Origin of the sequence: Amycolatopsis vancoresmycina (genome assembly GCF_000716785.1) — a bacterium.
In the GTDB taxonomy this organism is placed as follows: Bacteria; Actinomycetota; Actinomycetes; order Mycobacteriales; family Pseudonocardiaceae; genus Amycolatopsis; species Amycolatopsis vancoresmycina.
This window is the reverse complement of sequence record NZ_JNYY01000030.1, coordinates 1-56426: the sequence shown is the minus strand read 5'-3', so window position 1 is coordinate 56426 and position 56426 is coordinate 1. Positions and strand designations below refer to the sequence as shown.

53 protein-coding genes and 1 rRNA gene (1 of these 54 running past the window's edge) are annotated in these 56426 nt (G+C 72.4%); 19 read left to right on the top strand and 35 right to left on the bottom strand.

What is annotated here, in order from left to right; translation table 11 throughout:
* The 8 genes from OO60_RS41360 to OO60_RS41325 form a co-directional block, all read right to left on the bottom strand.
* On the bottom strand, positions 1-975 hold the 5' portion of the coding sequence (locus OO60_RS41360) for a cytochrome P450 (protein WP_033263415.1). 237 nt of this gene lie to the left of the window's left edge; 975 of the gene's 1212 nt are visible here — the first part of the coding sequence; it begins with the start codon at positions 973-975; its stop codon lies off the left edge, out of view.
* A gap of 8 nt (positions 976-983) precedes the next feature.
* On the bottom strand, positions 984-1487 hold the full coding sequence (locus OO60_RS41355; protein WP_003086666.1) for an SRPBCC family protein: 504 nt from the start codon (positions 1485-1487) through the stop codon (positions 984-986).
* A gap of 57 nt (positions 1488-1544) precedes the next feature.
* Complete coding sequence (aroF, locus tag OO60_RS41350; RefSeq protein ID WP_205624180.1) at positions 1545-2579, bottom strand: 3-deoxy-7-phosphoheptulonate synthase; 1035 nt, start codon at positions 2577-2579, stop codon at positions 1545-1547.
* A gap of 112 nt (positions 2580-2691) precedes the next feature.
* Positions 2692-3258, bottom strand: a complete 567-nt coding sequence (locus OO60_RS41345; RefSeq protein WP_003086672.1) for a carboxymuconolactone decarboxylase family protein — start codon at positions 3256-3258, stop codon at positions 2692-2694.
* The gene (locus OO60_RS41340; protein ID WP_033263425.1) at positions 3230-3676 is read right to left on the bottom strand and encodes a DUF6187 family protein; all 447 of its coding nucleotides are present in this window, start codon (positions 3674-3676) and stop codon (positions 3230-3232) included. The genes OO60_RS41345 and OO60_RS41340 overlap by 29 nt, the downstream gene beginning before the upstream one ends.
* Positions 3669-4970, bottom strand: coding sequence for an NAD(P)-binding protein (locus tag OO60_RS41335; protein ID WP_033263414.1), 1302 nt, complete (start codon positions 4968-4970; stop codon positions 3669-3671). Before OO60_RS41335 ends, OO60_RS41340 begins: the two co-directional genes overlap by 8 nt.
* A 16-nt stretch (positions 4971-4986) precedes the next feature.
* Entirely contained in the window at positions 4987-5472 is a 486-nt protein-coding gene (locus OO60_RS41330) for a DUF6423 family protein (protein WP_033263413.1), read from the bottom strand.
* A gap of 222 nt (positions 5473-5694) precedes the next feature.
* Positions 5695-6030, bottom strand: coding sequence for a DUF6235 family protein (locus OO60_RS41325; protein ID WP_063749458.1), 336 nt, complete (start codon positions 6028-6030; stop codon positions 5695-5697).
* Positions 6031-6303: 273 nt separating this feature from the next.
* Between OO60_RS41325 and OO60_RS41320 the strand changes: the two genes are divergently transcribed.
* The 5 genes from OO60_RS41320 to OO60_RS48300 all read left to right on the top strand — a co-directional run bounded on the left by OO60_RS41320 (position 6304) and on the right by OO60_RS48300 (position 10773).
* Positions 6304-6555, top strand: a complete 252-nt coding sequence (locus OO60_RS41320) for a hypothetical protein (protein WP_051767967.1) — start codon at positions 6304-6306, stop codon at positions 6553-6555.
* Between the two features lie 143 nt (positions 6556-6698).
* The gene (locus OO60_RS41315; RefSeq protein WP_004561033.1) at positions 6699-7142 is read left to right on the top strand and encodes an SgcJ/EcaC family oxidoreductase; all 444 of its coding nucleotides are present in this window, start codon (positions 6699-6701) and stop codon (positions 7140-7142) included.
* Complete coding sequence (locus tag OO60_RS41310; RefSeq protein ID WP_004561034.1) at positions 7139-8518, top strand: cytochrome P450; 1380 nt, start codon at positions 7139-7141, stop codon at positions 8516-8518. The genes OO60_RS41315 and OO60_RS41310 overlap by 4 nt, the downstream gene beginning before the upstream one ends.
* Before the next feature lie 32 nt (positions 8519-8550).
* Positions 8551-9744 carry a class I SAM-dependent methyltransferase gene (locus OO60_RS41305; RefSeq protein ID WP_155849051.1) on the top strand — a complete coding sequence of 398 codons (1194 nt, stop codon included), beginning with the start codon at positions 8551-8553 and terminating at the stop codon, positions 9742-9744.
* 9 nt (positions 9745-9753) lie between these two features.
* Positions 9754-10773, top strand: coding sequence for a carboxymuconolactone decarboxylase family protein (locus OO60_RS48300; RefSeq protein ID WP_004561036.1), 1020 nt, complete (start codon positions 9754-9756; stop codon positions 10771-10773).
* Between the two features lie 223 nt (positions 10774-10996).
* Here the strand turns inward: OO60_RS48300 and OO60_RS46830 are convergent, their stop codons facing one another.
* From OO60_RS46830 to OO60_RS41235, 14 genes are all read right to left on the bottom strand, one after another.
* The gene (locus OO60_RS46830; protein ID WP_155849052.1) at positions 10997-11197 is read right to left on the bottom strand and encodes an acyl-CoA carboxylase epsilon subunit; all 201 of its coding nucleotides are present in this window, start codon (positions 11195-11197) and stop codon (positions 10997-10999) included.
* The gene (locus OO60_RS41295; protein ID WP_004561037.1) at positions 11197-12909 is read right to left on the bottom strand and encodes an acyl-CoA carboxylase subunit beta; all 1713 of its coding nucleotides are present in this window, start codon (positions 12907-12909) and stop codon (positions 11197-11199) included. Before OO60_RS41295 ends, OO60_RS46830 begins: the two co-directional genes overlap by 1 nt.
* Positions 12906-13085 carry a DUF6222 family protein gene (locus tag OO60_RS41290; RefSeq protein WP_004561038.1) on the bottom strand — a complete coding sequence of 60 codons (180 nt, stop codon included), beginning with the start codon at positions 13083-13085 and terminating at the stop codon, positions 12906-12908. Before OO60_RS41290 ends, OO60_RS41295 begins: the two co-directional genes overlap by 4 nt.
* 61 nt (positions 13086-13146) lie before the next feature.
* Positions 13147-13722, bottom strand: coding sequence for a flavin reductase family protein (locus OO60_RS41285; protein ID WP_004561039.1), 576 nt, complete (start codon positions 13720-13722; stop codon positions 13147-13149).
* 1 nt (position 13723) lies between these two features.
* Positions 13724-14176, bottom strand: a complete 453-nt coding sequence (locus OO60_RS41280) for an acyl-CoA thioesterase (protein ID WP_004561040.1) — start codon at positions 14174-14176, stop codon at positions 13724-13726.
* A 1-nt stretch (position 14177) separates the two neighbouring features.
* Positions 14178-20003, bottom strand: a complete 5826-nt coding sequence (locus OO60_RS41275) for a type I polyketide synthase (RefSeq protein WP_081911317.1) — start codon at positions 20001-20003, stop codon at positions 14178-14180.
* A gap of 147 nt (positions 20004-20150) precedes the next feature.
* A complete protein-coding gene (locus OO60_RS41270) occupies positions 20151-20945 on the bottom strand; it encodes a TIGR03084 family metal-binding protein (RefSeq protein ID WP_004561041.1) in 795 nt (264 codons plus the stop codon).
* A gap of 238 nt (positions 20946-21183) precedes the next feature.
* Positions 21184-22836 carry a GMC family oxidoreductase N-terminal domain-containing protein gene (locus OO60_RS41265; RefSeq protein WP_004561042.1) on the bottom strand — a complete coding sequence of 551 codons (1653 nt, stop codon included), beginning with the start codon at positions 22834-22836 and terminating at the stop codon, positions 21184-21186.
* Entirely contained in the window at positions 22833-23390 is a 558-nt protein-coding gene (locus OO60_RS41260; protein WP_004561043.1) for a DUF5987 family protein, read from the bottom strand. Before OO60_RS41260 ends, OO60_RS41265 begins: the two co-directional genes overlap by 4 nt.
* A gap of 37 nt (positions 23391-23427) precedes the next feature.
* Positions 23428-24423: an enediyne biosynthesis protein gene (locus OO60_RS41255; RefSeq protein ID WP_033263412.1), complete on the bottom strand. Its 996-nt coding sequence runs from the start codon at positions 24421-24423 to the stop codon at positions 23428-23430.
* A gap of 4 nt (positions 24424-24427) precedes the next feature.
* Positions 24428-26401 (bottom strand): CRTAC1 family protein, encoded by a 1974-nt coding sequence (locus OO60_RS41250; RefSeq protein WP_004561045.1) that lies wholly within the window; start codon positions 26399-26401, stop codon positions 24428-24430.
* Positions 26398-27360 (bottom strand): DUF1702 family protein, encoded by a 963-nt coding sequence (locus OO60_RS41245; RefSeq protein WP_280513811.1) that lies wholly within the window; start codon positions 27358-27360, stop codon positions 26398-26400. Before OO60_RS41245 ends, OO60_RS41250 begins: the two co-directional genes overlap by 4 nt.
* A 132-nt stretch (positions 27361-27492) precedes the next feature.
* Entirely contained in the window at positions 27493-28488 is a 996-nt protein-coding gene (locus OO60_RS41240; protein ID WP_003081283.1) for a DUF1702 family protein, read from the bottom strand.
* A 30-nt stretch (positions 28489-28518) separates the two neighbouring features.
* Positions 28519-29424, bottom strand: a complete 906-nt coding sequence (locus OO60_RS41235) for a helix-turn-helix domain-containing protein (protein WP_081655833.1) — start codon at positions 29422-29424, stop codon at positions 28519-28521.
* 494 nt (positions 29425-29918) lie between these two features.
* Between OO60_RS41235 and OO60_RS41230 the strand changes: the two genes are divergently transcribed.
* Together OO60_RS41230 and OO60_RS41225 are read left to right on the top strand one after the other, a co-directional pair.
* Positions 29919-30725 carry an AfsR/SARP family transcriptional regulator gene (locus OO60_RS41230; protein WP_003081281.1) on the top strand — a complete coding sequence of 269 codons (807 nt, stop codon included), beginning with the start codon at positions 29919-29921 and terminating at the stop codon, positions 30723-30725.
* 69 nt (positions 30726-30794) lie between these two features.
* Positions 30795-31493 carry a winged helix-turn-helix transcriptional regulator gene (locus OO60_RS41225; protein WP_003081277.1) on the top strand — a complete coding sequence of 233 codons (699 nt, stop codon included), beginning with the start codon at positions 30795-30797 and terminating at the stop codon, positions 31491-31493.
* Between the two features lie 48 nt (positions 31494-31541).
* Here OO60_RS41225 and OO60_RS41220 read toward each other — a convergent pair whose 3' ends face one another.
* Together OO60_RS41220 and OO60_RS41215 are read right to left on the bottom strand one after the other, a co-directional pair.
* Entirely contained in the window at positions 31542-32780 is a 1239-nt protein-coding gene (locus OO60_RS41220) for an RNA polymerase sigma factor (protein ID WP_033263411.1), read from the bottom strand.
* Positions 32777-33160 (bottom strand): YciI family protein, encoded by a 384-nt coding sequence (locus OO60_RS41215; RefSeq protein ID WP_003081270.1) that lies wholly within the window; start codon positions 33158-33160, stop codon positions 32777-32779. Before OO60_RS41215 ends, OO60_RS41220 begins: the two co-directional genes overlap by 4 nt.
* 146 nt (positions 33161-33306) lie before the next feature.
* Between OO60_RS41215 and OO60_RS41210 the strand changes: the two genes are divergently transcribed.
* Positions 33307-33993 (top strand): maleylpyruvate isomerase family mycothiol-dependent enzyme, encoded by a 687-nt coding sequence (locus OO60_RS41210; RefSeq protein WP_003081267.1) that lies wholly within the window; start codon positions 33307-33309, stop codon positions 33991-33993.
* Between the two features lie 3 nt (positions 33994-33996).
* Here the strand turns inward: OO60_RS41210 and OO60_RS41205 are convergent, their stop codons facing one another.
* The gene (locus tag OO60_RS41205) at positions 33997-34617 is read right to left on the bottom strand and encodes an L-threonylcarbamoyladenylate synthase (protein ID WP_003081264.1); all 621 of its coding nucleotides are present in this window, start codon (positions 34615-34617) and stop codon (positions 33997-33999) included.
* 161 nt (positions 34618-34778) lie between these two features.
* On the opposite strand from OO60_RS41205, the gene OO60_RS41200 reads away from it, so the two are divergent.
* Complete coding sequence (locus OO60_RS41200; RefSeq protein ID WP_003081261.1) at positions 34779-35279, top strand: DUF899 family protein; 501 nt, start codon at positions 34779-34781, stop codon at positions 35277-35279.
* Between the two features lie 176 nt (positions 35280-35455).
* Entirely contained in the window at positions 35456-37828 is a 2373-nt protein-coding gene (locus tag OO60_RS41195) for a sensor histidine kinase (RefSeq protein WP_033263410.1), read from the top strand.
* 26 nt (positions 37829-37854) lie between these two features.
* Here the strand turns inward: OO60_RS41195 and OO60_RS41190 are convergent, their stop codons facing one another.
* Together OO60_RS41190 and OO60_RS47295 are read right to left on the bottom strand one after the other, a co-directional pair.
* Positions 37855-38460: a response regulator transcription factor gene (locus tag OO60_RS41190; protein WP_033263409.1), complete on the bottom strand. Its 606-nt coding sequence runs from the start codon at positions 38458-38460 to the stop codon at positions 37855-37857.
* Positions 38461-38785: 325 nt separating this feature from the next.
* Positions 38786-38962, bottom strand: coding sequence for a hypothetical protein (locus OO60_RS47295; RefSeq protein WP_003099090.1), 177 nt, complete (start codon positions 38960-38962; stop codon positions 38786-38788).
* Between the two features lie 457 nt (positions 38963-39419).
* Between OO60_RS47295 and OO60_RS41185 the strand changes: the two genes are divergently transcribed.
* Complete coding sequence (locus OO60_RS41185; protein WP_003099093.1) at positions 39420-40169, top strand: helix-turn-helix domain-containing protein; 750 nt, start codon at positions 39420-39422, stop codon at positions 40167-40169.
* Positions 40170-40423: 254 nt separating this feature from the next.
* On the top strand, positions 40424-41029 hold the full coding sequence (locus OO60_RS41180) for a response regulator transcription factor (RefSeq protein WP_003099099.1): 606 nt from the start codon (positions 40424-40426) through the stop codon (positions 41027-41029).
* A gap of 150 nt (positions 41030-41179) precedes the next feature.
* Here the strand turns inward: OO60_RS41180 and OO60_RS41175 are convergent, their stop codons facing one another.
* The 3 genes from OO60_RS41175 to OO60_RS41165 form a co-directional block, all read right to left on the bottom strand.
* Positions 41180-42259, bottom strand: coding sequence for a sensor histidine kinase (locus tag OO60_RS41175; protein ID WP_244885655.1), 1080 nt, complete (start codon positions 42257-42259; stop codon positions 41180-41182).
* 177 nt (positions 42260-42436) lie between these two features.
* A complete protein-coding gene (locus OO60_RS41170) occupies positions 42437-43882 on the bottom strand; it encodes a SagB/ThcOx family dehydrogenase (protein WP_003088685.1) in 1446 nt (481 codons plus the stop codon).
* 48 nt (positions 43883-43930) lie between these two features.
* Positions 43931-46249 carry a TOMM precursor leader peptide-binding protein gene (locus OO60_RS41165; protein WP_033263407.1) on the bottom strand — a complete coding sequence of 773 codons (2319 nt, stop codon included), beginning with the start codon at positions 46247-46249 and terminating at the stop codon, positions 43931-43933.
* A 288-nt stretch (positions 46250-46537) separates the two neighbouring features.
* On the opposite strand from OO60_RS41165, the gene OO60_RS41160 reads away from it, so the two are divergent.
* The 3 genes from OO60_RS41160 (at position 46538) to OO60_RS41150 (ending at position 49293) form a co-directional block, all read left to right on the top strand.
* Positions 46538-47233 (top strand): winged helix-turn-helix transcriptional regulator, encoded by a 696-nt coding sequence (locus OO60_RS41160; RefSeq protein WP_003082626.1) that lies wholly within the window; start codon positions 46538-46540, stop codon positions 47231-47233.
* Positions 47234-47395: 162 nt separating this feature from the next.
* A complete protein-coding gene (locus tag OO60_RS41155) occupies positions 47396-47971 on the top strand; it encodes a hypothetical protein (protein WP_003082624.1) in 576 nt (191 codons plus the stop codon).
* A complete protein-coding gene (locus OO60_RS41150; protein WP_003082622.1) occupies positions 47968-49293 on the top strand; it encodes a copper resistance CopC/CopD family protein in 1326 nt (441 codons plus the stop codon). Before OO60_RS41155 ends, OO60_RS41150 begins: the two co-directional genes overlap by 4 nt.
* Positions 49294-49311: 18 nt before the next feature.
* On the opposite strand, the gene OO60_RS41145 is transcribed toward OO60_RS41150, so the two are convergent.
* A complete protein-coding gene (locus tag OO60_RS41145; RefSeq protein ID WP_003082620.1) occupies positions 49312-49989 on the bottom strand; it encodes a maleylpyruvate isomerase family mycothiol-dependent enzyme in 678 nt (225 codons plus the stop codon).
* A 107-nt stretch (positions 49990-50096) separates the two neighbouring features.
* Between OO60_RS41145 and OO60_RS41140 the strand changes: the two genes are divergently transcribed.
* The 3 genes from OO60_RS41140 (at position 50097) to OO60_RS41130 (ending at position 52531) form a co-directional block, all read left to right on the top strand.
* Positions 50097-50816: an MgtC/SapB family protein gene (locus OO60_RS41140; protein WP_051767965.1), complete on the top strand. Its 720-nt coding sequence runs from the start codon at positions 50097-50099 to the stop codon at positions 50814-50816.
* A 120-nt stretch (positions 50817-50936) separates the two neighbouring features.
* Complete coding sequence (locus OO60_RS41135; protein ID WP_033263406.1) at positions 50937-51833, top strand: coiled-coil domain-containing protein; 897 nt, start codon at positions 50937-50939, stop codon at positions 51831-51833.
* Positions 51830-52531 (top strand): CPBP family glutamic-type intramembrane protease, encoded by a 702-nt coding sequence (locus tag OO60_RS41130; RefSeq protein WP_003089371.1) that lies wholly within the window; start codon positions 51830-51832, stop codon positions 52529-52531. The genes OO60_RS41135 and OO60_RS41130 overlap by 4 nt, the downstream gene beginning before the upstream one ends.
* Before the next feature lie 92 nt (positions 52532-52623).
* On the opposite strand, the gene OO60_RS41125 is transcribed toward OO60_RS41130, so the two are convergent.
* The 3 genes from OO60_RS41125 to OO60_RS41115 are packed head-to-tail and all read right to left on the bottom strand — an operon-like array spanning position 52624 to position 55231.
* Positions 52624-52905, bottom strand: a complete 282-nt coding sequence (locus OO60_RS41125; RefSeq protein WP_003089374.1) for a metal-sensitive transcriptional regulator — start codon at positions 52903-52905, stop codon at positions 52624-52626.
* A gap of 56 nt (positions 52906-52961) precedes the next feature.
* Positions 52962-55028: a heavy metal translocating P-type ATPase gene (locus OO60_RS41120; RefSeq protein ID WP_003089377.1), complete on the bottom strand. Its 2067-nt coding sequence runs from the start codon at positions 55026-55028 to the stop codon at positions 52962-52964.
* The gene (locus OO60_RS41115) at positions 55025-55231 is read right to left on the bottom strand and encodes a heavy-metal-associated domain-containing protein (RefSeq protein ID WP_003089379.1); all 207 of its coding nucleotides are present in this window, start codon (positions 55229-55231) and stop codon (positions 55025-55027) included. Before OO60_RS41115 ends, OO60_RS41120 begins: the two co-directional genes overlap by 4 nt.
* A 77-nt stretch (positions 55232-55308) precedes the next feature.
* On the opposite strand from OO60_RS41115, the gene cobF reads away from it, so the two are divergent.
* On the top strand, positions 55309-56076 hold the full coding sequence (cobF, locus tag OO60_RS41110; RefSeq protein WP_003089381.1) for a precorrin-6A synthase (deacetylating): 768 nt from the start codon (positions 55309-55311) through the stop codon (positions 56074-56076).
* Between the two features lie 257 nt (positions 56077-56333).
* On the opposite strand, the gene rrf is transcribed toward cobF, so the two are convergent.
* Positions 56334-56426 (bottom strand): 5S ribosomal RNA (gene rrf, locus OO60_RS45270); the annotation flags it as partial.

Genomic DNA, 56426 nt, shown 5'->3' with positions numbered 1-56426 from the left:
CGGGTCCCGCTGGGCCGCCGTCACGCACACTGTGAGGAACGTGTCCTTCGCGATGGTCAGGCCCTGGTACTCGAAGTCCTCCGCCGCGAACCGGTAGATCGTCGGCGACGACGGGAGCCAGCGCATCACCTCGTCGACCGCCTGGCCCGCCAGGTCCGGGCGGCTCCCCAGCAGCCGCCACTGGTCCGGGTGCCTCGCGAACGCCACCATCGCGTTCGCGAGCTGGTGGCGGGTCGTGTCGTGCGCGGCGAAGACCGTGGTGATGATCAGGTTGCGCACCTCCGCCGGGCTCACCAGCGGATCCTCCCCCCGGGCGGCCACCAGCGCCGAGATGAGGTCGGCCGCCGGAGCGGCCTGCTTGCGGGCCATCAGCGCGTCGATGTACTCGCCGAGCCCGACGAGCGCGGTCTCCACGCGGGCCACGACGTCACCGCCGAGGGCGAGGCTGAACACCAGGCCGATGTCGGTCGTCCAGGTGTGGAACAGGTCGTGGTCCTCGGGTGGCACGCCGAGCATCTCGCTCATCACCGCCAGCGGCAGCGGGTTCGCGAAGTCCTCGACGAACTCGCACTCCCCGGCCGCGGCCAGGCCGGCCGCCAGCTTCTCCGCCCGGGTCCGGATGAACGGCCGCAGCCCGGCGATCATCTTCGGCGTGAACGCCTTGCCCACCAGGCCGCGCAGCCGCCGGTGGTGCGCCCCGTCGTGGTTCATGATCATCGGGACGAACCAGTCGTGGATCGGCCCGCCGGTGACGCCGTTCATCTCCATGAAGCGCTTGCCGTTGTGGTCGAGCCGCTGGTCGCGCAGCAACGCGTGCCCCTCGGCGTAACGCAGCACGAGCAGGCCGACCGGGCTGTCCGCGTACCAGTTCTCCGCCTGGGCCGCGGCCACCTCCGGTGTGCCGAAACCGAACCCGGGCGCGGTGACGTCCAGGAAGGGGACGCCACCGCGCGCACTGTCCACTGTGGTCGCCACGGCCGGCGTTACTGCTGCGGCGGGGCGAAGTAGTCGCGCACGACGCTGATCTGGTTGTCCATCATGGCCATCAGCCCCTGCACGATCTCCGGCGCGGCGTCGTCGGTGACCATGAACTCCCGGCGGTACTCGAGGAAACTGCGGCCGGGCTCGTTCGTCACCGGGAAGACGCGGTAGGTGGCGACGTAGTCGTAGAGGCACAGCACCGGGGCCAGGGTGCGGTAGGTGAGCGAACGGTCCACCTCGTTGCGGCCGGCCACTTCCTGCTGCACCAGGCCCTGGTTCTGCAGCATCGTGAACTCGTACCGCGACGGCACCAGTTCCGGCGATCCGCCGTCGACCCAGTGCGAGTTCCCGACCGTGTCCCCGAACAGGATCTTCACCAGGTTCAGGACGTTGCGGATCTCGGCCCACACCGTGTCCGGGTCGGCGTCGAGCACGGTGGTCTGGTACATCGTGTGCTTCGGCTTGATTGTCACGAGGAACTCCGCGGGATCGATGGGAACCGTCATCGCAAGGTAGCCGGAATTCCTTTGTGCACGGAACATTCGAGCGTGCGGACCTGGGGTTCAGCCGGCCAGCCGCCGCGGGCTCCACTGCGCCGGCCCCTTCCGGCCGAGCACCGAGGCGAGGTCCAGCAGGGACCGCTGCAGGACGCGCAGGTCGTCGGCGACCAGCGCCTGCGGACCGTCGCACCGGGCCTCTTCGGGGTGCGGGTGGACGTCGACGAGCACCCCGTCGGCACCCACCGCGACCGCCGCGCGCGAAAGCGGCAGCACGAGGTCGCGCCGCCCGCCGGAGTGCGACGGGTCGATCATCACCGGCAGGTGCGAAAGGCGCTGGACCACGGGCACGGCGGAGATGTCGAGGGTGTTGCGGGTGGCGGTCTCGAACGTGCGGATCCCGCGTTCGCACAGCACGATGTCGAGGTTGCCGCGCTGGGCGATGTACTCCGCCGCCATCAGCCACTCCTCGATGGTGGCGCTCATGCCGCGCTTGAGCAGCACCGGCTTGCCCGCCTCGCCCACCGCCTGCAGCAGCCCGAAGTTCTGCATGTTGCGCGTGCCGATCTGCAGCATGTCGGCGTACCGGGCGACCATTTCGACGTCGTGCGCGGCGACCACCTCGGTGACCACCGGCAGGCCGGTCTCGGCGCGGACGTCGGCCAGGATCCGCAGGCCGAGCTCGCCGAGCCCCTGGAACGCGTACGGCGACGTGCGCGGCTTGAACGCACCGCCGCGCAGCAGGGTCGCGCCGGCGGCCTGGGCCATCCGCGCGGCCTCCAGGGTCTGCTCCGGCGTCTCCACCGCGCACGGGCCGGCGATCAGGGTGACCGAGTCCGGTCCGATCGGCACGCCGCGGACGTGCACCGTGGACCGTTCCGGGTGGTGCTCCAGGCTGACCAGCTTGTACTTGGCGGAGATGCGGGTGACGCTGCGCACCCCCGGCATCCCGCCGAGGTTGAGGGCCTCGAACCGGTCGACCTCGCCGACCAGGCCGATGACCGTCCGGCTCACCCCGCGGCTGACGAACGCTTCGCCGCCCGCCGCCGTCACCCGGTCGACGACCGCTTCGACGTTCCCGGCCGTGGCGTCGACAGCCATGACGATGACCATGATTTCCGCACCCTCCAGCGCTACGGCCGCCGCCGGCGGGCGCCGGCGGCGGGTCTGCTGCTGGATCGAGCATCCGGCCGGGCGGGGGATGCCTGCGTCTTCACGGGTGCGCGGTTGAACTCTCCGCAGGAAGGAGCTTCGCCAGGCCCGCGTAGCCGATCTCGTGCAGCCGCAGGCCGGACGTCGTCGCGTAGGCGTCGTCGGCGCGCAGGCCGATGCCCTCGACCACGCGGTTCATGAAGTTGAACAGGGCGCACACCTGGATCGCGTCGTGCAGGGCGCGGTCGTCCCAGCCCGCGGCGAACACGGCTTCGGCATCGGCGTCGGTGATCCGGGACGGCGTCCGGGTCAGCTTGCCGACGTAGGCCAGCACCGGCCGCAGCTTCTCGTCCACCGGAGCGGTGCCGAGGTCGCGCACCGCGGCGGCGAGCAGCCCTTCGGGGACGCCGAACGCCTCCGCGGTGATCGTGTGGATCCCGTGGCAGTAGCCGCAGCTATTCACCCCCGACACGTACGCCGCGATCAGCTCGCGCTCGCCGGGGGTGAACGGGGATTCGGCGCGCATCACCTGCTCGTGCAGGTCCAGCAGCGGCCGGGCCGGGCCGGGGTAGGCCTCGAACACGTGCAGCAGCCGGGTTTCAGCCGGCAGGGACTTCAGGTGGGACATCGGGTTCTCCGTCTCCGTCGGCCAGGCGGTCGACTTCCCCGCGGCGCAGCGAACAGGCGGTCAGGTAGGCGATCGAGGCCGGGCCGGCCTCGGGCACGGCGGCGGCGACCCGCGCGGCGGCTTCGACCCACGCGCCCCGCAGCGCGGCGGGGGACGAGGTGCCGGGCGTGCTGCCGATGGCGTCCCGGACGGCCCGCCAGCGCGCGCACCCGGCCGCGACCAGGCCGGGGAACCCGAACCCGGCGACGCCGTGCCGGGCCTGGTCGACCGCCTGCGTCACCAGAGCCGGGTCGTCGGCGAGCCGGGCGAAGCCGATCCCGGCCAGCAGGCGCGGGGCGTCGAGGCCGAGCAGGATGACGCCCACCTCGGTCGAGCCGGGGTCGTCGATCGCGGGCAGGGCGAACCGCGTGTCAGGCACCGGTCACCACCGGGACGCGCTCGTGGCGCAGGCTGTGCGCGATCGACGCGGCCACCCGCGCGGTCGCCACGCGGTGGCCGTCGATGTTGCGCGCGGCCGGGCCGAGCATCAGCCCGGCGGCCGCGCCGACCACCGAAACCCGGGGGGCGTGGGTGTAGCGCAGCGTCCGCTCGTCCAGGTCCGGCCAGCCGTCGCGCTCGTTCACGAGGTCCGGCGGCAGCAGCCCGGCGCCGCTCGACGGCGTGGTGCCCAGCGCCAGCACGGCGGTGTCCGCCTCGACCAGGCGTCCGCTCTCCAGCCGGCAGACCACGCCCTCGCCGATCTCCTTCACCGCCTCGCCGCGGTGGACGACCAGCCGCCCGTCGGCCTCGGCCCGCTGCAGCAGCGGCCGGAACTCGAACATCACCGACGCCCGCCGGTGCTGCCGCATCAGTTCCAGCCGGCCGGCCCGGTCGACGCCGTCGAAGCGCGCCCGGCCCTCGGGGCGGAAGAAGGACGAGTTGACGTCGGCGCACTGGTAGCGCTCGGCGGTCTCCCGGACCACCCAGTGCACCTGGCGGCCGGCCTCGAGCGCGCCGGTGATCAGGTGCGCCGCGGTGAGCCCGGCGCCGACCACGATCTGGCGCTGCGCGCCCGCGGGCACCGGATCGTCCCAATAGGACACTCCGGCCGGCGGGCGGCCGCCGCCCCACCAGGCGTCGGGCGCCGGGCGGCGCTCCTCGCCAAGGCAGAGCACGGCGTGCTGCGCGGTGACGGTGAACCGGTTCGCCCGCACGGTCACCGCTTCGGACGTCGGCAGCACCTCGCGCACGGACGCCTGCCACGTCTTCCCGGCCACGTGGTGGCTCGTCACCAGGTGGTCGCAGTAGGCGTCGAAGACGTCGACCGGCACGACCGAGCGGTGCCCGGCCTGCGCCATCCGGATCTCCCGCCGCTCGGTGCGGGTCAGCCGCGACCAGTGCAGCCGGGCGAAGTCCAGCAGCTCGCAGTCGCGGAACCCCTCGACGCCGGGGTGGTGCTCGTACGGCGAGCGCAGCACCCGCTGGCCGAGCCGGTCGATCCGGCCGAAGAACCGCCCGCACGGACGGCCGGTCCGGTCGAGCACCACGACGTCGCGGACGCCGTGGTGCCACAGCGCGGAGGCGACCGCCAGCCCCGCCGGGCCGGCCCCGACGATGACGACGTCGGCCGCGTTCGCCGGGGAACCGCCGGGGCCCGGGGCGGCGGGCAGGCGCGGCCAGTCACGTCCGCGGGGCGAGTCGAGCAGGTGCGGCTCCGGCACGAACCTGATCACGTGGCCGCTGCCGGGTTCAGTCGACGACGGAGATCGGCACGATCAGCTCGATCACCGGGCGCTGCTGCATCCCGTCGCTGACCAGCTGTTCCAGCGTCGCCTGCGACTGCTCGGCGCTGTCGGTGGCGATCGGGCTGTAGCGCGAGTAGAAGTACCCCGGCTTGCGGCCGCTGGTCTCCATCGAATACATCTTCAGCACCGATTCGCCCGGGCGGACCTCGCCGTCGTAGAAGGTGAGCCGCCGCTGGTCCGGTGTCATGAAGCTCTTGGCGAACTGCGGGGACATCACCGCGGTGCCGGGGTCGTCGACGAACGTCGAGTCCTCGTCCAGCACCGCCTGCATGGCCACCCAGGTCCGGTCGGTGAGGTTCGTTTCGGCCTTGATGACCTGCCAGCGCCCCGGCTCGGGCAGGGTGACGTTGACGGCGACGTCGTGGTCGGTGGTGTCGATCGCGCCGGTGATCATCAGTACCCGGCGGCCGAGGTCGGCCACACCGGTCATCTGAATATCACGGGCCCGCACGCGGCCGGAGACGTCCAGTCCCGGCAATTCGGGTGATGACATGGTGCAGCCTCCTGTAATTAGAGACCCCAGTAAAGTGGGCTGACCAGCAAACGCAAAAAGGCTTTCACACGGCTTGAGAGGCTGTCAAGGTGCGGAACGCATGATCGACGAGGCGTGAGCGGCACGACCGTCCCGGACGCCTGATCTAACCCGTTCGGCCTAGGCACCTTCCGGGCTGCTCGGCTCCTCGCGGGCCGGCGTGGTGTTCCCGGCCGCCGGGTCGCCGGGGTCGTCGTCCGGCGCGCCGAGGTAGCGGATGGCGAACGACGAATCCTCGCGCCGCAACATCACTTTCAGCACCAGATCGGGTTTCACCGCGACAATGAAATTGCTCCGGTCCCGCGGATCGCCAAAAATGTCGTAAATCAGAAATGCGGATCCGTCGCCGACCGCGAACAATGCGTCGTACATGACATTCCGCTCGGCCTGCGACGCCGATCCGGCCCACTCTTCCAGCAACTCGAACCCATCGGTGAGCTGGAGGCGCATCGCCATCAGCCGGCCTCCCCATCAACGTCCGTCGGGAACCCGGGACGGGTCGCGGGCCTGGTCCGCGCCGGGCTCGGTGACACTCCGGCCCACACAGCGTCCAGTCTGGCCGGGCCGCGCCGGGGTGGTCATCTCCGACCGTGCCCTGCCGCGCCGCCATACCGCGGGGATTGCGCAGTGCACAAGACGTCCGGCCGAAGTCGTGCGGTGTGCACTCGGAGCCCGGGAGTTCCGCACACCGCCCGGTGGCGACACCGGTGTCCGCACAGGAGGTGCCCCATGACCGACCAGCCCACCCCGCCCCGCCTCCGGGCCTCGCAGCCCCCGGCCGGCGCGGCCGCGCGCCAGCGCACCTGCGCGGCGTGCGGCGGTCCGTTCGAGCCGGGCCGCCGGACCGAGCTCGAGGTGCTCATCGACGGCGAGATCCGGTACGTAGCGGTGCATTCCGGGCACAGCACGCACGCCCCGGCCCGCGAGCGCCTGGCCACGTCCCGGCTGCCCGAGGCCCGGATCCACGGATCGGCGGCCTGACCGCTCCGCACTGCGGGAGACGTGGGCGGCGCAGCGCCGGTGCGACCGTGGAGGAGCCGGCTGGGGAGACGAGTGCCCGCAATCGGGGCCAGTTCCCTTCCGCCGCCCGCGATTTCGTCTCGCTCGCGCCGAAAGGAAGCACCATGACCACGACCCAGGTGTCGCCCGCCGACCAGGCGGCCGTCGCAGTGCTCACCCAGCGGCTCCTCGCCGCCTGGGTCCACCAGGACGCCGCCTCGATCGCGGACCTGTTCACCGACGACGGCACGCTGATCCTGCCCGGCATCTTCAAGCAGGGCCGGCCGGACATCCAGGCCTTCTTCAAGGACGCCTTCGACAACCAGTACGCCGGCACCCAGGTCGTCGGCAAGCCGATCGGCCTGCGGTTCCTCAGCGCCGACGTCGCCCTGCTGCTGTCCTCCGGCGGTGTCGTGGCGGCCGGTGAGACCGAGGTGTCCGACGTCCAGGCCATCCGCGCCTCCTGGTTCGCCGTGCGCACCGACGGCCAGTGGAAGCTCGCCGCGTACCAGAACACCCCGGCGAAGCACGGCCTGCCCGTCCCCGGCACGAACTCCGCCGCGGCATGACCGGCGCCATCCGCCGCGTCCCCCCGGGTCCCCCGCGCCGGGCGGCCCCGGGGATCCTGCGCAAGCTGCGCGCGGACCGGCTGGGCCTGATGAGCGAGGCGGTCCGGGAGTACGGGGACGCGGTCCGGGTGGCGATCGGCCCGAAGACGCTCTACATCTTCAACCACCCCGACCACGCCAAGCACGTGCTCGCCGACAACGCGGCCAACTACCACAAGGGCATCGGCTACACCGAGGCCAAGCGCGCGCTGGGCGACGGGCTGCTGACGTCCGAGGGCGCGCTGTGGAAGGAGCAGCGGCGCACCATCCAGCCGGTGTTCCAGCACAAGCGGATCGCCGCGCAGGCCGACGTGATCATCGACGAGGCGCTCGGCCTCGTCGAACGGCTCTCGGCCCACCGGGACACCGGCCGGCCGGTGGACGTGCTGACCGAGGTCACCGCGCTCACCCTCGGCGTGCTCGGCAGCACCCTGCTGGACATCGACCTCGGCGAGTTCGACGGCGTCGAGCACTCCTTCGAGGCCGTCCAGGACCAGGCCATGTTCGAGATGGAAACCCTGGGCATGGTGCCGCGGTGGCTGCCGCTGAAGGGGCAGCGGGCGTTCCGGTCGGCGCGCGACCACCTCCAGGAGGTCGTCGGGGTCCTCGTCGAACGGCGGAAGACGCAGCCGTCGGCCGCCGGCGACGACGTGCTGACCCGGCTGATCGCGTCCACCGCCAAGGAGAGCGACCGCCGCGTCGCCGACCGCCGCATGCGCGACGAGCTCGTGACGCTGCTGCTGGCCGGGCACGAGACGACCGCCAGCACCGTCGGCTGGACGCTGGACCACGTCAGCAGGCACCCGGAGGTCCGGGAGCGGCTGCACGCGGAGGCGGTGGCGGTCTACGGCGACCGCCGCCCGGAGTACGCGGACCTGACCCGGCTGCGCTACACGCACCTGGTGCTGCAGGAGGCCATGCGGCTGAACCCGCCGGTGTGGATCCTGCCGCGCCGGGCGCTGGCCGACGACGAGGTCGGCGGCTACCACGTGCCGGCCGGCGCCGAGGTGCTGATCTGCCCGTACACCCTGCACCGGCACCCGCGGTACTGGCCGGAGCCGGAGCGGTTCGACCCCGACCGGTTCGACCCGGACAAGCCGGTGGACCGCCCGCGCTACGCCCACATCCCGTTCGGCGCCGGGCCCCGGTTCTGCGTCGGCAACCACCTGGGGCTGATGGAGGCCACCTTCATCATCTCGACGCTGTTCCGCGAGCTGCACTTCGACTCCGTGCCCGGCCGGGCGCCCGTGCCGGAGCCGATGATGTCGCTGCGCCTCGGCGGCGGGCTCCCGCTGACCGTCCGCTCGTCCCCGGAAGCCGGCCGTTCCGCGGCCTGACCCCTCCGACGTCGCGAAAGTGAGTGAAGTACATGAGTGACCAGGCGGAGCACCCCTACGGCCGTCCCGAAGAGCACCCGAAGGCCGCGGACTTCGCGAAGCTGCGTGCCGCCATCGCCGACGAACGCGTCCGCGAGCACTTCCCGTACCGGTTCCTGGCGGCCAACGAGACCTTCGGCCGCCTGGTCGACGCGACGGCGTACCGGATCCTGGCCTCGATCGGCGCCCTGCCGTCCGCCGACGGGATTTCGGTCCAGCAGGCCAAGCAGGAGCTGTCGATCCCCTGGCGCCGGACGATCCCGCTGCACTTCCTCTACGAGAAGCTGTCGGACTCGGGCATCCTGACCCGCGAGGGCGGCCGGTTCGTCCCCGGCCCGGCGGCCGTCCCGGTGTGGGACGACGTCGCGGCCGAGCTCGCCGCGCGTGAGCCGGGTGCCGCCGTCGCCGCGGAAATCCTGCAGACCCTGGTCGACGAGGCGAAGAAGTTCTTCGCCGGCGAGGCGACGGGCGACGAGATCCTCTTCGCGCCGCAGCAGCTTCCGTTGTGGCTCAAGTACTTCTCGAACGACAACCTGCTCTACTCGATCAACAACAAGGTGGGCGCGGAAGCGCTGTCCCGCCTGGTGCCCGCGGGCGGGATCGAGATCCTGGAGATCGGCGGCGGCTGCGGCAGCGGCGCCGAGCAGGTCCTGCGCACGCTCGGGGCCGACGTCAAGCGCTACCGGTTCACCGAGGTCGCCGAGACGTTCGCCCGGCACGGCGAGAAGGCGGCGGCCGCGGCCGCGTCACCGACGACGACGGTCGAGTCCGCCCGCATCGACATGACGCTGCCGTGGGAGGGTCAGGGCGTCGAGCCCGGCACGTTCGACGCGGTGTACGCGGTCAACTGCTTCCACGTGGCACCCGACCTCGACTTCGTCGTCGCCGAGGCGGCGAAGGCGCTGAAGCCGGGCGGGGCGGTCGTGGTGTCCGAGTGCGTGCGGCCCACGAAGCTCGCCCGGCCGATCCACGCCGAGATCATCTTCGACTTCCTGGACAGCTTCACCGACGTCATGACCGACCCGGTGAAGCGGCCGACGCACGGCTTCCTGACCCCGGCGGCCTGGCGCGCGACGTTCGAGGCGGCCGGGCTCGGCGACGTGACGGTCCTCCCGGACGTGGACGCCATCGCCGAGGAGTACCCCGACTTCGTCGTGGGCGCCGTGATCGCCCGCGCGGCGCGGTAGGGGCGCGCGATGGTCGCGGGTCTCGTCCGGTTCGCGGTGCGCCGGTCCCTGCGGGACACCCGGTACGTCGGGGTCGTCCCCCGGCGCCGGGCCACCGGCCTGGTCGCCGAGGTGTACCGCCAGGTGGAGCGGGACTTCAGCATGCTCGCCCCACCGGTCGCACTGCACTCGGCGGCCCCGGAGACACTGGCCGCCGCGTGGTCGGTCCTGCGGGAAACCCTGCTGGCACAGGGCCTCGCGGGCCGGGCCGCAAAAGAGGCGGTGGCCACCGGGGTGTCGACGGCGAACAGCTGCCCGTACTGCGTGGACGTGCACGGAATGACGCTGGCGGCAATGCCGGCCGGCCCGGAAACGGCCCGCCTCGAGGACTGGGCGCGCGCGTCCGCGGCGGGGGCGGCGGACGCGCCGCCGTTCCCCCCGGAGCAGGCGCCCGAGCTGGTCGGCGTGGCGGTGACGTTCCAGTACTACAACCGCATGGTGAACGTGTTCCTCCGCGAGTCACCGTTCCCGTCCCACGTCCCGGAGTCGGCCAAGCCACAGGCACGCCGAGTACTCGGCGGCGTCCTGCGGCCGCCATCGGGACCGGGCCCCCAGGCGGGCGACTCGCTGCAGCTGCTGGCGGCGGCACCCCACCCGGAGGACCTGGCGTGGGCGCGCTCGAACGACGTCGTGGCCGACGCGTTCGCCCGCGCGTACGCGGCAACGGAGGCAGCGGGCGCCCGCTCGGTACCGGAGGCGGTCCGCACGCTCCTGCACGAGCGACTGTCCACCTGGGACGGACAGCCGCCGGGCCTGAGCCGCGCCTGGCTGGAGCAAGAGGTCGCGGGCCTCACGGAGGCAGACCGCCCGGCCGCCCGCCTGGCGCTGGCCATCGCCCTGGCGTCCTACCAGGTCGACGAGGGCCTGGTGGAGGCATTCCGAGCAACGGCCCCGGCGGACGCCACCCTGGTGGAGCTGGCGGCGTGGGCAAGCATGGCAGCAGCCCGCCGAGCAAGCACCTGGCTGGCGGGCCGCCTGGACCCCGCCTGAATGACCAGCGAACTCGCGTGCCCAAAAAGGACAGCGTCGTCCCGGGCACGCGAGTTCGCCTTCCCAGCCCCACGACAAGCGCACCCGGACGGGACGACACGCGTACCTCACCGGACGACACGCGTACTTGGCCGGACGACACGGCGGAACCCCGGTGGCTCCTCGTGTCGTCCGGCTGGGTACGCGTGTCGTCCGCGCGGGTACGCGTGTCGTCCGTCCGGGTTCAGCGTGGGAGGGCTGAGCGGCGCCAGGCGCCGGGGGTGTGCCCCCAGGACTCCCCAGCCCAAGCCGAACGCTCCGGCACCGAAGCCACCGCAGAAGCAGCCGCAAGCCCGGCGAGCACCGTCACCAGTGCCGCCAGGCTCACGTCATCCGCACCACCGCGTACGACCAGGACCAGCTCCTCAGTCACCGCAAACTCCATCAGATCGGCAGGTTGCCGTGTTTTCGGGCCGGCCCGGGCTTCCGCTTCTCCCGTAGCATCGCCAGCCCGCGGGCGATCGCCGCGCGGGTTTCGGCCGGGTCGATGATGTCGTCGACCAGGCCGCGCTCGGCGGCGTACTGCGGGTTGAGGTACTCCTCCGTGTACTCCGCGACGAGCCGGGCGCGCAACGCCGCCGGGTCCGCCGCGGCCGCGAGGTCGCGGCGGTGCAGCACGTTCACCGCGCCCTCCGCCCCCATCACCGCGATCTCGTTCGTCGGCCAGGCCAGTGACAGGTCGCACCCGATGGACCGCGAGTCCATCACGATGTACGCGCCGCCGTACGCCTTGCGCACGATCACCTGGATCCGCGGCACGGTCGCCTCGCAGTAGGCGTGCAGCAGCTGCGCGCCCTGCCGGATGATCCCGCCGCGCTCCTGCTCGACGCCGGGCAGGAAGCCTGGGACGTCGACCAGGCTGACCAGCGGGATCCCGAAGGCGTCGCAGAACCGCACGAACCGGGCGGCCTTCTGCGACGCCGGCCCGTCGAGCACCCCGGCGAACACCACCGGCTGGTTGCCGACGAGCCCGACCACCCGGCCGTCGACGCGCGCGAGCGCGCACAGCACGTTGCGGGCCCAGCCCGCGTGCAGCTCGAAGAACTCTTCGTCGTCGGCGATCTCCGCGAACACGTCCCGCATGTCGTACGGCTGGTTCGGTTCCGACGGGACGATCTCCGCCAGTTTCGGCCGGTAGTCCTCCACGGCCCCGGTCGGGGCGGTCACCGGCGGCTGCTCCAGGTAGTTCGACGGGAGCAGGGAAACCAGGTGGCGCACGTCGGCGAGGCACTCGTGCTCGTCGTCGTGCACGACGGTGGCGACGCCGGAATGCGACCCGTGCACGTCGGCCCCGCCGAGTTCCTCGTGGCTGACGCGCCGGCCGGTCACGGCCTCGACGACGTCGGGTCCGGTCAGGTACATCCGCGCGGTGTCGCGCACCATGAAGGTGAAGTCGGCCAGCGCCGGCGAGTAGGCGGCACCGCCGGCGCACGGCCCGAGGATCACGCTGATCTGCGGGATCACCCCGGACGCCTCGACCTGGCGGCGGAAGATCCCGCCGTAGCCGTTCAGCGCGAGCACGCCTTCCTGGATCCGCGCGCCCCCGCTGTCGTTCAGGGCGATCACCGGGGCGCCGTTCGCCACGGCGAGGTCGAGCACCTTCTGGATCTTCGCCGCGTGCGCCTCCCCCAGCGACCCGCCGAAGAGGGTGAAGTCCTGGGCGTAGACGAACACGCGGCGGCCGTCGATCGTGCCCGAGCCGGTGACGACACCGTCGGTGTGCGGCCGGTTCGCGGCCAGCCCCGGCCCGGTGGCCTGGTGACGGCGGTACGGCTCGAGCTCCAGGAACGAGTCCTCGTCCAGCAGCAGCGCGAGCCGTTCACGGGCAGTGAGCTTGCCCAGCGAGTGCTGGCGCCGCACCGCGTCGAGCTTCCCGTCGACGATGTGCCCGCGCAGCTCCCGCCGCCGCTGCCGCAGCAACGGCATGCCGGGGCGCGGCGCGGGCACGGAGTCGGCCGTGGCGAGCGCGATCACCTGGGCGTCGCCGGTTTCCGCGCCGCGGCCGAGCCGGCGGCGCCCGGCGCGGAGTTCGGCCGGGACGGGCACCACGTCCGTCTCGTCCGCGCGCTGGGCGCCGCTGTCGGAGGGACCGCTCACGCGGCATCCCTCATCCGCTCTTCCCGGTCACGCTCGATCTCGGCGACGATGTCCGACCACACGATGCCCCGGCCGAGCCGCGGCATCGGGTGGGTGATCACCTCGGCCGGCGCTTCGGGAACGAGCCGCACCGGTGCGGCGCCGGACTCCGGGCGCCCTGACTCACTGGCGGTCACGGGTGAACCTCCTCCATCACCGCGGTCCCGGCTCGTCCGGGACCGGCATCCTGGTACGGCTTCACGCCGCGCGGGCGCGGGCGTCGACGTTGTGGTAGCCGCCGCCGTAGAAGACGAGCGCGTGCTCGCCCGTTCCCGAGTTGGCCGCGACCACGCGGCCGAGGAAGATCGAGTGGTCACCGCCCTGGACGACCTGCGCCACCTCGCACTCCAGCCAGGCCAGCGCACCGGTGAGCAGCGGTGCGCCGGTCTGCGCGCCGAGGGTGCAGGCCACGCTCTCGAACTGGGCCATCCCGTCCGGCCGCCGCCAGTCGGCGAAGTACTTCGACAGGCCCTGCTGGTCCGACGCGAGGATGTTCACCGCGAACGAGCCGGCGGCGACGATCGACGCGTGCATCCGGGCCGCCTTCGACACGCAGCAGAGCACGAGCGGCGGGTCCAGCGACACCGACGTGAACGCGTTCGCCGTCATGGCGTGGGCGCCCTCGCCGCCGACGGTGAGGACCGTGACGCCCGTGGCGAAGCGGGACATCACCTGCCGCAGCGCCGGTTGCGGCGAAAGCTCGCGCCGTCCCGGCGGCTTCGGCAGCCGCTGGAGCGGCCGCCGTTCGACGGAGTTCCCTCCTGCTTGGGCCACTTCACGCTCCCTTGCCGTTGAGCACCGAAGCCACCGTGTACGGCTTCAGCGCCTCCAGCAGCGCTTCGGGCACCCGGGCCGGCGCGGTCGCGTTGTTCGGCCCGCGCATGCACGCGATCCGCTGCCGACCGCGCGCCACCAGCCGCTCGCCGTCCGGGTGCAGGTGCACGTAGTCGAACGTGAACTGCAGCTGCGTCTGGGTCAGCTCTTCCAGGCGCATCCGGATGGACAGCTCGTCGAACCCGGTGATCTCGGCGAAGTACTCGCACTCCACGCGGAGCGTGTAGAGCTTGAGGTCGCCGCGGATGTCCTCCAGCACCGCCGGAGCCTTCTCCAGGAGGAACATCTCACGGCAGCGCCCCTGCCACCGCACGTAGTTGACGTAGTAGACGTTGCCCACCATGTTGGTCTCTTCGAAGCCGACCGTGTGGCGGAGCTCGTAGTAGTCGGTCATCTCAGTTCCCCTCTGCCTGGAGCACGGCGAAGACCACGGGGTCGGGCCGGTCGTTGACCGTGGTCGACCAGGTCGCGATCAGGGCCTCGCCGCAGGCGAGCAGTGCCCACCCGTCCGGCTCGACCCGGCGGACGGTGAGTGCCTGGGTCATCAGGCCGGTCTTGCGGACGCATTCCAGCGCGCTCCACACCCGGGTGTTGGCCACCGCGAGCGGCTCACCGGTGTCGGCGGCCAGCAGCCGGCCGACGGCGACGAGCTCTTCGCCCAGCAGCCCGGCCCAGTCCTCGTCGGTCCGCTCGATCGCGCTCTCGATGTCGCACGTGAGCTGCCCGCTGCCGGTGACGGCCAGGGTCAGCTGCGCCGTGTGGGACGCGCTCACCTCGACGCCGTCGGTCTCCGGCTTGCCGTCGGGGCGGTAGCGGATCTCGAGCTGCCGGTCGAGGCTCCGGCTCGCGGCCAGCGCCGTCTGGGCCCGCCGCTCGGCGATCCCTTCGGCCGGGCTGCCCACCGGGTCCGGCTCGACGACCACCGAGCGCGTCCCGCCGAGCAGGCGCTCGCACGCACGCTCCACATAGGACCCGAGCATCGACGGGACCCACGGGCCCGCGCCGTCGCGCTTGCGGACCGCGCGCAGCATCAGCCCTTCCCAGCGTTCGACCAGGGTGCCGTCCGGGTTGCGGACGTCGAGGTCGTAGACGTAGCTGTCGTCGTCCTGGAACCGTTCGCGGGCGTCGAGCAGGACGTACTCGTCGTGCTGGGCCCCCGGCTCGGCCAGGTACAGCTTCTCGATGCTCTGCGGCAGCAGGGTCGCGTCGGGGATGCAGCACTGGATCGCGTGCATCATCGCGTCCCGGGTGCCCGGGTCGGCGAGCAGCTGCTCCTGCGGCAGGAACGGCGCGAACCAGTTGACGTTCGCCGTGGTCGCGATCTCGGCGACGGCGTGCCGGGCACTGGCCCGCCGGTAGCCGACCACGCGCTGGAACCGCTTGCCCTGGAACAGGACCGAGCCGTAGAGCTCGCTGATCGGCTCCACCGGGACCGGCGGCAGCGGGACGTCCCGGCGCACGGCTTCCCCGAGCTCCGCCGGGCGGGCGAAGCTCAGCCGGGCGCGGAAGTGGTCGGCGCTGAAGCCGGTCTCGTCGCTGCGGAGCACGACGTCGACGGTGTCGGCGTCCCTGGCCAGCGTGGCCAGCCGGATCGTCGTCGAGCGGCCGGGCGAGACGATGATCGGCCGGAGGAACTCGACGTTCTCGAGCACCGGCGTCCCGCCGCGGCCCAGCGTCGCCGTCGCGGCCTGGGTCATCGCCTCCATGCCCAGCACGGCCGGGAAGAGCAGCTGGCCGTCGAGCAGGTGGTCGGCCAGGTACGGGTCGCTGCCCGCGGAGAGCTCGGCCTCGGTGATCAGCTCGACACCGGGGTAGTGCACGACCGCCCGGTCGATGAACCGGGTCAGCGGCAGCTCGCGCCGCTGGATCGGCAGCGTGGGCAGGCCGTTCATCCGGCCGCAGATCACCAGCACCGGCGGGGTGGCCGGGTCCGACAGCAGGCGGCGCAGGATGGCGATGCCGTCGTCGAGCGGGATCGGCGTGATGCCGTCGCGCTGCAGGGCGGTGACCACGCCGAGCTTCTCGCCCATGCCGGCCCCGGACCAGACCGACCACTCCAGCGCGATCGCCCGCGCCTGCGGGTACTCGCGGCCGAAGCGCAGGGTCGCCTCGGTCAGCCAGTCGTTCGCGGTCGAGTAGTGCGCCTCGCCGCGGAGACCGGCCCGGCCGATGATGCTGCCGAAGGTGACCAGCAGCTTGATCCGGTTCTTGTCGACCGCGTCGAGCACGGCGTTCAGGCCGCCGATCTTCGGCGCGAGCGTCTTGCGGAAGGTGTCCTCGGTCAGGCTGAACAACGCGGCCGGCTCGTTGCGGCCGGCGCCGTGCATCACCGCGGTGACCGGGCCGAGGTCGGCCTCCATCCGGGCGACCGCCTCGGCGACCTGCGCGGCGTTGGTGACGTCGGCCCGCTCGTAGCGGTAGCGGACGCCGGCCGCTTCCATCCGGTCGAGGTTCTCGGCCAGTTCGCTGTCCTGCTCCGGGTCGCTGCGGCCGAGGAGGGCGAGCTTCGCCCCGGAGTCCTTGGACAGCGCCAGCGCGCTTTCCGCGGTGATGCCCTTGCCGCCGCCGGTGACCAGGAGGACGTCGGTGCGGTCGAGGGTCTCCGGGACCGGCCCGGCCGGCGCGGCCGGCAGCCCCACCAGGCGCGGCACCGTGCGGCCGCCCTCGCTGTCGTAGCGGGCTTCGGTGAAGTCCGAGGTCGCGGCGACCTCGGCGACCACCGCGGTCACCGCCGCCTCGATCGACTCGGGCGCCGCCGGGGTCGGGTCGGCCAGGTCGACGATCGTGGTCTTCGCCGACGGGTCCTCCAGCCGCAGCGTCTTCGCCAGGCCGGAAGCGCCGTACCCGTGGTGCACGACGACGAACCGCGTGCCGTTGGGCGCGGCCAGCAGCGTCCGGGCCGCGTCGAGGAACAGCCCGACGTGGCTGGAGTCGCAGTCGGCGGGCAGGCACAGCAGGACGCCGTCACCGACGCCGCTGTGGGCCAGCGCCGTCCGCAGCGGCTCGGCGAGCGGGTTCCGCGGCGTGGCGAAGACCTGCCACTCCGCCGAACCGGCGCCGGTGGTGAGGTCCGCGGCCGGGCGCGCCGCGGGCAGGTACTCGACCGCGAACGGGCGGACCCACGGCCCGATCCCGGGCGCCTCGCCCTTGCCCGCGTTGTCGTCGGGCTTCGCCGTCTGCGCCAGCTCGTCGATCATCTCGGCGAGCTCGCCGAGGCAGACCGTGGCGAAGTTCGGCATGCCCTCCAGCGCCGGCCGGCCCAGCGCGCGGGTGACGTCGTTGACCAGCTGGCCCACGGTGATCGACGACAGGTGCAGGTCGTCGAGCGGGTGGGTGTCGGCCGTGACGGACTCCAGCGGCAGCTCGACGCGCTCGGCGGCGAGCTTGCGGAGCAGGTCGAGCGTGCTGCCGCTGTCGGCGGTCGCGTCGGCCTCGGTCTCGGTGGCCTGGGCCCGCTCCGCGGCCAGCTCGGCGGCGAGGTCGGCGTCGATCGCCGGCGCGGCCTCGCAGGGGCTGGCCAGGAACTTGAACACGCCGTCGGCCGGCAGTTCCCGGACCACGCGGCCGGCGAACAGCTGCTCCGCGGTGATCGGCGCGCCCAGCGCGAACGCCGCGCCCAGCACCCGCAGCACCCCGGAGAGGGAGGCGTTGTCCGTGTCCAGCGCGAGCACCGGCGTGCCCGGCGCGATCTCCTCGAACAGCCCGGTGAGGACGCGGCCGGGGCCGACCTCGATCACCAGGTCGCTGCGCTCGGCGACCTTCGCCGCCGCCTCGCGGAACCGGACCGGCTGCACGATCTGGTCGCGCAGCAGCTCCGGCAGGTTCTCCGCGGCGTGCAGGACGTCGCCGGTCACGGTGGAGACGACCGGGCGTTCGAGCCGCGCGAAGGCGAATTCGCCGAGCCGCTCGATCATCGCGGTCGCGGCGGGCTCGACCTCCGGGGAGTGGAAGGCGTGCGACACCTTGATCCGGCCGGCGCCGACGCCCTGGGCCTTCGCCCGGTCGACCACCCGGTCGACCGACGCGGCCGGGCCCGAGATCACCGTCTGCTGCGGCGCGTTGTAGCCGGCGATGACGACGTCCGAACCCAGGCCGAGCTCTTCGGTGCGGCCGGGCGAGGCGGCGATGCTGGCCATCGCGCCGGTGCCCGGGCCGACCTCGGTCGCCATCACCTTGCCGCGGATCTTCGCGAGCTTCAGCACGTCCCGCTCGCCGACCGCGCCGGCCCAGTGCAGGGCGGTCAGTTCGCCGAGGCTGTGCCCGGCGGCCGCGTCGGCTTCGATGCCGAACCCGCGCAGCACGCGCAGCCCGGCCAGCGAGCCGGTGACGATCCGCGGCTGCGCCACCTCGGTGGCGACCTGGTCGCCGGTGGCCGGCAGCCCGGCGGCGTCGTGGATCTCGGCGGCCACGGCGAACCGGCGGCGCAGCGCGCTGTCCCCGCCGCGGCCCGAACCCTGGCCGGGGAACAGGAACCCGATCTTCGGCGCGGACGGGCGCGAGCTCGCGAAGATGCCGTCCGCGGCGTCGAAGACCGACGGACCCTCCTCGAGCAGTTCGAGCAGCCGGGTCAGCTTCCGCTCGGCCTGCTCCGGGTTCGCGGCGACGACCGCGGCCCGGACCGCCTTGCCCGACAGCTCCCCGGCCAGCGAGCCGGCCAGGTCGGTCAGCTCGGCGAAGGACAGCTTGGGCACCAGCTCCAGCAGCGCGGCGATCCGGCCGCGCAGGGTGGCGACGTCGTCGGCGTCGAACAGCAGCAGCTCGGCGTCCTGACGGCCGGCGACCAGGCTGCGGGAGCGCTCGTCGAGGTCGGCGCGGCGGGCCGCGTTCGGCGCCTCGGCCACCGTGACGTGCGAGTTGATCCCGCCGAAGCCCATCGCGGAGACACCGGCGCGCACCGGCTGGTCCGACGGCCACAGCGTGGCCTCGCGCGGCACGTACATCCGGGCGGAGCCGCCGGTCAGCGACTCGTGCGGGACGAAGTGCCCGGTGGCGGGCGGGATGACCTGGTGGTACACCGACAGCGTGGCCTTGATCAGGCCGGCGACGCCGGCCGCGGCCTTGGTGTGCCCGATGTTGCCCTTGATCGTGGACAGCGCGGCCGGCTTGGCCAGCGGGTCGGCTTCCCGGCGCGCGTTCGACAGCGCCTCGATCTCGGTGGCGTCGCCGAGCGCGGTGCCGGTGCCGTGGCCCTCGAAGTAGGACACGGTCTCGACGCCGTAGCCCGCGCGGGTGTAGGCGCGCTTCAGGGCGAGCTGGTGGCCGGCGGCTTCGGGCCGCGTGATGCCGCCCTTGCCGTCGGAGGAGATGCCCCAGCCGGCGACGGTGGCGTAGATCCGCTTGCCCTGCTCGATCGCGTCGGCTTCGCGCATCAGGACGAGCATGCCCGAGCCTTCGCCCGGCCAGAAGCCGTTCGAGTCGGCGTCGTAGACCTTCATCTCGCGCTTGGCGAGCGCCCCGGTCTTGGCGAAGCCGATCACCTCGAACGGGTCGATCGAAAGGTCGACACCACCGGCGATGGCGACATCGAGGTCGCCCTGGGCCAGCGCGTTCGCGGCGCTGACCACCGACAGCAGCGAGGACGAGCAGGCGCCGTCCACGGTGTAGCCGCCACCGGCGAAGTCGAAGTAGTTGCAGACCCGGCCGGCGATGGTGTTCGCGAGGCCGCCGGCGAGGGTGTCCTCGTTGATCTCCGGGAACGGCTCCTTGTACTGGACCTCCAGCTCGCGCAGGAAGTCCGCGGTCTCGTCGTCGGCCCAGCCGCGCTCGGCCAGCGCCGCGGCGACCGTGCGCCGGACGTAGGGCCAGCGCAGCCGCAGGACGTTGGCGCGGGAGAACTCGCCGGTGAGGCTGTTGCCGATGACCACGCCGGTGGCCGTCTTCGGCGCGCCGTCGCCTTCGGGGTACCCGGCGTCGGCGAGCGCCTGCTGGGCGACCTCGAGGGCCAGCCAGTGCGTCGTGTCGGTGGCGCGGAAGGTGCTGCCCGCGACCTTGTGGGCGACCCGGTCGAACTCGTAGTCGCGCAGCACCGCCGCGTTCTGGGCGTAGAACCGGTCCGGCGCCTTCGGGTCGGGCGAGTAGTAGTCCGCCCGGTTCATCCGCTCGTCGGGCAGCCGTCGGAAGGCCCGGCGACCGGCCAGCACGTTCTCCCAGAGCTCCTCCGGGGAACTTGCGTCCGGATACCGGAGGCCGATACCCACGATCGAAATCCGCTCACCGCTCATGCCAACGCACTCCCACTGGCTCTTGTTCCCCAGTAACCTGTCCCGGTCCCAGCATGGCTCCGCTTGCCGGTCACGTCTTCTTTCTCCATGCCCGCGGCCGTTCGGTCCGCACGCAGCGACAACTCACTATCCACAATGGACAATTGCTCAGTCGGCGAACTGCCCCGGCCGCCGTCCTTCGCCGGCCGGGCCGCGGTAGGCCTGCGCGATGTCGAGCCACGCGTCGGCCAGCGCACCCTCGGCCCGCAGGCCGAGGTCGTCGCGGTGCCGCCGCCGGGTGACCAGCAGGCAGAAGTCCTCGGCGCTGCCGGTGATCCGCTCCGGCGAGTCCTCCGGCCCGAACGCCCAGACCGCGCCCGACGGCCCGGTGATCTCGAACCGGAACTCGGTCTCCGGCGGCGTGAGCCCGTGCGCTTCGTAGCCGAAGTCGCGGACGCGCACGGCGAAGCCGACGAGGTGGGCCAGCCGGTCGGTGCGCTCCGGGCGCACGCCGAGCGCGTCGGCGATGTCCTGGCCGTGCCCGAACAGCTCCATCATCCCGGCGCAGGCGAGCACGTACGGCGGCAGCGGCCGCACCAGCCACGGCACGAGCTGGTCGCCCGGCACCGCGGCGAGCGCCTTGATCGACTGGTCGCGGTCGGCCCGCCACTTCGTCAGCAGCACCTCGGCCGGGTCGTGCTCGAACTCCTTCAAGGCCGCGTTGACGGCCACGTCGAGCCCGCCGGTCAGCGACTTCGTCAGCGCGACGAAGGTCTCCGGCTGGGCCGCGGCCAGCCCGGCGATGCGGAGGATGAACGTCAGGTGGGCGATCTGCTCCCGGACGCGCCAGCCCGGCGCGGGGGTCGGCGTCTCCCACTGCGTCTCGGTGAGGCCGGCCACGAGCTCGTCGACCACGGCGGCCTCGGCGGTCAAGTCGGCGATCACGCCCGTCGTGTCAGTCACCTGTGCCGTCCTCTCGAACCTCGGATGTGTCCTGGGGGGTGCCCGCGACGGCCGCGGGGGTGGGGGTACCACCACCGCGGCCGCCGGGAACGGCGGATCGTGCACCGGAGCGACGGCCTGACCCGGACTCGGGGTCGGTTGTCCCGGGGCTGCGAGGTCCCGGCGTCCGATCTGCCTTCCGATCGTCACGTGCCGCAACGATCGGGGTCTTCTCGTGCCTGGCCGGAGGGCCAGTGGTTCAGTTGCCGGCCACCAGGTCCAGTTTGGACACCGCGCGGCGGCCGGTGATGGATCCGTCCGGGGCCGGGGCGCCGTACTTGACGTCGACCCCGCGCTCCTGCAGCGCCCGGACGATGCCGGGCACGGCCCGCTCGGCCAGCGCGGCGATCGTCATGGCCGGGTTCACCGTCAGCGCCCCGGGCACCGACGCGCTGTCGGTGACGAAGATGCCCGCGTGGTCGCGCAGCTCGTGGCTGGGGTGCAGGGCCGAGGTCGCCGGGTCGTCCCCGATCCGGCAGGACGCCAGCGGGTGCACGGTGTACGCGCCGACGACGTCGTTGGTCCACGGCGCGACCTTCGCCAGGCCGTCCTTCTCGATGATGGCCTTGCAGTCCGCGTCCGCGAGCGCCCAGCCGCGCAGGGTGTTCTTCGTCGGCTCGTAGCGCAGCGGCCCGCGGCCGAGCATCTGCTGCGAGATGCGGTAGGCGTTGCCGGTGGGCGGCGGGGTGCCGAAGACACCCTCGTTGTCGTCCTCGGTCATCAGGAAGATCGTGAGCCAGTTGGACCACTTCTCGAGGATCTGCTTCTTCTCCGCGCCGAACCACCGCGGCTCTTCGCCGCCGGGGGCCTGGGCGAGGATGGTGCCGAGCCCGGGCGGGAAGTACAGCTGCTCCAGCGAGTACCGCTCGTACTCCGGCAGCGAACCGTCGAGCTTGTCCCAGTTCGCCACCGTCGGGCCCTTGCCGATGTGGTTGGCCGCGTAGACGGCACCGTCCTCACGGGACAGTCCGAGCACCTCGCGCACCCGGTCCTCGTCGATGATCGCGGTGTTCAGCCGCTCGCCGTTGCCGGAGAAGTACCGGCCGACGCCGTGCGGCATGGTGCCCAGCGCCGCTTCCGAACGCTGCAGGATCACCGGCGTCGCACCGGCCCCGGCGGCGATGATGACGATCTTCGCCTCGATCACGCCGGAACCGGTGTGGATCCGGTAGTCCTCTTCGTCGATCAGGTCGAAGTGGACGCGGTAGCCGCCGTCCTCGGTGCGCTCCAGCCGCTCGACCTCGTGCAGCGGCCGGATCTGCGCGCCGTGCGCCAGCGCGGCCGGCAGGTAGTTGGTGAGCATCGACCGCTTGGCGTCGAACCGGCAGCCCGCCATCTGGAAGTTGCAGTTGGTGCAGCGGTCGTTGTCCACCGCCACCGGGGCCGGGTTCGCCGTGCGGCCCGAGTGGTTGCAGGCCGCCGCCCACAGCCCGCCCGCGTACGAGACGTCCGTCCAGTCCTGTTTGGACACCGGGATCGACTCGTCCACCCGGTCGTACCACGGCTCGAGGGAGTCCCGGCTGATCTCGGCGGGCCACATCCGGCGGCCGATGCTGCCGTGGCGGTCGAAGACGAACTTCGGCGCCCGCGGCATCGCGGCGAAGTACACCACGCTGCCGCCGCCGACGCAGTTGCCACCGAGCACGCTCATGCCCTCGCCGGCGACGAAGTCGAACACCCGGGTGTAGGACGAGCCCAGCAGGTAGTCGTGCTCGAAGTCCTCCGCGGCCAGCCACGGCCCGCGTTCGAGCACGACCACCTTGGCGCCACCCGCGGCCAGGTGGTACGCCGGGATCGAACCGCCGAAGCCGCTGCCGACGATGACGACGTCGGTCTTCTCGATGGCGCTCATGCCGGGCTCCCCGAAGGTGTGGTGTCGGGATGGAGGTCGGCCAGCTTGCGGCCGTAGGAGAACTTCGGGAACCGCCACAGCCCGTCGGCGTCCGGGAGCCGGTAGCCCAGGGCGAGCAGCCCGGGGTGCCCGTTCTCGAGCGCTTCCTTGGTGTGCCGGTGCGGGGCGGTGTCGTAGGCCATGTTGCAGAACAGGGCCAGGCTCACCCACCCCTCCTTCTCCGGGTGACCCGGCTTGGTCAGCCGGGTCACCAGGGCCCGCCGGTGCCCGTACGGCAGTGCGACGAACGCCGGGAGGTCGCTGTCGAGCTCCAGCTCGACCTCGCCCGCGTACGACTTCGCGTGGTCGTTCAGCGACTGCACCAGGTAGGGCAGGCCGGCGGTGATGCCGGTGGCGTCGTAGTTGAGCAGTTCGAGCGCACCCGCCGCCACCGCGCCGGGCCCCGGTGCGGCCCCCGCCACGGCGCGGTCCTCCGGGTACCGCTTCTCCCCCGGCACGATCGTGTCGGCGTACGCCTCCAGGGTCAGCACCTGGACCTCTTCTTCGCTTGCCACCGGCCTACTCCTCACCAGACAGTTATCGGTAGTTCGGTCACGCCGCCAAGGGCTTTTCGCCGGCCGGCGCGGGCGGCGCCGCGGCGAGCTTCGCCGTCTGCGCGGCCTGCTCGGCCTCGAACTTGATCCGCGCCTTGTTCGAGAAGTGCAGGCCCCACAGGTACATCCCGCGGATCAGGCACACCGAAGCGGTGGCGAAGAACAGCCCGTAGGCGATGTGCGCGGCGGTGAAGAACCCGTACATCATCGCGATCCCGGCCCCGAAGGCGAACTGCGAAACCGGCTTCGACGGCGACGTGCCCGGGTCGGTCACCATGTAGTTCGTGTAGAGCACGAACGCGATCCCGGTGCCCATCGCCAGCGCGCCGGGGATGGCGGTGCCGAAGAGCGCGCCGCGCAGGAACGCCTGGACGACGAAGAACGACAGCCAGCCGAAGATCAGCCACATCCGGCCGGTCAGCAGCGAGTTCAGCACCGTGCCCGAGATCAGGATGACCGCCACGATCAGCCAGCCGACCCAGGTGTCGACCTTCTCCGAGAAGTGGTACGGCGGCGTCATGTTCACCCACGGGAACACCAGCAGCATGATCGTGATGCCGAAGTTCGACGGGTTCATGTAGTGCCGCAGCCTGCCGTACACCGGCGCCTGCAGCACCCACTTCGCGCCGACCGCGACGACCACGCCGAAGATCATCGCCCAGATGTGGTCGTTGACGTAGGTCAGCATGTTCAGCGCCAGGCCGCTGATGTGCGCGGGGTACAGGAACTCGACCAGGCCCCGGAACCCGTTGCCGCGGAAGCGGACCTCCCGCTTGGTGACCTTGGCGTTGATGATCTCCAGCAATATCTCCGTGGTGTACGCGGTGCCCACGGCGATGAAGGGGTACAGCCACGGCTGCTCGAAGCCGAGCACGGTGTAGCCGAGGATGTTGAAGATCGTGATCGAGATGGCGAAGCGGCGCAGGGCCGTGATGACCTTGTTGGTCCGCTTCGGCGGTGCAGTGTCCACTTTGGTCGTTATGGGCGTCGCCATGACGTCACATCTCTTCCTTGGCCTGGGTACCGAGCTGGTACATGTGGCAGCCCGGTGCGAGCTTCAGGTCCTGCGTGCGCAGCGTTCCGGTGCGGTCCCGCCACTGCAGGTGCACCGCCAGCGGGCCGGAGACGTTCTCGCCGAGCCCGATCTGGACGTCGAAGCTGCGGCGGCCGGAGTGCCCGCTGCTGCCGTCGACGCGGCCGACGTACTTCTTGCCGTCCGCGGCGGTCACCGTGACCTCGGCGCCGATCGCCGGCGAGCCGGCCGAGGGCAGCGGGCCCGGCGCCACGGGGGCATCGGTGCTCAGCTTGAGCTGCAGGAACTTGCCGGTCTTCGGGCTGTCGTTGTGGTAGAAGATCGGCTGTTCCCACTGCCGCGCGACGGCGAACTCGGGCAGGCCGTCCCCGTCCGCGTCGCCGACGCCGATGCCGCGGGTGGGCACCGGGACGGCCAGGCCGAGCTTCGGCGCGAGGTCGACGTAGGTGCCGTCCGAACGCTTCACGAAGAAGTGCAGCGTCTGGTCGCCGGCCAGGTCGTCGCCGGGCCGGGCGTTCGGCCACCAGAACGGGTTGGACGTCATGCCGTCGTTGGCCACCGCGAGCTCCTGCAGCTGCGGCCACCGGTTGACCTGGCCCTTGATGAACCCGGTCGCCTGGGCGATCTGGACGTCACCGCTGTTGTTGAAGTCCTCGATCTTGGGGTCCCAGCCCCAGCCCGACCACGCCGTGCGCGTGTCGCCGCTCTCGTCGTGGAACGGGGCCACGCCATTCTGCAGCTGCTTGCGCAGGTCCGTGAGGTCCTTGGCGGTGTTGACGAACTGGAGGTTCGACTCCTCGACACCCCACGAGGTGGTGATGTTGCTGACGAAGATGTCGTAGAGCCCGTCGTGGTTGAAGTCGCCGAAGTCGACGCCCATGCCCTTGAACGAGTCGTTGCCGAGCACCTTCGACTTCGGTTCGGTGATCCCGCGGACGCCGGTGACCTCGCCGAACTCCACGCTGCCCGGCCGCGACTTGTTGTAGAGCAGGTGGTCGTGCCCGAAGTCGTTGGCGATGTAGAGCTCGGGCAGGCCGTCGGCGTCGATGTCGGTGGCGCTGGCGCCCAGCGTCCACCCGCTGCGCGCGGCCTCGGGGATGCCGGTCGAGGCGTCCACGAACGACGCCGTCGGGTGGGTGCCCGCGGTGGCGCCGGTCCAGCGGAAGATGTACTTCCCGCCGCCGTTCTTCGCGTGCGACATCGACTGGTTCATCGTGATGCCGCCGTCGGCGGTCGGGTCGAGGACCTTGCTGTCCGGGAAGTAGTTCCCGATGAAGACGTCCACGTGCCCGTCGCCGTCGAAGTCGCCGATGGTGGCCGCGTTGCTGTTCCACAGCGGGCCGTTGTACTTGCCGTCCGGGCCGCGCTTGTTGCCCGGCACCAGCTCGACCGGCTCGTAGGCCGAGGGAGCGAGCTTGGTGGCGCCGGCCTTCTGCAGGAACACCACCGGGGTGCGGCCCCAGTAGTAGACCAGGACGTCCATCCGGCCGTCTTCGTTGAAGTCACCGGGGATGCAGCCCATCGGGGCCATGTACTGCCAGGTCGGCAGCGGCGCCGGGTCGAGGGCGAACGGGGCGTAGCGCTCCTGCCCCTTGCCCGGCGTCGGCGTGACGACGACCTGGTCGCTGCGCGGGTCGACCAGGCACAGGTCGTTGGCCAGGCCGTCGCCGTCGAGGTCGTTCATCGCGATGGCGGCACCGGTCGAGGACATCCAGGCCGAAATGTGCTCGTACTGCTTGTTGAGCGTCCGGACGTACTGCGACTTCGCCGCCGCCGGCAGCGCGATCGTCATCGGGGTGAAGTGGAACTTGCCTGCCAGCTGGTCCTGCTCGGCGGCCGAGACGCTCGGCAGGCGCGCGACGAAGAACAACGTCAGCACCAGCGCGATCGCCACGATGCCCGCGAGCTGCCGACGCAGCCAGCGTGTGGTCGCGGTCATTGGTTCACTCCTCCATGGGTCAGCACTTCGCCGGCGATCCGCTGCCGCCAGGCCTCGAATGCCGGGAGCTCGCCGTCGACGACCTCCGCCGGGCGCACTTCCTGGGTGATCGCCGCCGCGCGCTCGGCGGGCAGCCCGCAGATCGCCCGCGTGGCGACCTCGGTCTGGGGGAGCAGCACGCCGCCGCGCACCCGGGCGTCGGCCGCGAAGGCGCTGCCCTGGGCGAGCTGGCCGCGGTGCCGGCCGGCGCGCTCGGCGAGCTCGACCAGCTCGGCTTCGTCGACACCGCACGCGTACGTCGAGGCCAGCCCGACCCCGGCGTACAGGTCACCGTGGCGGGACGGGGCGAACCCGGCGATCGTCTTCGTCACCAGGTCGACGTCGGTGCCGCAGATGAACCACAGCGCGCGCCCGATGCCCTGGTCCATCGCCCGCAGCGAGTATTCGCTGTACTGCTTGGACGGCCACGGGAAACCCGGCTCCTGGTACTGCTGCCGCACGTACTTCTCGGTCTTGAAGTACGCCTGGTGGAAGCCGTAGCCGTCGAGCACCAGCCAGCGCAGCAGCGGGTCGAACCGGTCCGCCTTCGGCCACGCGAACCGCGGCAGCCGCGCCATCGCCCAGCCGACGCCGACCAGGATGATGTAGTGCTGGTTCGTGCCGCCGGGGCCGGCCACGAAGTCGTCGATGTGCCGGCGGCCGCCGAACGGCAGGCCGTCGAGCATCGCGTAGCCCATTCCCGCGCCCTCGTAAGCGAATCCGCGGAACTGTTCCGGAATGCGACCCAGCCATTCCTCGCACTGGGCGGGAGTCCGCGCTTCCACGGCGTGTGCGTAGCCGAGCAGGAACTTCTCCCCCACCGTTTCCAGCAATTCCTGAGCCTGCGGGCTCTTCTTGTGGAAACCACGCTTGTCCAGCGACGTCTCGGAGACGTCCGGTGTCAGGATGCGGCGCCTCAACGCGCGCCAACCGTCGCCCAACGCACTTCCCCCTTACGGGTCGCAAAAATCCTTGGCCGAATACATCCACGGTCACAGATTCCGCACCGGCAGCTCTACTCCACGTTTGCCGCCGGGCCGCGGACCTGGGGTTCAGCTCGCCAGGCGGCCGGCGTCGGGCCGGAATTCGGCCCGGATCCGCGCCCGCCAGACCTCGTACATCGGGAGGTCGCCGTCGTCGCCGCCGGCGGCCTCGGTCCGGTCGGAGATCTCCCGCAGGGCCTGCACGGACAGGCCGGTGAGCACCTCGGCCGCCAGGTGGGTGTGCGCGGGCACGTACTCGGCGTAGGTCCGCGCCTTGACCGCGAAGGTCACGCCCAGGGCGAGCTCGTCGTGGTACTCACCGGCCGCGCGGCGCAGGATCGCCAGCCCGCGCTGGTCGGACCCGCCGGCGAACGTCGAGGCGAGCCCGATGCCGCTCCACAGGTCCGCCCGGCGGTGTTCGGCGAACCGCCCGGCCGCGGCGGCGGCCGCGGCCGGGTTGCCGCCGTGGATGAACCACAGCGCCCGGCCGACCCCCTGGTCGAAGGCGCGCGAGAAGTACTCCGGCCGGCCCGCCCACGGGTAGGGCTCCGGCTCGGCCTGCTCGCCGACCCATTTTCCGGTGTCGAAGTAGGCCCGGTCGAACCCGTAGCCGTCGACGGCGAGCCAGCTCATCGTCGGGTGGTAGGCCACCCCGGTCAGCTCGGGCAGGATGTTCTTCCACAGCGGCCGCGGCAGCCGCGCCATCGCGAAGCCGATCCCGATGTAGGTCAGGAAGATGTAGGGGCGCGCCGGCCCCTCCAGCAGTTCACGGGTGCGGTCGCGGCCGCCGCCGGGCATCGCGTCGAGGATGGTGTAGCCCATCGTCGCGCCCTCGTAGGCGAACCCGCGCTGCTCCGGCTCGATCAGCGCGAGCCGGCGCTCGACCTCCCACAGCGAGGCCCCTTCGATGGCCCATTCGAACCCGCAGATGACTGCCTGCGGCACCGCCTCCAGCCGGGCCGTCGCGTCGGTGTGGGTGACCGGGAAGCCGCGTTCGGCGAAGCCGACGGACGCGAGCGAAGGCGCGAGAAAACGCTTGCGCAGAACTCCGATAACGGTGGACATCGTTTTCTTGGTCCCTTGGTCGGCGGGGGCTCAGGCGACGGCACGCAGGTGCGGCCGGGCGTCGGCGAGCATGCGCTGGGTGAACGGCGACTGCTTCGACGCGAGCGTGATGGCGATCGGCGCGTCGGTCGGGGCCGGGGCGCGCAGCGCGATCCGGGTGGCGGACCGGCCGTGCGGGGCCACGTGCACGGTCGAGTAGGCGATCGAGAACCGCGGCCCGGCGGCGCCCGGCTGGTGCTGCGCGACCGCGATCGCGGTCCACTGGCCCGCCGGCGCGCCGTTGATGGTCAGCTCGGCCGAGTGCACGTTGGCCATGCCGGTGAAGGCGACCGGGCCGCACTGGGGCACCGGGTCGGCGAACAGCCCGACGAGCGTGTCCGCGGGGGCCGAGCCGCTGGGCAGGTCCAGCTGGATCGCCAGCTCGCCCGTGCCCGACTGCAGCGACGCGCAGTTGCGGCCGGCCGCGCGCAGGGTCCGCAGCGGCGGCAGCCGCCGCAGCGTCGGGGAGATCGCCACGAGCAGCTCGGCGACCTGCGGTTCCCGGTACTGCGTCGGCGTCATCCCGACCGCCCGCGAGAACCGGCTGGTGAAGGTGCCGACGCTGCTGTAGCCGACGCTGCACACGATGTCGGAGACGTTGAGCGAGGTCGTCAGCAGCAGCCGCTTGGCCTCGAACAGGCGCACGGCGGTGAGGAACCGGCCGGGCGTCACCCCGGTGGCGTCGGCGAACATCCGCGAGAAGTGGAACCGGCTGACGAACACTTCGGACGCCAGGTCGGCGAGCGTGATCGGTTCGAAGTAGCGCTCCCGGATCGACGATATGGCCTGCAGCACCGCGGGCCGGACCGACTTGTCCACTCTTTCGAGCGCCGGCTCGCGTGCTGGAGCGTCGAACTCGCTGCCGTCTCCGACAGCCGTAATCGATCGCAGCATCATCTGTCCAACCTCGAATCCCCTGGTGGCGGTTCTCCTTCTCCTCGTGCCATGCAAGACGCCGTATCTCGGAGATCGATTGACGGGCGATGGAGGCCGCCCGTGATCGGGTTCACTCGTCAGCGTGACACCCGGTCGTGGGCGGGCGGTGTGCCCGGACCGGCGCGTGCGGAACGCCCGGGCGCGGTGTGCCGGACGCCTGCGGCCATGATCGGCAGCGGTCCCGCGGGACGCGCGTTTGGTCCGATCCGGGGAGGCTCCGGCCCGGTGGGCTGCGGGTTCCGCCAGATGGCGGCGGGTGCGCCACGCACACCCCGAACCTGCGGAACGCATGCGCGGCCGGGATGAACGCACGCCGGGTCCGGTTAGCGGTTCACTGGCCGCCGGGTCGGCGCTCTGTCACATTCGGATAGAAGCCCGGAGTTCGGCCGTCCACCGACCCGCGCGGCACGACCTGGGGAGCGCGAGGACGCCTTGACGATGCTGGAGGCCAGCCAATGTACTCCGAACAGCAGCGAACCGACGAGCCGGCCGACGGCAGCGTCCACTTCAGCGTGCTGGGGCCGCTGGAAGTGCTGCGCGACGGCGTCGACTACGCCCCGAGCGCGCCGAAAGTGCTGGCGCTGCTCGCCGTGCTCGTGATGCGTCCGGGCAAGATGGTACACATCGACACCCTGATCCGGGAGCTGTGGTCGGACAACCCGCCCCGCACGGTGCGAACCACCTTGCACACCTACGTCTACCACCTCCGCCGCTGCATCATGCAGAACGACCTCGCGGAAGACGCCGAAAAGCTGCTGGCCACCAAGCAGTCCGGCTACACCTTCAACATCGATCCGTCCCAAGTGGACACCCACCGGTTCGTGCGGCTGCAGCAGCTGGGGTACGAGCGCCAGGCCGCCGGCGACCACGCCGGTGCCGCCGACGCCTGCCGCGCCGCGCTCGACCTGTGGTCCGGGCCGCCGCTGGCGAACATCCACTGTGGACCGGTGCTGTCGGCGTACCGGACCGAGCTGCTCGAACTGCGGCGCAGCGTGCTGCACCTGCGGATCGAAGCGGAGATCGTCAGCGGGCGGCACCGCGAGCTGATCGGCGAGCTGCGGTCGCTGACCACCGGCAGCCCGTTGGACGAAGCCCTGCACGGGCAGCTGATGCGGGCGCTGGGCCGCAGCGGACGGCGGTCCGACGCGATGGCCGTCTACCGCATGCTCCGCACCCGGCTGGCCGGCGAGCTCGGCGTGGAACCGTGCGACGACCTGCAGTCCCTGCACCGAGAGCTGATTTCCGAGGGCGACCACCGGTGAGCCGCCCCGACACGTCCCCGGCTCCCGCCGGGTGCGCCGCAACGCCCGAGAAGAAGTGAGGAACGTTCGATGCCCACTCCGCACACCCGTGCCTACGGCCAGTTCTGCGGCGTCGCCCGCGCGCTCGAGCTCATCGGCGAGCGCTGGTCGCTGCTGATCATCCGTGACCTCGTGCTCGGCGCCAAGCGGTACGACGAGCTGCAGGCCGGCCTGCCGAAGATCCCGCCGTCCATCCTGTCGGCCCGGCTCAACGACCTGGAGGCGACCGGCGTGATCCGCCGCCGCGTCCGCGCCGAGCTCGACGCGGGCCTGGTCTACGAGCTGACCCAGTACGGCAGCGAACTCGACCACATCGTGCTCGACCTGGGCCTGTGGGGCGCCCGCTCGCTGAACAAGCCGGCGGCCGACGACGTCGTCACCCTCGACGCGGCCATCCTGTCCCTGTACACGACCTTCCGCCCGGAGAGCGCCGAAGGCGTGCAGATCACCTTCGAGATCCGCTACGACGACCGCATGACGGTGCACGCCCTGGTCGAGGACGGCGCGGTCAAGGTCGGCGAGGGCCGGTTCCCCGGGGCCGACCTGGTCGTCCGGACCGGCCACAACGCGGCCCTGCTGGACCTGATGAGCGGCCAGCTCACCGCCGCGGCGGCGATCCGTTCGGGCAAGCTGTCGATCGAAGGCGAAGTGGCCGACCTGGAGCTGTTCGCGCAGCTGTTCCACGTCCCGGCGGCCCCGGAGCCGGCGAGCGGCATCGCGGTCCACTGAAACCAGGGCCGGGCCTGCTCCCTCCGGCAGGCCCGGCACTCGTGCGGTTCAGGCGGGCGGCAGCCCGGCCTCGACCCGCGCGGCCTGGGCTTCGAGGTACCGCCGCTCCGGGCCGCTCTCCGTGCGTTTCGCCGCCTTCAGGTAGTGCTCGAGGGCGTCCGCCGGGCGGCCCGCGCGTTCCAGCAGGTGCGCCCGGACCGCGTCCACCCGGCGGCCGACGCCCGCCTTGGCGTCGATGCCGTCCAGGACCGCCAGCCCGGCGTCGGCGCCCGCCACCTGGGCGAGCGCCACCGCCAGGTTCATCGTCACCACCGGGCCCGGCATGAGCTCGCCCAGCACGCCGTACAGCTCGACGATCTGCGGCCAGTCGGTCTCGTCCGTGCCGGGCGCCTCGGCGTGCAGCGCCGCGATCGCCGCCTGGACCTGGTACGGCCCCACCGGGCCGCGGCCCAGCGTCGCACGCACCAGCGAGACGCCTTCGGCGATCATCGCCGCGTCCCACTGCGCGCGGTCCTGCTCCGGGAGCGGCACCAGCTCGCCGTCCGGGCCGGTGCGGGCCGCCCGGCGGGCGTCGGTCAGGAGCATCAGCGCCAGCAGGCCCGCGACCTCGCCCTCGCCGGGGATCAGCGCGTGCACCGCCCGGGTCAGCCGGATCGCCTCGGTGGCCAGCTCGACGCGCAGCAGGTTCTCCCCCGACGTCGCCGTGTACCCCTCGTTGAAGATCAGGTACAGCACCTGCAGCACCACCTGCAGCCGCGCCGGGAAGTCGGCGGGCGAGGGCTCGCTGAAGGTCGATCCCGCCGCGGCGATGCTCTCCTTCGCGCGGGTGATGCGCCGCGTCATGGTGGCCTCGGGCACCAGGAAGGCGCTCGCGATCTGCGCCGTGGTCAGGCCGCCGACTGCGCGCAGCGTCAGCGCGACCTGCGAAGGCGGCGAAACCGCCGGGTGGCAGCACAGGAACAGCAGCGACAGCGTGTCGTCTTCGGCGGCGGGCCGCTCCTCGCCCGGCCCGGCCACGACGGTCACCGGCTCCCGCACGGCGACCGTCTCCTCGCGCCGCCGTCGCGCGCTCTCGCTGCGCCAGTGGTCGGTGAGCCGCCGGGTCGCGACCGTGATCAGCCAGCTGCGCGGGTGGTCCGGGACGCCCTCGGCCGGCCACTGCTCGCTCGCCGCCAGCAGGGCTTCCTGGACGGCGTCCTCGCACGCGTCGAACTGGCCGTACCGGCGGACCAGCACGCCCAGCACCTGCGGCACGAGCGGCCGCAGCGTCTCGGCGACGCCGGTCACGCCATGGGGACTTCGGATTCGGCGTCGGCGAAGAAGACCACCTCGCGGACCTCGATGCCGAGGCCTTCGATGGCCGCGTCCGGGATCATCCCCGCGAGCTCGACGGCGCGCTCCTTGCTCGCGCACTCGACGAGGTAGTAGCCGGCCAGGAACTCCTTGGACTCGAGGAACGGGCCGTCGGTGACGGCGGGCAGGCCCCCGCGCACGCGCACGACGCTGCTGTCGGCGACCGCGCCGAGCGCCTGGGTGCTGATCATCTCGCCGGATTCGCGGATGGTGCGGATGAACTCCTGGTGCCCGGTCATGATGCCGTTCATGTCCTCCTCGGACAGCTTCGCCATCACGTCGGGGTTCAGGTACATCGCCAGCAGGTACTTCACGTCCGGGCTCCCTTCAGCCACCCTCGCCGCGTCCGTGGCCGAACATAGCCGACCGCGCCGCAACCGCGGAGTGGAGCCGCCGCGAGGCGGGCTGCCAGGCTGGTTCCGGGCGGTCCCGGCTGCCCGGACCAGGAGGTTGGGCGCCGATGGCCGACGTGTTCACGGACCTGCAGACGGAGACCGAGGCGCTGGCCGACCTGGCCGAGCGGCACGGGTACTTTTCGGGGGCTCCGGGTGGCGGAGCCCCCGGCCCGGACCTCACCGGCCACTTCGCCCGGCTGACGTCGACCGCGCGGCTGGTCCGGCTCAGCGTCGAGCACCCGGCGGCGTTCGGGGTGACCCCGCAGATCTCCTACGACTCCCTCGACGAGGCGATCGTGAGCTGGCTGATCGAGCAGCGCAAGGCGACGGCCCTGCTCGCCTCGGCCCCACCGGCCCCGGAGCTCCCGTGGAGCGACGGCCCCCTGCGCCCGTCGGTGCTGGCGGCGGCGGTCCTGACCGAGCTGTTCGCCTGCGGCCAGGACATCGCCGACGCGGTCGGCGCCCGCCTGCGCCGCACGGACGCGATCGGCCACGTGGCGTACTACGGCATCCGGACGCGCGACCGCGTGTACCACCGGCACCAGGAGACGCCACCGGACCAGTTCCGCTTCGAGCTGCGCGCGCCGTCGGGCGAGCTCTGGCAGTTCGGCCCGGAGGACGCCCGCGACCGCATCACGGGCCCGGCGGAGGACTTCTGCCTGCTGGTGACCGGCCGCCGGTTCGCCGAGGACCTGTCACTCGCGTTCACGGGCGGCCACACCGCCGAATGGCTGGAGCTGCTGGAGCGCTGACGCCTACTCGAACGGTGCCGGGTCCCCCGCACCCACGCGCAGGATTTCCGCCTCCCCCGAGGAGAAGTCCACCACCGTCGTCGGTTCCACCCCGCAGTCGCCGGAGTCGAGCACCGCTTCCAGCGCGTTGTCCAGCTCCTCCTTGATTTCCCAGCCCTGCGTCATCGGCTCGCCCTCGCCCGGGAGCAGCAGCGTGCTCGACAGCAGCGGTTCGCCGAGCTCCGCCAGCAGCGCCTGCGTCACGCGGTGGTCGGGGATGCGCACGCCGACCGTTTTCTTCTTCTCGTGCATCAGCCGCCGCGGCACCTCCTTGGTGGCCGGCAGGATGAACGTGTAGCTGCCCGGGGTCGCCGCCTTGATCGCGCGGAACACCGCGTTGTCGATGTGCACGAACTGGCCGAGCTGGGCGAAGTCCTGGCAGACCAGGGTGAAGTGGTGCCGGTGGTCCAGCTTGCGGATGGCGCGGATGCGGTCGAGCCCGTCGCGGTTGCCCGGACGGCACCCGAGCGCGAAGCACGAGTCGGTCGGGTAGGCGATCAGCCCGTCGTTCCGGAGGATCTCGACGACCTGGCCGAGCGCCCGCTTCTGGGGGTTCTCCGGGTGCAGGTCGAAATAGCGTGCCATGGGCCGAGCCTAGGGTCGCCCGGCCCGCCCGGCACGGCAGGGGCAGCGGACGGGCCGGCCCGGGCGCGTCTCCCAGGTTGCGGTACCCGGACCGAACGCTGGGCCCGCCCGCCGGGCGCGGCCCACAATCCGCAGTGGAACACAGCCAGGGAGGGCCAGTGATGACGGAGCTGACCGTGCCGGAACTCGACCGCCCCCGTGTCGTCGCCGGGACCGGATACCTGTTCGAAGGCCCATGTGGCCGGGTCTCGCTGACCGAGCTGTTCCGGGGGCGCCGGCGGCTCGCCGTGCACCACCCGATGGCCGACCACAGCGGACCCGCGGACGTCGTCCCGGCGCTCGAGGTCACCGCCGCGCTGCACGACCCCGGCCTGCGGCTGGTGCTCGTCTCCCGTGCGCCCTACGCGAAACTCGAACAGTACCGGCGGCACCTCGGCTGGGACGTGGCCGCCTACTCGGCCGCCGGCACCGCGTTCACCGACGACTTCCCGGCGACCCGGCACGTGCCCGGTGCCTCGGCCGACGACGAGTCCGGGCTCAGCTTCTTCCGCCTGGCGGACGGTTGCGTGCTGCACACCGGTTCGGTCGCGGTGCCGCGCCTGGACTTCCTGGGCCTGCTCGCGAACGCGGGCGGGCTCCCGCCCACACCGGACCGGCGCTGACCCGATCGGACGCGACCGGGCGGATTTCCGCTGTCCCGCCGCCCGGTCGCGGGTTTTCGCCCGATTTCGGGGGCGCTCCCTTGAGTTATGATCAGCCGTCAGCACGCACACACAGCGCCGAGACCCGGCCACCCGGGCGGCCCGGTCGCCGCGCAGATCCCGGAGGGTCCGCACTGATGTCTCCGGTCGCCGCACTCGAGCCCCCCACCGGGCGCTCAGCGACCGCCGAACCCCGCGGCACCACCGCGGCGGACCGGCGCCCCCGGCTGGCCACCTACCTGGCCTCGGCCATCATCGTCGTGGTCATCGCCGGGTTCAGCGTGATCGGCGTCGTCGGCCTGCTGCCGGCTTCGGTCGACGGACTCCACGCGCTGTACGCCGTCGCCGCGGTCGCCGGCCTGCTCGGGATCCAGCTGCTGTGGTTCAGCCGCCCGTCCGCCCGGCTCGACTCGGTCACCAGCCGGGTGCTGCTCGCGGTGGTGGTCGTGCTGGCCTACGTCCCGCTGCCGACGTTCGGCATCCTGTGGGCGGACATGCCGGACTTCGTCGGCGGCGCGGCCCTGCTGGTGCTGCCGCCGCGGTACGCGTGGCCGACGCTGGGCGTGGTGGCGCTGAGCGAGGTGTGGGTCTACCACATCTTCGGCGCGACGACGCTGGACACGATCTACATCGGCTTCTCGGCCTGCTTCTACAGCATCCTCTACTACCTGCTGGCCCGGCTGGCCCGGATGGTCCACGAACTGCACCAGGCGCGCACCGAACTCGCCCAGCGCGCGGTCGCCGAGCAGCGGCTCGCCTTCGCCCGCGACCTGCACGACCTGCTCGGGCTGAGCCTGTCCGCCATCGCCCTCAAGGGTGAACTCGCGCAGCGGCTGATGCGGAAGTCCGTGGAGGCGGCCAAGACCGAGCTGGGCGAGATCACCGCGACCGCCCAGCGCACCCTGTCCGACGTCCGCGCGGTTTCGCACGGCTACCGCGAACTGTCGCTGGAGAAGGAGTCGCGGACGGCGGAAACGCTGCTGTCGGCGTCCGAGATCGCCGTCCGGGTCCACCTCGACCAGGGCGACCTGCCGGTCCAGGCGCGCACGCTGCTGGCCAAGGTGCTGCGCGAAGGCGTCACGAACGTCTTGCGCTACAGCGACGTCGAGCACTGCGAGATCGACGTCCGGCACCACGACGGCAAGGTCACCCTGGAAATCACCAACGACGGCGTGACGGCGGACGACCCGGCGACCACGCTGGCGCCGCTGCCCGACGAGGTCGCCGCGCTCGGCGGCACGGCGACGGCGAAGACCGGTCCGGACGGCCGGTTCCGGCTGCGGGTCGAGCTGCCGGTCCCGGAACGGCTGGCCACCGGGGGCGCACACGAAGCCGAGCGGCAGGCGGAGACCGAGTCCAAGCGGATCCGGCGGCTGCTGCCGGTGGTCATGTCCCTGATGGCGTGCGGGGCCACGCTGCACGTGCTGGAGCTGACCACCCAGCCGTGGCAGGTGATCCTGGTCGTCGGCTCGATCGTGGCGTTGCTGGCGCTGCAGTTCTCCTACTTCAACCGGCCGGCCACCAACCTGCGCACGGCGCAGAGCTACGGCATGCTGTTCGTCCAGGCGTGCCTCATCTACCTGCCGCTGCTCCCGCTGGGCCCGAACTGGGTCAGCCTGCCCGGGCTGCTGATCGGCAGCTCGCTGCTGGTCCTGCCGCCGGTCGCGGGCTGGGTGTTCTTCGCGCTCAACATCGCCGCCTACGCGGAGATCCAGCGGATCTCGGGCGCGGACATCACCTCGACGGTGTTCTACACCGCCGCGACGGTGATGACCGGGCTGGCCGTGTTCGGGCTGCTGTGGCTGGTCCGTCTGGTCACCGAGCTCGACAACACGCGGCGGCGGCTGGCCGAGATGGCGCTGGCCGAGGAGCGGCTGCGCTTCGCCCGCGACCTGCACGACCTGCTCGGCATGAGCCTGTCGGCGATCGCGCTCAAGAGCGAGCTGACGGCCCGGATCCTGCCGCTGGACCGCCACCGCGCCGCCGACGAGCTCGCCGAGGTCCTCGGCCTGACGCGGCAGGCGCTGTCCGACGTGCGCTCGGTGGCCAGCGGCTACCGCGAACTGTCGCTGGCCAGCGAGTCACGCACCGCGAAGTCGGTGCTGACCTCCGCCGACGTCCGGGTGCGGATGGAGATGCTGGAGGACGAGCTGCCCACGCCGGTGCGCACGGTGCTGGCCGTGGTGCTGCGCGAAGGCGTCACGAACGTGCTGCGGCACAGCCGGGTCGAGAGCTGCGAGATCGCGATGTACCGCACCGACGGCGGAATCAGCCTCGACATCGTCAACGACGGCGTCGGGGGCTGGCGGGACGGGCAGGCCGGGAACCCCGGTGACGGCGGCAATCCGGCGGAGCCGGTCGTGCCCGCGCCGCGCGCGGTGCCCCGCGATTCGTCGCCGGGCAGCGGGATCGGCAACCTCTCGCACCGGGTCGCCGACCTCGGCGGCGAGCTGACCGCCGGGGTCGAGCCGGACGGCCGGTTCCGGCTGCGGGCCGTCGTCCCGGTCTGATCGTACTGGTCTATACCTGTTGCGGCTCAGAGCCAGCCGGACTCCTCGGCGATGCGGATGGCGTCGACCCGGTTGCGGGCGTTGAGCTTCGCGACCACCGTCGTCAGGTAGTTCCGGACCGTGCCGGCGGACAGGTAGAGCCGCGCGGCGACCTCCACCGTCCCGTAGCCCTGCGAGGTCATCCGGAGCACGTCCAGCTCGCGGCTGGTGAGCGGGCAGTCGACGGTGTCCCACGCGGCCAGCGCCAGGTCGCCGTCCACCATCCGGCGGCCGGCGAGGACCCCGCGGACGGCGTTGGCCAGCTTGTCGGGCGGGGCGTCCTTCAGCAGGAACCCGCCGACCTTGGCGTCCAGCGCCCGCCGCAGCGTCCCCGGCCTGCCGAGGCTGGTCAGGATGAGGGTCCGGCAGCCGGGCAGCTGTTCGTGCAGCTCACCGGCCGCGGTGAGGCCGTCCTTGCCCGGCAGGTCGATGTCGATGACCGCCACCTGCGCCTGGTTGGCGCGGGCCGCCGGCAGGATCTCCAGGCCGGACGCCACCTCCGCGACCACGTCGATGTCGGGTTCCAGCCGCAGCAGGGCGACCAGCGCGCCCCGTACGATGTGCATGTCCTCGGCAACCAGCACTCTGATCACGGGTGCCTCCGCACTCACGATTCCCCAGAAGTCAAGTCAACCATTCTGCTTGACGAATCGGTTGCACCGTTCGGGCATCTTCCGAGCTCACTGCCGCGAAATGCACGGGCACAGGCAAATACTAGGTTAAAAATGCCATGTCGCGATCGCGCGACTACGAACTGTAACGGGTTCTCGTCGTGATCGGCGTGCTGTTGGAAATTTTCCCGTCACGTCGTTTGTAGACGTTGCCGTGCTCCACATGCGACGAGCCGGCCACCGTCCGGCGCGCGGTGCGCGCCCGGCGTGACCGGCCCGGCAGACACGAGAACAGCGGAAACGATGCTCAGGCCGCCTCGAGGACGTCCAGCCGGCAGATGCTCCCCAGGATCGGCCGGACGTCGGCGGTGCCGTCGCCCCACTGCTCGAACCGGTCGATCGACAGGTCGGTGACGGTCTTCTCGACCTCGATACCCAGATCGGCGAAAAGGGCGCGGACGTTAGCGGAAACCTGTGCGGACATTGTGTGCTCCCAGTGGCGAAGATGAATGCTTCACGTGACATAAATCGTCGCCCAGTGATGCGCCCGCAGCCAGTGCCCGCGTCATCGGGCCGCCGTGGCTTACACATGGTCCGTGCGGTTTCGGGAAGGAGGCCGAACGGCCTAACCAGCCGTCGAACGGCGGTCGAATCACGCTGATTCCGTCACGGTGCGCGATCGGACGGGTGCTCGGCGCGGTCGGCGACCCGCGCCATGTGCATCCGTCATGGCGGGGATACCCCGCCTCGGCGGCCCCAAACCCGGCATGTGCAAAACGCATGTCGACCACCGGTGAAATCCATCCGCACCGGTGCACAGAGCACTTAAGAAGTAGACGTCCGCGGTCCTACAGTTTTGGTCGGAATCGTTTTTCCCGCACCCGGGCACCTTCGCCGGAAGGCCCGGACGCGGCACTGTCGACCGGAGGGGACGGCCCACCATGGATGAGATCGTCCGGCAAGCCGTGGCACGTGCCATCGTGACCATGCGAGACAACCTGGGCGAGCGGCTCACGATCGACGACCTCGCCCGCGCGGCCATGTTCAGCAAGTTCCACTTCACCCGGGTGTTCCTGCGGGTCACCGGGCTGTCGCCGGGCCGGTTCCTGTCGGCCCTGCGGCTGGCGGAGGCCAAGCGCCTGCTGGCCACGACCGTGATTTCGGTGGCCGACATCAGCCACCAGGTCGGGTACAACAGCGTCGGCACGTTCAGCGCGCGGTTCAGCGGCAGCGTCGGCGTTTCGCCGTCCGGCTACCGCCAGCTGCACGGCCTGGCGCCGCGGATCGCCGACCGGCAGGCCCAGCCGGGGTCCGGGGCGACCGTGCGCGGTCAGCTGCGCGTCGCGGCCGCCGCCGAGGTCGGGCCGGTGTTCGTCGGGCTCTTCGCCGCCCGGATCGCCGAAGGCGCGCCGGCCCGGTACGCCATCCTGCCCGGTCCGGGGCCGTATGCGCTGGCAGACGTCCCGCTGGGGTCCTGGTACGTCCTGACGCACGCCTACGGGACCACGCTGCTCGACAACCACGGGCTGCGGCCGTTCACCGGCCTGACCGGGCCGGTGACCATCCACCGCGGCGTGACGGCGAGCCTGGCCGACGTCCGGCTGCGCCCGCGGCACGGCTTCGACCCGCCCGTCCTGCTGGCCCTGCCGGACCTGCGCCACGCCGCGATCTCCCGCCCGCTGGCGAGCTGAGCGTGCAATTGCGGCACACCGAATCCGCCGTCCGTTAATCCGCGGGCGGCGGACTCACCTGTTCGGGGTGAGGCCCGGCCATTCGGCCCAGCAGCGCGCATCGGCGGCGGGATTGCCCTTACCGGCCCGGATCGGGTAGGCGGGGCGAAGAATTCGGTATTGCGGGGGTGCCGATCGCGAGAAACACCGGCCGAGCCGGGCAATGGCGTACAATTGCTGTTCGGAGTCGCCGGACTGGGGTGCGAGGTACCGACGTGATCAAGGTGTTGCTGGCCGAGGACATGCACATGGTCCGCGGCGCCCTGGTCGCCCTGCTGAACCTCGAATCCGACATCGAAGTCGTGGCCGAGGTGTCCTCGGGCGACCAGATCCTGCCCGCCGCCAAGGCCTCCCAACCGGACGTCGCGGTCATCGACATCGACCTGCCGGGCAAGGACGGGCTGTCGGCGGCGATCGAGATCCACGAAAGCCTGCCGGACTGCCACACGCTCATCCTGACCAGCCTGGGCCGCCCGGGCACGGTGCGCCGCGCGCTGGACGCGAAGGTGAACGGCTTCCTGCTGAAGGACGCGCCGTCGGACAAGCTGGCGAACGCCGTGCGCTCGGTCGCCATCGGCCGCCGGGTCATCGACAGCGAGCTGGCCCTGGCCGCCTGGGAGACCGACGACTGCCCGCTGACCCCGCGCGAGGTCGAGATCCTCGGCCTGGCCGCCAAGGGGCGCACGGTCTCCGACATCGCGTCCGAGCTGTTCCTCTCGGCCGGCACCGTCCGCAACTACCTGGCGTCCGTGGTGACGAAGCTGAACGCCCGCAACCGGGTCCACGCCATCCGCATCGCCACCGAAGCCGAGTGGCTCTGACCCCGAGGCCGCAAACCTCCCGCTCCACCGGGGAAAACCCGCCGGAAAACGCTTACCGGGGTCGTGAGTGGTAAGGCGGGTTAGAACCCGCCTTACCACTCACGACAAGCCGCGGCAGACCGGCTTCCGGGATTGTGCTGACCTGGAGTCCTAGGGTGCGGCGCGGCGCAGCGGGATCGCCACCAGCAGCCGGTGGGTGCCGTCCGGCCCCGCTTCGGCGGTCAGCGTGCCGTTCAGGACGCCGATGCGGTCGCGGAGGTTGCGCAGCCCCGCCCCGGCGTCGGCGCCGCCGTCGGCCGCGCCGGCCGCGCCGTCGTTGACGATCTCCAGCCAGGCCGTCCCGTCCGCGGTGCTCACCGAAAACGCGCACCAGCTGGCCGTGCTGTGGCGCACCACGTTCGTGACGCCTTCGCGCAGCACCGTCCCGAGCGCGGTGGCCACCCGCAGGGGCAGGTCGTCGAGGCCGGACCGGGCCATCGTCACCCGGGTCCCGGCCGCGCTCAGCACGTCGGCCGCGGCCCGGCACTCCTCGTCGAGCGACAGCTCGCGGTAGCCCGCGGCGATCGTGCGGACGTCGGCCAGCGCGCGCCGCGACATCACGAGCAGATCGGCCAGTTCCTCCTTCGCCTGGGCGGGCCGGGTCGCCACCAGGCGATCGACAAGTTCACCCTTGAGGGTGATCGCCGACAGGCTGAGTCCCAGCAGGTCGTGGAGGTCGCGGGAGAACCGCTTGCGCTCTTCGGCGATGGCCCCGCGCTTCAGCTCGCGCCGCTCGACCTCCCGCTCGGCCACCAGCCGCGCGGACGTGCCGAGCCCGAACAGCGTGAGGGCGGCGACGCCGGCGACCGCCGCCGCGGTCACGCCCGCGTGCACCGAGGGGCCGGGCCACGCCGAGCCGAGCCCGGCCACGACGCAGGCCAGCAGCGCGCCGGGCACCGCCTTGGCCGGCGGGAACGCCAGCAGCAGCCCGCCGGCGAAGAACCCGCTCGCCGGGCTCCACTGGGCACCGAACTGCAGCAACGGCACGAAACCCAGCCCGGCCTGCACGAGCAGGACCCCGATCCGGCGGCCGGCCCGGCCGGGCCCGAACCAGATCAGGTGCCCGGCGGCGAGGGCCGCCACGCAGGCCAGCGCGGCCAGCCGGTCCGGCCAGGATGTGCGGCCGGTCAGCACGGGCAGGAACGCGAGCAGGGCGATCGCGGCGACGGCGGCCGGCTGCGCGCCGAACACGAGCGCCCGGACCCCGGGCCGTTCCTCCTGCCCCGGAGGAGAAGACCGCCCGCCGGCCCGTCGCCGGACTCCCGTACCGCGCATGCGCACCGGCCGAACCACGGCCCCCTCCCGCTTACCCCCCGCGCCCCAGTGCTAACAAGGTAACAGGGCCGGACGGTGCGGATCGATCATCGGCTACCGCGAGTACGGGTAGTCCAGGACGCACTCGCCGACGCTCACCTCCGTCGGCCACTCCAGTTTCAGCGACCGGTCGACGCGGTCGCCGGCGTCGACCGGGACCGCGTGCGCGGTCAGCCCCATCGCCTTCGCCGCGAGGTAGAGCACCTGCTGCAGGGCGCCCACGTGCACCAGCGTCGTCGCGTACGCGGCGCTGCCGAGCACCCAGGCGATCCGCGACATCCGCGCGGTCATCGTCAGCAGCACCGAGGGACGGCGGCGGCTGCCGGCGCCGATCATCGCCACGTCGAGCATGCCGTCCAGGACGCCCATGTCGTCGTTGATCAGCGTCAGCGTGTGCCACAGCGGGTCGTAGTGGTAGATCCCCCGCGCCAGGCCGGCACAGCGGTTGATGCCGACGTAGATCTCGAGCTCGTACAGGCAGGCGACGCTGAAGTACGGCCGCTGCGACGCCTCGTGCCCGGGCCCGCTGGGCAGGTGGGCGGGCCCGATCGACCGCACCCGCGCCGCGCGGTAGAGCAGCTCGCCGACCTGCTCGGCGGTCAGCGCGCGCTCGGTGACCTCGGGGCACGTGTGGTCGTGCTCCAGCAGCGTGGTCAGTGTCGGGTCGGTCGCCTCGATCACCGCCGGGTCGGGCCGGTGCAGCGGGAAGGTCGGGCCGGCGGTGATCTGCTTGACCACCGGCGGTTCCTCGCCCGCCCGGTGCGCCTCCCGGTCCGGCGGGCCGCCCTTCTGCCAGGTCCGGCTGCGGGCGTGGAACATCAGGTCGTCGGGCGACCAGACGGCCAGGTCGGCGTCGTCGTCCTCGGCGAAGGCCGCCCAGTCGTCGGCCACCAGCACCACGCCCGCGGCCACCAGGAACGCCACCACGTCCGCCACCAGCGGCGCGGCCAGCCCGGTGGCCTCGGCGACCTGCGCGACCGTGACCGGGCCGGCCAGCGACGACGCCACGGTCACCGCGAGCGGCCGCAGCAGCGCGACCCGGTACCGGGCGCGGGGTGATTCGAGCAGCAGGCCGCCGTCGTCCGGGCGCATCGCCGAGAACCGCGACAGCTTGATCAGCCTGCCGGGTGGCACCGGATCGGTCGGGAAGACCGGGGACGGCGTCACCGGGATCGCCGAGAGGACCGGCCCGCGGCCGTCGTTGAGCGCCAGCGAGTGCACGACCGAGCCGGACAGCCGGTTGAGGACCTTCCGCAGCGCACCCGCCCAGGCGTCCGCGCCGCCGCCGGCGGAGGACGTGAGGTTGCCCATCGACACCGGCCCGAGCACCATCCGGCTCAGCGACTCGCGGACCGGACCGGGTATGCCCGCCAGTTCGTACTCGCCCCACCAGGTGATCGCGACGACCGTGTCGTCGTCCCCCGCCTCCAGCAAGGTGTCTTCGGTGAGGGACCAGAGCCGGACGGTCTCCGGGATCCCTTCCGGGCGGTCAGCAGGCACGGCCAACTCCTCAAGCGAACCAACGAACACGGGCGCCGTGCGGCGCCCTCACAGGAACATCGGGAACGGGTTGAGCCGCTCGTACGGGGTGGGCGCGTCGAGCCGGCCGAGCCGGACCGGGACGTCGAAGAGCCGGCCGGGCGCGAAGCGGGCCCAGAACGGGCGCAGGCCGGGGACGATCACCTTGACCACCGGGATCCCGACGTCGGGCCGGGTCTGGTCGAGCACCAGCAGTTCCAGCCCGGCGCGGCCGAACACCCGGCCCAGCGCCTCGACGTCGTCGCGGACGTCGGTGCGGTTGACGAACGGGAAGTCCGCGGCGGTCCGCATCCGCTGCCCCGCCGCGGGCCGCAGGTACGGCTGGTTCGCGACGGTGGCGTGGGCGAGCCAGCGACGCGCGTCCGGGTCGTCGAGGCCCGCGCCGGCCGCCTGCACGATCGGCAGCATCTGGTTGAGCTCGGTCACCGCGCGGCGCACCGCGATCCGCGGGTCGAGGTGGGCGCCGAAGCCGAGCATGATGTCCTCGTGCGGGCTGTCGGTCCGCCGGGACAGCGCGACGGTCACCGGGACCCCCAGGTCCGACGTCACGTCGAGGACCCACAGCTCGCGGCCGATCGCCGCGTAGTTCGCGGACATCTCCGCCAGCCACGGGTCGGCGAAGGACGCGAGGTCGACGCCCGGCACCGGCGTGCGGTTGTACCACCACAGCGCGACGGCGTCGCGCTCGACGAGTTCCAGCGCGCCCTGCAGGATCGCGTCTTCGAGGCTGCTGCCCGCCGCGGCGCCGTTCGAGTCGGCGCGCACGCCGCGGGCCGCGCTCTCCCGCGGGGTGCCGTAGTACAGGTAGGCCGTCGGCAGCAGGCGGCGGCGCCCGCCCGTCGACCACACCGGCGTCCAGTCGATCCGGGCGGCGGGGTCGAACCGCTCGCCGACGCGCTGGAAGTCCGCGTGCTCGGCGTTCCAGGTCGCGCGCTCGGTGTACTGCCGGTCGGCGAAGAGCATGCACTCGTTGGGGTGGACGGCCTGCTCACCCAGCTCGTCGTAGGCCCCGTGGATCCGCAGCTCGTCACCCTGGAAGTTGCCGGAAAACCGTTCCGCGGCCTCGCAGAGCGCGCTGACCTCGGCGTCGAGCGGGCTGACGCCCTTGCCGCCGTTCTCGCACCGCAGGCCGGCGCGCAGGGCCGCCATGCCGGTGACGCCGCGGGCGATGTTGGGCCCCGACCGGTAGGCGTTGGCGAACCACGGCGCGGCCGGGTCGCGCTGGATCTCCTTGACGATCCCGGTGATCGGGCTGACCAGGTGCCGGTGCCGGTCGAGCATCTGCGCCGGCGTCGCCGTGCGGTGCCCGCCGCCCCCGGTGGTCGCCTTCTTCGCCGGCTGCAGCACGACCGGGCGCGTCGAGCGCCACGCCACCTGCCACGGGTCGCCGCAGCGCGGGCACTGCGGGCGGCGGCGCAGCTCGTGCAACCGGCCCTGCAGGTCGAGCGTGTCGAGCGTCCACACGCACTGCTGGCCCTGGTACCGGTAGCCGGCCACCCACTTGGCCGCCTCCAGCGCGACGAGGTGCGCGGCGGCCGCGGTCAGCGGCGGCAGGGCCGCCATCGGGCGGCGCGCCGGGCCGTCGTGGCCGAGTTCCTCCTGCACGCACGCCTCGGCGTGCCGGTGCCCCCACAGCCGGTGGGTCAGGCAGTGCCAGCACGCGCCGCCCGGCTGCAGCACCGGGCCGATCCACACGTGGGCACCCCACGGCCGCGCCAGCAGCCACGGCCGCCCGGCCTGCCGGTGCTCGGCGTCGATCCGGGCCAGCCGCGGGTCGAGGTAGTCGGCGCACAGCACGACCGACAGGTCGGCGGGTCCGCTGTCGGTGCGCACGCCGAGCCCGGCGCCGGCCAGCGCGCGCTCGACCGCGCCCGGGTCCACGCCGTCGGCGTCGTCGCCCACCGCGGTCAGCCGCACGGTGCCCTGCCGCGCGGCTGCGAGGTCGGCGTCGACGCCGCAGGCGTCCCAGTAGGCCAGCACGCCCTCGTCGCCCGGCCGGGGTTCGGCCGGCGTGCTGCGCAACGTCACCAGCCCGGCGTCGACCAGCTGCGTGAGCAGCGCGGCGACCTCCTCCGGCGCCATCCCGCCCGGACGGCCGCGCAGCAGCCGTTCGAGGTCGTGCGTGCCGTCCAGCAGCGCGGCCAGCGACTCGATCTTGGCGCCGCGCATCGCGATGACGCCCTGCTCGGAGAACAGGTAGGCCCCTTTGCCCGCCCGCACTTCGGCCCGCAGGTGCCGCCGGAACGCCGGTGCCGGGGTGGCGGCCGGTGCGGGCGCGGGCTCGCCGTCGCCTGCCGGGACCCGGGCGTCCACCGCTGCGTTGCGCATGCGCACTCCTGCCGGTCGTCGGGTGGCGAGACGAGGAATCAGAATCCTGCTCCACCTGGTGACCTGCGGGCCAGTGCCGCGAGCACGGACGAAGACGTGCGTTTTCCACGTTTGGGCATGAAAAACGCACGGGGTGGGAGTGCACGGCTCACTGGCCGCGCGCAGCGGGGACCCGTCACCGTAGACAGCGACGCCCATGGCGGCACGGCGCACCGTAACCGAAGTCGCGGCCCCGCGCGAATCGGACCGCTCCCGGGCCGGCACTCCGAGACAAGTGAGGACCCGAGTATGCCTACCTCTGCTCGCACCTACGGACAGTTCTGCGGCCTCGCCCGGGCGCTCGAGATCGTCGGCGAACGGTGGTCGCTGCTCGTCGTGCGTGACCTCATGCTCGGCCCGAAGCGGTTCAACGACCTGCAGCGCACGCTGCCGCGGATCCCGGTGAGCATCCTGACCTCGCGCCTCAACGAGCTCGAGGAGGCGGGCGTCCTCCGCCGCCGCGTCCTGTCGCAGCTGGACGCCGGCGTCGTCTACGAACTCACCGAGTACGGCGCCGAGCTGGACCAGATCGTGCTCGACCTCGGCCTGTGGGGCGCGCGCTCGCTGAGCTACCCGAAGCCGGACGACGCGTTCACGCTGGACACGGCGATCATCTCGCTGTACGCGACCTTCCAGGAGGAGGCCGCCGCGGGCGTCCGGCTCAACTACGAGCTGCACCACCTCGGCGGCGAGATGATCGTGCACGCGATGGTCGACGACGGCGCGCTCAAGGCGTCCGCCGGCGCGCTGCCCGACGCCGACCTGGTGATCGAACCGCAGGGACCGGCGCTGTTCGACCTGCTCACCGGCAGCCTGTCGGCGCAGGACGCCATCGACGGCGGCAAGGTGCGGCTGGAGGGCGACCCGGCCCACCTCGACGTGTTCACCCGGCTGTTCCACATCCCGCCGGCCCCGGAGCGCTCGACCGGCCTCGCCCTGCACTGACGCTTCCGTTCCCGGCCTCCGCCGACGCGGCCCCGGCGCAATCCGCCGGGTGCCGCAATCCCCGTTCCGGATTCAGCACTCTGGAGTAATCGGCGGGCGCCCGGGGGCCGATATCGTCGACACACCACCGAAATGCCGGATTCGCGAGACACTGGGGTGCACATGTCGACGTCCGAAATCGCCCGGCCGGGCGGGTTCCTGGGCGAGCTCAACAGCCGCCACCACCACCGCGCGCTGACCGTGTTCATGGTCATCGTGGTCGCGCACTGGGCCGAGCACATCGTCCAGGCGATCCAGATCTACGGCTTCGGCTGGCCCACCTCGAAGGCGCGCGGCGTGCTCGGCATGCCGTTCCCGTGGCTGATCTCGCAGGAGTGGCTGCACTACGGCTACGCGCTGGTGATGCTGGTGTTCCTGTGGGTCCTGCGCCACGGCTTCGCGGGCCGGTCGCGGCAGTGGTGGAACCTCGCGCTCGGCATCCAGTTCTGGCACCACATCGAGCACCTGCTGCTGTTCATCCAGGCGCAGTCCGGCTGGCGGCTGGCCGGGCAGAAGGTGCCCACCAGCATCATCCAGCTGCTCGTGCCCCGCGTGGAGCTGCACCTGTTCTACAACACGATCGTCACCATCCCGATGATCGTCGCGGTCGTCCTGCACCGGCGGGCGTCGGCCGCCGAGCGCAAGCTGACCGGCTGCTCCTGCGGCGTGCCCAGGCGGCCCGTGCTCGCCGCCTCGTGAAGCGTGCGCTGGCGCTGCTGGCGCTCCTCGCCGGCTGGCTGCTGGTCAGCGCGACACCGGCTTCGGCCCACGTCGAGATCGTCTCGTCGGCCCCCGGGGACGGCGCCCGCCTGAGCGCGGCGCCGTCCCTCGTGTCGGTCACCCTGTCGGAGAACGTCGGGATCCAGCCGGGGTCGATCAAGGTCGTCGACCTCGGGGGCCGCCAGGTGGACTCCGGGCCGGTGTTCCAGCCCGGCGACGTCGCCGAGCAGGTCGCGGTGCGGCTGCGGCCCGGCCTGCCGGACGGCAGCTACCTGGTCGAATACGCCTTCGTCTCGGCCGACTCCCACCCCGTGCGCGGCACGTTCGCGTTCGTGGTCGGCACCGGGCCGCTGGTGACGTCGGCGGGCGCGGTGTCGGCGGCCACCGGCACCGACGCGGCCGTCAGCACCCTGTCGACGGCGGTGCGCTGGCTCGCCTACCTCGGGGTGGTGCTGCTCGGCGGCCTGGCGTTCGTGCTGCTGTGCCGCCCGGCGGCCCGCACGGACCCCCGCGCCCGGCGGCTCCTGCACTGGGGCGCCGGGCTGGTCGCGGTGACGACCGTGGCCACCTTCGTGCTGCAGGGCCCGTACGCGGCCGGCCGCAACCTGGAGGCGGTGTTCGACACGGGGCTGCTCGCGGACACCTGGCGCGTCGCCTACGGCAAGCTGCTGCTCCTGCGGCTGGCGGGGGTGGGCGCACTGGCGGTGCTGCTGCCCGGGCTCCTGCGGCCGCGCCTGCCGGACCGGCTGCGTGCCCGCTACGAGAACCTGGCCATCGTGAGCGGCTTCGTCGTGCTGCTGACGTTCTCGGCCACCGGCCACCCGGTGACCGACCCGATCATGTTCGTGTCGATCACGGCGGACCTGGTGCACTTCGGCGCGATCGCCCTGTGGGCGGGCGGCCTGACCCAGCTGGCGCTGACCCTGTACCGCCCGCTGCCCGGCGAGGACCCGGTCCCGGTCGCGGCTCGGTTTTCGCGGCTCGCGGCGGGCTCGGTGGGAGCGATCGCGCTGAGCGGCGCGGTGCTGGCCGTGCGCATCATGCCGTCGCTGTCGACGCTGTGGAGTACCGAGTTCGGCCTGCTGGTCCTGCTGAAGCTCGCCGGGTTCGCGGCGCTGCTGGCGGTGGCGAGCCGTTCCCGCCGGGCGGTGCACGAGGGCCTGACGGGCACCAGGGGCGCAGGCGCAACGAAGACGGCGAGCCTCCACCGCCTGCGGGTGGCGGTGACGGTGGAGGTGCTGCTCAGCGCGGTGGTCCTTGCGCTGGCGGCCCTGCTGACGGTGACACCGCCGGGCGGCTGAGAGGCGCCCGGGCCGCCCTCAGGCGCCCGGCCCCGAAGGCGGCGTGAACGGCCCCCACGTGAACGCCGGCAGCCACGGCTCCGGCGCTTCACTCCACGCCAGCTCCGCCAGCTGCCCGAGCGACCGCCGGCCCGCCAGCGCGCGATACAGGTCGTAAGCCGGCGCCGTCACCGAAGCCGCCGGCCGTCCGGTGCCCGCTGTCCACGCCGATCCGCCGGTCGTGCGCACGCTCAGTGCCCGGAGGCCCCGCCCGGCGAGTGAGCCGGAAAAGCCGCGGACCAGCAGGGCGAAGCTCGGCGCCCAGGCCGCGTGCTCGGCCGGCGGGGGCACGCCGAACGCGGCGCGCAGGTCGAGTTCGTGGGTGTAGGCGTCCATCACCATGATCTCGCCGCTCTGCCCGCCCGCGGCCGCGAGCCGCCGGTCGACCTCCGCGCCGACCTCGTCCCAGCGGTCGAGCAGGGCCGGCACGCCGAGCGGCCGGTCCGGGGCCGGCGGCGGGGTGCCGCCGTGGCGGGCGAGCACGCGCTCGGCGATGGCGGTGAGGTGGGCGAGCAGATCGGCGACCGTCCACTCCGGACACGCCGGCACCGGGTGGTGCTCGCTGCCGGGCCGCGCCTCGAGCAGCGCGCGGACGCCGCGCCGGACCTCCGGGTAGCCGACGAAGTCCGGGGCCGGGAGCGGCCGGGTCGCTGTCACAGTTCCACCTCACCCTGGCACGATCGGTGCTGGGGGCCCAGTATGCCCTGGTGACGGCACCGGCAGTTCTCCTCGCGTGCCGCCACCCGAACCCGCACGGAGGTCCGTTGCCCACCCTGTGGTCCACGTCGGCGCAGTGGGAGCTGCTGCCGCCGGTGCTGCTCGCGCTCGTGCTGAGCGTCGCCATCGGGCTCGAGCGCGAAGCCGGCATGAAGGCCGCCGGGCTGCGCACGCACGCCCTGGTCGGCGTCGGCTCGGCCGTGTTCATGCTCGTGTCGAAGTACGGCTTCGCCGACCTGCTCGGCCTCGACCACGTCTCGCTCGACCCGTCGCGGATCGCCGCGCAGATCGTGTCCGGGATCGGCTTCGTCGGCGGCGGGCTGATCTTCGTCCGCCGGGACGCGGTGCGCGGCCTGACCACGGCCGCGACCATCTGGCTCACCGCCGCCGTCGGCACGGCGTGCGGCGCCGGGCTGCCGGTGCTCGCCGCCGGCACGACCGCCGGGCACTTCGTGGTGACCCGCGGGCTGCCGCCGCTGCAGCGGTTCGTCGCGCGGCACCGGCGTGAGCCGCCGGTGATCCGGTTGAGCTATCTCGACGGCCGCGGTGTGCTGCGCGCGGCGCTGACCGCGTGCACCGGACGCGGCTGGTCCGTGCAGCGCGTCGACGTCGACCACGAGTCCATTTCCGAGGAGGGGCACCGGATTGCCGTCGTCACGCTGCGATTGGACGGGCGCGGTGATCTCTACGACCTGGCCGGGGAACTCGCCGAACTGCCCGGCGTGCGGAGCACGTCCACCGGCCGCGGGGAACCGTTCGACGAATGATCGGCCGCCCGGGCAGCGCGCGGCGGGGAGTTTGCGGCACACTGGGGAGCACACGGAATTCCCCGGCGCCGCAACGGAAACGCGCGGCCGGGGAGAAATCATCCAATTCGGAGGTGAGGCATGGCCCCCGGCGGTGGCGAGGACGTGCTGCACGCGCAGCCCGGATTCGACCTGGCGTGGCGCGGTTTCCACCGCGCGCAGGTCACCGAGTACGTCGAGTGGGCCGAGGCCGAGATCCGCAGACTCACCGCCGAACGCGACGCGGCGAGCCGGCGCGGGCACGCCCTCGCCGAGGAGAACCGTGAGCTCCGCGTGAAGATCGACCGGATCAGCATGACGCCGATCCCGGCCGACGCGCTGCAGGAGCGGTCCCGCCGGATGATCGAGCTGACCCGCGAGGAAGCGGGCGAAATCACCGCGCGGGCAACGGAAACCGCGGAGCGGATCCGCCGCGAGGCCGAGGCCGAGGCCGTCCGGCTCACCGAGAAAGAGCGCCGGCTGGTGGCAGAAGCCGAGGCCGAGCAGGCGCGGCAGCGCGCCGAGCACGAGGAGTTCGTGCGCGCGGCCGAGCAGCGCCGCCGCGAGCTCGACGAGGCCGCGGCGCGGCGCCGGGCCCAGCTGGAAGAGGACCACACGCGCGCGATGACGGTCCGGCGCGCCGACGCGGTCCGCGAACTGGCCGAGCAGGAAGCGGCCGCCCGGGCGAAGGCGGATCAGCTGGTCACGACGGCCGAAGGCGAACTGGCGGCGGCGCGGGAGAAGGCGGCGCAGCTGGTCACCGACGCGACCCGCCACGGCGAATCGCTGGTCGAGGCGGCCGAGCGCGAGGTCACGGCGCTGTCCGAGGTCCGTGACAAGCTCAAGGCGAGCCTGACGGGCTGCCGCTCCCTGCTGGCGGACGCGGCGATCGCCCTCGACGAGCACCCGGCGCCGTTCGACCCGGAAGCGACGTTGCCGATGTCGAAGAGAGTGCCGGTCCAGCGCCGGTCGCCGGCGGACGACCTGGCGGTCGGTTGACGCACGCCGCTGCGGTCCGGCGCGGGCCGGCCGTGGCCGCGGCGGTGGTGACGCTGGCGGCGTCGACGACGTTGGCGAACCGGGTGCTGCCGGGCTGGGCGTACCCGCTGTGCGGCCTGGTGGCGGCGACGGTGCTGGTGGCGCTGGCCCGCGCGGCCGGGTGTTCGTGGCGCGACCTGGGCTTGCGCACGGTCCGCCGTCCGGCGCTGGTGGGTTTGGCGGGTGCCGGGCTGGTGGCGGCGGTGTTCGCGATCGCGCTGGCGGTACCGGCCCTGCGCACGGTGTACCAGGACGGCCGGGTGGGCGACCCGGACTTCGGCCAGCTGCTGTGGCTGACGTGCGGCCGCATCCTGTTCGGGACGGTCCTGATCGAGGAGGTGGCGTTCCGCGGGGTGCTCCCGGCCCTGTTCGGCGCGGAGGACGACCGGTGGCGCTGGCGCCCGATCCTGCCGGCGGCGGCGTTGTTCGGCCTGTGGCACGCGCTCCCGGCGTTGGCGATCGGCCGGAACGCGGCGGTCCACGAGCTGTTCGGCTCGACGCCGGCGGTGGTGGTGCAGGTACTGGCGATGGCGGCGGCGGGCGCGGCCGGGATCTTCCTGCACTGGTGGCGGCACGCGGGCCGGGGCGTGCTGGCGTCGGTGATCGTGCACTTCACGACCAACGCGGGCGGCCTGACGCTGGCGGTCCTGGTCCGCTGACCAGCCCACAGCCCCGATGCCCCGCCAATCACGCGAGATGCCCGCCCAATCACGTGAGATGCCCGCCCGATCACGGGCAAGCCCATCCTGAGCTACGAGCGCACCAGCCGCGCGATCGCGTCCGAGGCTTCCCGCACCTTCAGGTCCGCCTCCTCGCCGCCCGCGGCCGCCGCCTGGACCACGCAGGTCGCCAGGTGCTCGTCCAGCAGCTCCAGCGAGAACGACTGCAGTGCCTTCGTCGCCGCCGAGACCTGGGTCAGGATGTCGATGCAGTACTTGTCCTGCTCGACCATGCGCTGCAGCCCGCGGATCTGGCCCTCGATCCGGCGCAGCCGCTTGAGGTAGGCGTCCCGCTCGTTGCCGTAACCCGTCATCGCCCACCTGTCCCCGTCGTCGGCTTCCCTGCCGGCGACTATACCCTCCCGGGGTGTCAGCGGAACCGGCGCAACCGGAGGCTGTTGCTGACCACGAACGCCGACGAGCACGCCATCGCCGCGCCCGCGATCATCGGGTCGAGCAGCCCCAGCGCGGCGAGCGGCAGCGCCGCCACGTTGTAGGCGAACGCCCAGAACAGGTTGCCCCTGATCGTCGACAGGGTCCGCCGGGCGAGCCGGATCGCGTCGGCCGCCGCCCGCAGGTCGCCGCGGACCAGGGTCAGGTCGCTCGCCTCGATCGCCGCGTCGGTGCCGGTGCCCATCGCCAGGCCCAGGTCGGCCTGGGCGAGCGCGGCCGCGTCGTTGACGCCGTCGCCGACCATCGCCACCACGCGGCCTTCGGCCTGCAGCCGCTTGACGACGGCGACCTTCTCCTCGGGCAGCACCTCGGCGACGACCTCGTCGATGCCCGCCTCGGCGGCGATGGCCCGCGCCGCGCCGGCGTTGTCGCCGGTCAGCAGCACCGGCATCAGGCCGAGCGCGCACAGCTCGGCGACCGCCCGCGCGGATGTCGGCTTGATCGTGTCGGCGACCACCAGCCGCCCGTGGACCTCGCCGTCCCAGGTCACGTCGACCGCGGTGGCGCCGTCGGCCTCGGCGCGCCCGACAGTGATCATGCGGCCGTCGACCACGCCGGTCACGCCGACGCCCGGCGTGCTGCGGAAGTCCGTGACTGCGGGCAGCGGGCCGAACCGCTGCTTCGCCGCCTCCGCGATGGCGCGGCCGATGGGGTGCTCGGAGGCGGCCTCGACGGCGCCGGCCAGCCGCAGCGCCTCGCCCGCCCCCTCGACCAGGGTCATCCGGCCGGTGGTGACGGTGCCGGTCTTGTCCAGGACGACGGTGTCGACGCGGCGGGTGGACTCGAGCACCTCGGGGCCCTTGACGAGGATGCCGAGCTGAGCGCCGCGGCCGGTGCCGACGAGCAGCGCCGTCGGGGTGGCGAGGCCGAGCGCGCACGGGCAGGCGATGATCAGCACCGCGACCGCGGCGGTGAACGCCTGGTCCGGGCGGCCACCCGTCGCGAGCCAGACCACCAGCGTGGCCAGCGCCGCGAGGACGACCAGCGGGACGAACACCGCCGAGACGCGGTCGGCGAGCCGCTGGGCCCCGGCCTTGCCGTTCTGCGCGGCCTCGACGAGCCGCGCCATCTGCGCGAGCCGCGTGTCGTCGCCGACGCGGGTGGCGCGGACGAACAGCCGGCCGCCGACGTTGACGGTGGCGCCGGTGACCGCGTCCCCCGGCCCGACCTCGACCGGCACCGGCTCGCCGGTGAGCATGCTCGTGTCGACCGCGGAGCCGCCCTCGGTGATCACGCCGTCCGTGGCGATCTTCTCGCCGGGCCGGACGAGGAAAAGGTCACCTTCGCGGAGATCCGCGACCGGGACCAGGTGCTCCGCACCGTCGCGGAGCACGGTGACGTCCTTCGCGCCGAGCTCCATCAGTGCGCGCAGGGCGGCGCCGGCGCGGCGTTTGGCGCGCGTCTCGAAGTACCGGCCGGCCAGGATGAACGTGGTGACGGCGGCGGCGACCTCGAAGTACAGGTGGTGGTGGCCCCCGCCGAAGACCAGGGCGTACAGCGACCAGGCCACCGAAGCGACGACGCCGAGCGAGATCAGCGTGTCCATCGTGGCGGTCGCGTGCCGCAGGTTGACCGCGGCGGCGCGGTGGAAGGGCCAGGCGCCCCAGGTCACGACCGGGGCGGCGAGGGCGAGGGCGGCCCAGGCCCAGCCCGGGAACTGCCAGGCCGGGACCATCGCGAGGGCGATCAGCGGGACGGTGAGCGCGGCGGAGACCAGCAAACGGTTGCGGGGCGTCTTCTCCTTGGCTTCCGGCTCGGGAAGCCGCGCGGAGTAGCCGGCGGCTTCGACGACGGCCTTGAGGTCGTCGACCGACAGCCGGCCCGGGAAGCTGACCTGCGCTTTCTCGGTGGCGTAGTTGACCGTCGCGGTGACGCCGTCGACCTTGTTGAGCTTCCGCTCGACGCGGGCGGCGCAGGACGCGCAGGTCATGCCGCCGATGGCGAGCTCGACCCGGGTCGCGGTGGTCACGTCGGCCGGGCTCACGCGACCAGGCGGTAGCCGGCCTCGGTGACGGCGGCGGCGACCGCGTCGGTGGTGAGCGGGGTGTCGCTGGTCACGGTCACGCGTCCGCTCTCGACGTCGACGTCCACCTCGCGGACGCCCTCGAGCTCGGAGACCTCCTCGCGGACCGAGGTGGCGCAATGCCCGCAGGTCATGCCCTCGACGGTGTAGGTCGTTTCGGCCATTTCCCGCTCCTTTCGTCTCCCTCCTTTATACCCATCGGGGGTAGGGGTTCCGCAGCGGGGCCCGCCAGACTCGCGGCATGCGGAAGATCTACGCGATCGGCATCGGCGCCGGCGACCCCGAGCACCTGACGGTCCAGGCGATCGACCGGCTCAACCGGGTCGACGTGTTCTTCGTCCTCGACAAGGGGGCCGAGAAGGCCGACCTGGTGCGGCTGCGGCAGGAGATCCTGGACCGGTTCGTGACGCGGGAGTACCGGGTGGTGCTGGCTTCGGACCCGCCCCGGGATCGCACGCCGGCGGACTACCGGGCGGCGGTGGCCGGCTGGCACGCGGCGCGGGCGGCGGTGTACGAGTCGCTGATCCTCTCGTCGCTGGAGCCGGACCAGGTGGGCGCGTTCCTCGTGTGGGGCGACCCGTCGCTGTACGACAGCACGATCGCGTTGATCGAGGCGGTGCTGGCGCGGGGGAGCGTCGAGTTCGAGTACGAGGTGGTGCCGGGCATCAGCAGCATCTCGGCCCTGGTGGCCCGCCACCGGACGACGATGAACCAGATCGGCCGGGCGGTCCAGCTGACGACGGGCCGCCGCCTCGCCGACGGCTGGCCATCGGGGGTCGACGACGTGTTCGTCCTCCTGGACGCCCACACGACCTTCGACCGCTACGCCGGCGAAGGGCTGCACATCTTCTGGGGCGCCTACATCGGGACGCCCCACGAGATCCTGCGTTCGGGCCCGCTCACGCCCGCGCTGGCCGAGGAGATCCGGCAGGTGCGGGCGGAGGCGCGGGAACGCCACGGCTGGATCATGGACACGTGCCTCCTGCGCCGCCCGGCCCCTAGGAAGTGATGCCCCGCCAATCACGCGAGATGCCCGCTCAATCACGTGAGTTCCGCCTTCAATCACGCGAGTTGCGGGCCTGATCACGTCAGTTCCACTGCGGTGCGAGGCGGAAGTCGCGTACCCAACTGGCCGACACGCGTACCCAGAGGGACGACTCGCGTACCTGGAGGGTCGGTTCGCGTACCTGGGTGGTCGGGCGGGTAAATAGCGAAAGGCCCCGGGAGAACCGTGAGGTTCTCGACCGGGGCCTTTCTTTTAAGTAAGTTCGGCGGTGTCCTACTCTCCCACAACCCTTCGGTTGCAGTACCATCGGCGCTGTCAGGCTTAGCTTCCGGGTTCGGAATGGGACCGGGCGT

Excerpts from the sequence above, each read along its gene's own strand:
- OO60_RS41345 (WP_003086672.1), bottom strand. The coding sequence starts at position 3,258 with ATGTCCCACCTGAAGTCCCTGCCGGCTGAAACCCGGCTGCTGCACGTG.
- OO60_RS41155 (WP_003082624.1), top strand. The coding sequence starts at position 47,396 with ATGTCGACGTCCGAAATCGCCCGGCCGGGCGGGTTCCTGGGCGAGCTC.
- OO60_RS41320 (WP_051767967.1), top strand. The coding sequence starts at position 6,304 with ATGACCGACCAGCCCACCCCGCCCCGCCTCCGGGCCTCGCAGCCCCCG.
- OO60_RS41315 (WP_004561033.1), top strand. The coding sequence starts at position 6,699 with ATGACCACGACCCAGGTGTCGCCCGCCGACCAGGCGGCCGTCGCAGTG.
- cobF (WP_003089381.1), top strand. The coding sequence starts at position 55,309 with ATGCGGAAGATCTACGCGATCGGCATCGGCGCCGGCGACCCCGAGCAC.
- OO60_RS41235 (WP_081655833.1), bottom strand. The coding sequence starts at position 29,424 with ATGATGCTGCGATCGATTACGGCTGTCGGAGACGGCAGCGAGTTCGAC.
- OO60_RS46830 (WP_155849052.1), bottom strand. The coding sequence starts at position 11,197 with ATGGAGTTTGCGGTGACTGAGGAGCTGGTCCTGGTCGTACGCGGTGGT.
- OO60_RS41195 (WP_033263410.1), top strand. The coding sequence starts at position 35,456 with ATGTCTCCGGTCGCCGCACTCGAGCCCCCCACCGGGCGCTCAGCGACC.
- aroF (WP_205624180.1), bottom strand. The coding sequence starts at position 2,579 with ATGGCTGTCGACGCCACGGCCGGGAACGTCGAAGCGGTCGTCGACCGG.
- OO60_RS41160 (WP_003082626.1), top strand. The coding sequence starts at position 46,538 with ATGCCTACCTCTGCTCGCACCTACGGACAGTTCTGCGGCCTCGCCCGG.
- OO60_RS41255 (WP_033263412.1), bottom strand. The coding sequence starts at position 24,423 with ATGGCGACGCCCATAACGACCAAAGTGGACACTGCACCGCCGAAGCGG.
- OO60_RS41355 (WP_003086666.1), bottom strand. The coding sequence starts at position 1,487 with ATGACGGTTCCCATCGATCCCGCGGAGTTCCTCGTGACAATCAAGCCG.
- OO60_RS41305 (WP_155849051.1), top strand. The coding sequence starts at position 8,551 with ATGAGTGACCAGGCGGAGCACCCCTACGGCCGTCCCGAAGAGCACCCG.
- OO60_RS41250 (WP_004561045.1), bottom strand. The coding sequence starts at position 26,401 with ATGACCGCGACCACACGCTGGCTGCGTCGGCAGCTCGCGGGCATCGTG.
- OO60_RS41330 (WP_033263413.1), bottom strand. The coding sequence starts at position 5,472 with ATGACCGGTGTGGCCGACCTCGGCCGCCGGGTACTGATGATCACCGGC.
- OO60_RS41230 (WP_003081281.1), top strand. The coding sequence starts at position 29,919 with ATGTACTCCGAACAGCAGCGAACCGACGAGCCGGCCGACGGCAGCGTC.
- OO60_RS41275 (WP_081911317.1), bottom strand. The coding sequence starts at position 20,003 with ATGAGCGGTGAGCGGATTTCGATCGTGGGTATCGGCCTCCGGTATCCG.
- OO60_RS48300 (WP_004561036.1), top strand. The coding sequence starts at position 9,754 with ATGGTCGCGGGTCTCGTCCGGTTCGCGGTGCGCCGGTCCCTGCGGGAC.
- OO60_RS41210 (WP_003081267.1), top strand. The coding sequence starts at position 33,307 with ATGGCCGACGTGTTCACGGACCTGCAGACGGAGACCGAGGCGCTGGCC.
- OO60_RS41225 (WP_003081277.1), top strand. The coding sequence starts at position 30,795 with ATGCCCACTCCGCACACCCGTGCCTACGGCCAGTTCTGCGGCGTCGCC.
- OO60_RS41165 (WP_033263407.1), bottom strand. The coding sequence starts at position 46,249 with ATGCGCAACGCAGCGGTGGACGCCCGGGTCCCGGCAGGCGACGGCGAG.
- OO60_RS41325 (WP_063749458.1), bottom strand. The coding sequence starts at position 6,030 with ATGGCGATGCGCCTCCAGCTCACCGATGGGTTCGAGTTGCTGGAAGAG.
- OO60_RS41200 (WP_003081261.1), top strand. The coding sequence starts at position 34,779 with ATGACGGAGCTGACCGTGCCGGAACTCGACCGCCCCCGTGTCGTCGCC.
- OO60_RS41265 (WP_004561042.1), bottom strand. The coding sequence starts at position 22,836 with ATGAGCGCCATCGAGAAGACCGACGTCGTCATCGTCGGCAGCGGCTTC.
- OO60_RS47295 (WP_003099090.1), bottom strand. The coding sequence starts at position 38,962 with ATGTCCGCACAGGTTTCCGCTAACGTCCGCGCCCTTTTCGCCGATCTG.
- OO60_RS41280 (WP_004561040.1), bottom strand. The coding sequence starts at position 14,176 with ATGACCGACTACTACGAGCTCCGCCACACGGTCGGCTTCGAAGAGACC.
- OO60_RS41115 (WP_003089379.1), bottom strand. The coding sequence starts at position 55,231 with ATGGCCGAAACGACCTACACCGTCGAGGGCATGACCTGCGGGCATTGC.
- OO60_RS41125 (WP_003089374.1), bottom strand. The coding sequence starts at position 52,905 with ATGACGGGTTACGGCAACGAGCGGGACGCCTACCTCAAGCGGCTGCGC.
- OO60_RS41185 (WP_003099093.1), top strand. The coding sequence starts at position 39,420 with ATGGATGAGATCGTCCGGCAAGCCGTGGCACGTGCCATCGTGACCATG.
- OO60_RS41240 (WP_003081283.1), bottom strand. The coding sequence starts at position 28,488 with ATGTCCACCGTTATCGGAGTTCTGCGCAAGCGTTTTCTCGCGCCTTCG.
- OO60_RS41205 (WP_003081264.1), bottom strand. The coding sequence starts at position 34,617 with ATGGCACGCTATTTCGACCTGCACCCGGAGAACCCCCAGAAGCGGGCG.
- OO60_RS41135 (WP_033263406.1), top strand. The coding sequence starts at position 50,937 with ATGGCCCCCGGCGGTGGCGAGGACGTGCTGCACGCGCAGCCCGGATTC.
- OO60_RS41310 (WP_004561034.1), top strand. The coding sequence starts at position 7,139 with ATGACCGGCGCCATCCGCCGCGTCCCCCCGGGTCCCCCGCGCCGGGCG.